Source organism: Peptococcus simiae, from assembly GCF_046569735.1.
GTDB lineage: Bacteria > Bacillota > Peptococcia > Peptococcales > Peptococcaceae > Peptococcus > Peptococcus simiae_A.
Window position 1 is genome coordinate 1 of sequence record NZ_JBKICG010000007.1, and the last position, 55,119, is coordinate 55,119.

Genomic DNA, 55,119 nt, shown 5'->3' on the forward strand with positions numbered 1-55,119 from the left:
TGCAGGTTAGGAAGAAAGGGGCTGTGTCGAATGATTTTACTCATTCTGACACAGCCCCTTTTTGCTTAATCCAAGCTTCCATTTTTTAACCGGCTAAAGTAAGATTTGGTTTCTTTAATGACCACACCGGACAGGAGCAGGACCCCAATCAAGTTGGGGATAGCCATAAGGCCGTTTAAGGTATCGGCAATATCCCATACCAGGTGGAGGCCGCCGATGGACCCTAAGAAGACGGCACAAACAAAGATGAGCCGGTAGACCAGGGAGGCCTGGGCTGTAAACCGAGTCTTCCGGAAGAGGTATTCCACAGCCTTATCCCCATAGTAAGACCAGCCGAAAATCGTTGAAACAGCAAAGAGGGTCAGGCCCAGGGTCAGGCCAATGGCCCCAAAGTTGCCGGGCAGGCCATGTTTGAAGGCTGTCAGAGTCAAGGCAGCCCCTTCCAGGTTTGGATCCTGCCAAACGAAGCGGCCAGCGCTATCTATCGTCGTCAAAATAACCAGGGCAGTCATAGAACAAACCACGATGGTGTCAATAAATACTTCAAAAATCCCCCACAGGCCCTGTTCAACCGGTTCCTTGGTAGATGAGGCCGCATGGGCAATCGGAGCAGACCCCAGGCCGGCTTCGTTGGAGAAGACCCCCCGGGCGACCCCATAGCGGATGGCCAAAAGGAGGGTATAGCCTACCCCACCCCCTAAGACAGATTGGGGGGCAAAGGCACAGGTGAAGATCAGCTTAATGGCTTCCGGAATATAGGCAGCATGCAGGACCAGGACAATAAGTGAAAAGGTGATATAAAATAAGGCCATACCCGGTACAATAATTTCCGTTACCCGGGCGATGGAATTGATCCCCCCAATGATAACGATAGCAACGATAACGGCTAAAACAACCCCGGTGATGGTCGGGCTGACCCCAAAGGAGGATTCCACTGCCCCGGCAATGGAATTGGCCTGGGTCATGTTCCCGATCCCAAAAGAGGCAAAGGCTGCAAAGAAGGCAAAGGCCGCCCCCAGCCAAGGAATTTTTAAACCATTGGCGATGTAGTACATGGGCCCGCCGACATACTCGCCCCGCTTGTTCTTTTCACGGAACTTCACAGCCAGGACAATCTCCGAGTACTTGGTCATCATCCCCAAAAGGGCGGACACCCACATCCAAAAGACGGCCCCCGGCCCCCCAAGGGTAATGGCCGTTGCCACGCCGACAATATTCCCTGTGCCGACGGTAGAAGCCAAGGCTGTAGACACGGCCTGAAAGGGGCTAATATTGTGGGCCTCCCGCTCCCGCCCTTTTTTGGAGCCAAAGAGGGAGCCCAGGGTTTTTTTCAGGGCAAAAGCAAAGTGGCGAAACTGGATAAAGCCACCCCGGATTGATAAGTAAAGCCCTGTCCCCAATAAAAGTGTCAACATGATTGGCCCCCATACAAAGGCACCAACTTTACTATTAATTAAGACTAATAATTCCATCTTCCCATCCCCCTAACGCATTATCATTTTCCCCCGACGAGGTATATAAAGAATGTTCGAACAATTCTTTGTTAGGCGTATTCTGACAGATGGAGTCGTCCTTGTCAAGTGGTCTTTTGTCTTTTCATCGTGCTCACCTTCACCTTCACCAGGTCGATTTTTCGGTTTTTTTATTCATTTGATTATTTTAGTTTGATTTTTATACTCTTTTTACAAGTCTATAGGCTTTTAAGGTATAAAACTAGGCGTCTGGATTGACTTTAGCTCATTCATTGGTATTTTTAATTGTATCCATATATACTACTCATTTGTCTTTCATAAAAAGATCTAGTCATAAAAAAACGCCCTCCATCCGGTAGGGCGTTGTAAGTATGTCAGGTTAATTAAAACACTACAGCTTTTAATCTGGCAAAACGATAGGCTAGCGTATTTAAAATGTGCATTGAGTAAAACAACCGCAAACCTCCTTCAAGCTGTCATCGGTACTATTTTTTCAACAAATATATTATAGCACTAAATCATTTAACATTAAAGGCATTTTGATGTATAATTCTATCATTATAATTTTTTATACTTTTAAGCCGATCCTTCTTCTTGTCATAGCCAGTTGACACAGGGTCAAAAACTGTCTACCATATGAAGGACACTTATTTTGAGGAGTGACCTATGACTTTAGCTATTCCAGACCTAGTTGACCGGCTCCTGACCTGGTATGACCAGCATGGCCGCCAGCTCCCCTGGCGGGAAAATCCGGACCCTTATGGCATTTGGGTCTCGGAGATCATGCTCCAGCAAACCCAGGTGGCGACGGTCATTCCATATTATGAGCGCTTTATGCAGGCCCTGCCAAGGGTCGAGAACCTGGCCGCTGTGGACCAGGACCGATTGAATAAACTCTGGCAGGGGCTGGGCTACTATAGCCGGGCCCGCCACCTCAAGGCTGCCGCTGAACAAATGGTCCGGGAGACGGCCGGTGAACTTCCGGACCGGGCAGCGGACCTGGTCAAGCTACCGGGGATTGGCCCCTATACCGCCGGGGCTGTGGCCTCTATCGCCTTCGGGGAACGAACCCCGGCTGTGGATGGGAATGTCATGCGGATCTTGAGCCGGCTCACCGCCGACGAGACCCCGGTTAATACCAGTAAGAGCCGGGCCCACTACACCCCCCTGGCCGACCGGCTAGTGCCGGCCCACCGGCCCGGGGACTTTAACCAGGCCCTGATGGACTTAGGCGCCACCATCTGCATCCCCAAGAGCCCTCGCTGCCCCTCCTGCCCCTGGCAGGAAGGTTGCCTGGCTTATACCCAGGGCCGGACCCAGGACCTGCCCCGGCGGGAAAAAAGGGCCAAACGCAAAATTCATACCTACACGGTCCTTCTTTTACGCTATAATAAGAAGGTGTATGTCCGGCGCCGGCCGGCCAAGGGACTCCTGGCCGGCCTGTGGGAGTTTCCCCGGTTAGAGGGACACTTGTCTGCCCAGGCGGTCCAGGCCCATTTAGATGACCTGGGCTTTGCTCCGGAGGCGCCCGCTTACCTAGGCGCCAGTACCCACCTTTTTACCCATTTAGAATGGCGGATGGAGGCCTTTATGGTCACCTGCCACCGGGCACCAAACCTGGCAGAGGGCCAGTGGGTCAGCCGAGAAGTCTTGAACCAGGACCTCAGCCTGCCCAGTGCCTTTGCACCCTGGCTGGCCCAAGTCAATAAAGATACTGCTTTTTAGGAGGCATCATGAAGACCTTAAAGTCTATTTTTGTCGCGTTCTTATGTGTGCTGGCCGTCTTTGCCGGCCTGGCCATCGCGGCCTATACCTTCCTGCCCAAGGCCCCCAGCGAGGCCCCGGTCGAGGAAGACCCCCTCTCAAGCGATGAAAGCTACAATATTTTACTCTGCGGGACAGACGGCAGCTTAGAAAATGCCGATGTCATGGTCCTGGTGACCTTTGACGCCGCCAAGGGCCAGGTTAAGCTCCTCTCCCTTCCCCGGGATACCATGAGCCGGACCGACCGGGGTATTCCTAAGCTCAATGCAGCCTACAGCCACCACCACCTGGCGGATATTGAGCAGACCAAAAAGGAAATTACCATGCTCACTGGCCTGGCCATTGACCGCTATGTGGTGACCACCTTTGAGGGCTTTGAAGCGGCCATTGACGCCTTAGGCGGTGTACCCATGAAGGTCCCCAATGACTTATACTATTTAGACCCCTACCAGGACCTGGAAATCAATATCAAGGCCGGTGACCAGGTCTTAAACGGGAAGAAGGCTCTAGGCTTTGTCCGTTACCGAGCCGGCTATGCCGGTGGGGACTTATCCCGGATCCAGGCCCAGCAAATCTTCTTCAAGGCCCTGGCCAAGACCCTCATTAACCCTGCCACCCTGCCCAAGCTCCCGGCCCTGGCCAATGTCGTTTCCAAGGACATGGATACAGATATGTCCCTGTCTGAAATGCTCTGGTTCGGCAAGCAGCTCCGGCACATTGACCTGACCGGCGACCAGCTAAAGATGTTCATGCTGCCAGGATCCCCCGATTACATCGATGAGATTTCCTACTACATCCCCTCCCGGGAAGGGATCATCAATATGCTGAACAAGGAGTACCCCAAGGGGACCCCCTGGACCGGGGACGAATTGAGCCTGGTAGACTATGCCTACCAAACCCCGGTCAGCTACGGCTATGGCAGCGACCAGACCCAGGGCCCGCCGGAACTCAATGTCCCCAGCAGTGCCCCGGCAGATGAAGGCGCCTATACAGAGCCCGCCACAGTGCCCCAGGCCTACACTGGGGCCGGCTATACCGCCCCGGCTGCTGCCCAGGCCCAGGCACCGGTTGTAACGAGTTCGCCCTCTGACCAGGTCACAGCTGCAGCAGTTCCTACCGAAGGCGAGGCCTTATCTGGCTAAGCAATCCTATAAAATAAGAAGGGGCTGTGTCAGAATGAGTAAAATCATCCGACACAGCTCCTGGATTGCAGACAAACTTAGCCCTAATTGATTTATAAAATTCTCCTTAGCTATATATTATAAGCTTACATGGATATATCCATAAACAAAGTCCCTCCTCATTTTTTTGAGCTGGGACTTTGTTTGTTAGAGGGGCTATTTTGCAACAGCCCCTTTTACTTTTAATTATTTTCTTCCATGATGACCGGCAGGATCATAGGCCGACGTCGGGTTTTTTCAAAAAGGAATTTCCCCAGGGCATCCCGGAGGCTGCCCTTAATGGATGACCAATCGGTGGTACCTTCGGCCATACACTGGTTCAGGGCCTTGTTGACCCGTTGGCGCGCTTCATTCATCAGCTCATCTGCCTCGCGCACATAGACAAAACCACGCGAAACGATATCCGGTCCAGCGATAATTTTACGGTTTTTGCGGTTAATAGTGGCCACCACAATAAGAATCCCATCCTGGGAGAGCTGCTTGCGGTCACGGAGGACAATATTGCCTACGTCACCGACGCCCAGCCCATCGATGAGGACGCGCCCGGCAGGGACCTTCCCTGTCTGGGCAATCCGGTTTTTATTGGCGGTCACCACCGCGCCAATTTCGGTCACGATAATATTTTTAGACGAAATGCCGACTTCTTCAGCCAGTTTGGCATGGTGTTCCAGCATCCGGAATTCACCGTGGACCGGCATGAAGTACTTGGGCTTGACCAAGTTCAGCATCATTTTTAATTCCTCCCGGCAGGCGTGGCCGGAGGTATGGACATTGGCATCCTTGCCAGAGATGACATCTGCCCCCAGTTTACAGAGCATATCAATGACATTACTGACGAGTTTTTCATTCCCGGGAATGGGATTGGCGGAAAAGAGAACCGTATCACCGGGTTTAATCCGGACTTGCCGGTGCTCGCTATTGGCCATCCGGGACAGGGCTGCCATGGGCTCCCCTTGGCTACCGGTGGTTAGGATCACCAGCTGGTCATCAGGATACCGGCTCATTTCATCCATTTCGATGAGGGTATTGGGGGGTATCTTGAGGTAGCCCAGTTCACTGGAAACGGTGACGTTATTGAGCATGGACCGCCCGGTAATGGCCACCTTCCGCTTATTGGCTGCTGCAACATTCAGGACCTGCTGGACCCGGTGGACATTCGAGGCAAAGGTTGCCAGGATAATCCGCCCCTTGACATGGGGGAAGAGCTTTTCAAAGGTCTCCCCAATGGCTGATTCCGAGGTGGAATAGCCCGGCCGCATGACATTGGTCGAGTCGCTCATCATGACCAGAACCCCCTGGGAACAAACTTCAGCAATCCGCTGGAAGTCTGTTGCCCGGCCGTCGACCGGGGTTTGGTCAAATTTAAAGTCCCCTGTGTGGAAGACAATCCCCAGGGGGGTATGGATGGCCAGGGCCACCGCATCGGGAATAGAGTGGCAGGTGTGGATCATGTCCACCTTGAAGCTGCCGACCTTGAAGGCCTCACCGGGCTTGACAACCACTAACCGTTGCTTGCCCAGGCCCCGGGCCTCTTTTAACTTACGCTCAACCATCCCAATGGTCAACCGGGTCCCATAAACGGGCACCGGTAGGTCGCGCAAGACATAGGGCAGGGCCCCGATATGGTCCTCGTGACCATGGGTCAGGACGATCCCCTTGACCTTGTCCCGGTTGTTGACCAGGTAGCTGATATCCGGAATGACCACGTCTACCCCCAGAAGATCTTCATCTGGGAAGGCCATACCGGAGTCAATTAGGATAATCTCGTCTTTATATTCGATGACGGTCATATTTTTCCCGATTTCTTCTAGTCCGCCCAAGGGAATAATCTGGACGCCATCCTGTTTTTTAGATTTTGAAATAATGAAACCTCCTCTTTATATATTTTGCCGACCGGATTTTCAGCTAGTCATATTATAATCAATTTAGCAAAAGCCTGCAAGCAAAGGGCTTGGCCTGGATAAAAAGTAGACCTAGCCCAGGTAAAATTCGCTTAAAGAATTAAAAACGCTTGATCCGCCCTTCCTTACGGGGATGGGCGGTTGGGGCATCGCCCTTGACATAACCCAGGATGCAGTTGGCGACGGCCCGGTAGTGGGCAGGAATGCCCCACTTTTCCATATAGGCCTTGCCCTCCGGTCCATCAAAAACCTCCATGGCCCGGTTGATCCAGCAGGAGCCTAGGCCCAGGCTATGGGCGGCATTCATCAGGTTGCCCATGACCAGGGACCCGTCCTGGATCCAGTTTTTGTCTTCTCCATCGGCAAAGACGATAATACAGGTCGGGGCGCCATAAAAGGGGCTCCCGCCGGCAGAGGTCATTTCCCGGGCGTTGAGGGCTTCCAAGTCCGCCAAGGTGTCCGGGTCTTGTACGACGACCATCTGGGCCTTCTGGTTATCCCGAGCGGTCGGGGCATAGAGGCCAGCCTCCAGGACCTGCTCCAGGAGGTCTTCCGGCACTTGTCGGTCCAGGTAGGCCCGGATGGACCGGCGGGTCAGCAAATCATTATAGGGTGTTGACAAGTCAATCTCCTCCTCTTTTTAATAATATCCATTGATTATATTTTACCCTTTTGGCCCCTTCATTAAACCTTGATAAACCAATCCGAAGCCCGGCTCCATAAAAAAACGGCCCCTTGAGGAGCCATTCTTTAATTACATATAACTATGCATTCCTGGCAGGAGGAAGGTGACCCCCAACAGGGTAAAGAGGACTACAACAAAGCCAATAATGGCAAATATGGCCGCTTTCGTCCCCTTCCAGCCCCTTGACCGGTAGCCATGGAGGTAAACCGCATAAATCAGCCAAGTGATGAGGGCCCAGGTTTCTTTCGGGTCCCAGCTCCACCAGCTCCCCCAGACTTCTTCTGCCCAGATAGACCCGGTAATGAGCAGGAGGGTTTGGAAGATAAAGCCCATGACAACGGACTTGTAGCCGACCCCATCATAGTGGCAGCCTAAGGCCGGGTCGACCTTGCCCCTAACCAGGTAGAGGATGGCCATGACAAAGGCCACCCCAAAGGCGGCATAAGCGACAATAGAAGTAAACACGTGAGCCGTTAACCAAAAGCTCTTCAGGGCCGGCATAACTGGATCATCGGAATGGGGAATGGTATGGGCCAGGGCTAGGCTGGAAAAGGCCGCTAGGGAGAGGACTAAAGTCACCGCCACGCTGGAAAAAATCCGGCGCAGAGGCAGGTAGGCCAGCCCCATGGCAATAGCCAGGGCCACACAAAATTCATAAAGACCGGTTAAGGGGATCCGGCTCAGAGTAATCCCCCGAGTCACCAGCCCACAAAAGGTTAAGATGGTAAAGGCCATGAGGGCCAGGGAGGCGATTTTTTCAAACCGGTCCGGGTGGGTCCAAAAGCCCACCATGGCACTGAGGACAGCAATGGCCCCAAATGCTGTAGCAATATATAACAATGTATCAGCCATGACGGCCTCCTTTCTTCAGGCGGATATCGTCCAGATAGCGCAAGACCAGGCCGACCAAGGCCAGGATAAAGCTGACGAATACCACCGGGACCCCACAATCATACTTAACCCTGAGGCCCGTATAGGGAACAAATTCATCAAAGGTCACCTGCATATTGCCCAGCATGCTCCGGCCGTTCTTTTGGAGGAGTCGCATATCCATGGGCTGGCCGCCGGCCTGGAGGGCCAGGGCTAAATAGGGGTTTTTAGGGGCCGCTGTCACCGACTGCAGGCTTCTGCTTTCAACATCATAGTTGGGCACAAAAATATGGGCCAGAGATTGGCCTTCGGTCAAGGGGAATTCGTCCCCCTCGCGGAGGGCATAGGCCTCGGTCCCCTCCAGGGTAGTGACCTTCCCCCGGACCTCCCAACCATACCGTTCCTGGTAGATTTTAATAAAGCCCTGCCGGTAGGGGTGGTTAACGGAGATCGTCTTCTTGGTCTTCTCTCCCTTTTTATTGGTAACAGTCAAGTCTGATATATATTGGGAAGCAGACCCGTTATCATACCAGTCAATGTCAAACCGGTCGACTGCAACTGTATAGCCGGCCAGGGCTCCCTCGGTCAGCTTGGCCTTTTCACCGGCCAGGAGGGAGAGATCCTGGTCTGCCCCGGTTGCCAGACTGAGCAAGGCCCCGGCCACCAGGAGGATAATTGACAGGTGGAGGATGGCCGACCCGATGAGCCGACGGCTTTTCCGCCCCCGAAGCCGGGCCCCGGTGCAAACCACCAGGTAGAGGCAGAGCAGGATGCCTAGGGCAATGAACCATTTGCTATGGTAGATGTCTGCAAGCCCCGTCCGGATAAGGAAGTTACCCAAGCCCTGGCCATAATGGAAGGTATAAAATTCTTTACTTTGGTCTTGAGAAATAAAGGTTCCCAGTGCCGCTATAGCACTGAGAACCAGTAAAAAGCCAATGGCGACCTTCATATTTAGAAGGCGATTTAAAAAGGTCTTTTTCATCACTGAGCCTACTTATCTTCTGTATTCTTGCCGGCTTCTTCCGTATCTGCAGAGAGGTCCGGCAGGGTGCCACCGGCTTCCAGGATCGCCTGCTGGGCCAATTTAGTGGCTTCTTGGCAGAGGTCAATCCCCTTGGCCAGGTCGGCATAGGATTGTTGTGGGTTATGGAAACCAAAGCCATTGGTGACCATGACACAATCCATGTAGTACTGGCCTTCCCTGTGGAGCCGTTGGGCCCGGGTGACCTTGTCCTTGTCAACACCGGGGAGGTCTTTGGCAACAGCCAGGGTTTTAATGGTTTCGGTTACAGCCGCCCCGGCCCGGTCTTCCATATTCTTGGTTTGCTTTTGGATGCTCTTGACCCGGCCCAGGAGCCAATCCTTGCTTTCTCTATGGCAGGTCAGGCAGCTTTGATCCATGGTATCCAAGGGGCTGCCTACATTATGGGAGGAAATCTTTTGGTTCCCAATCTTCATATATGGCATATGGCAGTCAGCACAGGAGACACCGGCACTTTCGTGGGTAGAGTTTTTAAAGTACTCATATTCCATATGACGCGGTTTAATGAGGGGAGACCCGCTATCCGGGTGGACCCATTCAGTGAAGTTAATAGAATCGTAATATTTAATCTGTTCTTCCGGTGTCAGTCCTTCTTTCCAGGGGAAGGTAACCTTATTGGTTTCCGGCTGGAAGTAGTAGGTCACGTGACATTGGGCGCAGACCAGGGTCCGTTTTTCTTGCCGGCCGGCATCCTGCACATCAATCCCCCGTGCCTTCATAGCTTCCAGAAAGGGCGGTTGACGGAGGGCCAGTTCAGATGGGTTATCCGTTTCATGGCAGTTATAGCAGCCAACGGTATTTTCCAGTTGGTCATTGATCTTATGGAAGTCCATGGAATAATACTTGTCCCCGTATTTTTCAATCAAGCCGGGGATTTGGCTGGATTTACAGGTGTTACAGGCGGCCTGTTTAGGAGCCCAGCGCTTCTCATCAATTTCCCGGATATCATCTAACATAAAGGCGTGTCCGCGGGGTTCATTAAACTCTACAGCATAGCCGGTACCCTTATACATTAATTTCATATAAGGACGAGAATCAAAGTGAGACGGATTTTCCGTATTTTCAATAGTTTTTTCAAATGATGCGTATTGGGCCGGGTAGTTTGCCTTCCAGGCCTCATTATTTTCCTGCTCTTGAGCAGAAATCGGTTTAATGACAGATTGTTTGAGTTCGGTGTTATGGCCGAAGAACAAGCCGGCACAAACACCTACAACAACTGCCACAACCACTGCTGACAGGGCAACAAGTGCCCCCTTACTTCTCCCTTTCATTATTCCCTACCTCCTTTTGCCATTGCATGGGCCGCTTGAAATGCTGCCAATTCAGCCGGATCTGCTTGACCTGCCTCTGCCTGCTTATCTAGCTCTTCCGCTGCCGGTGCCCCTTGACCAAGGTCCACATATTTTAAGTCTAGGTTGGTCATATTGGGCTTAATGGCGTGTGGTGTGTTCCGGTGACAATCAAAACAAGCCTTTCCGCCGTCAGTCATGGTATCACCGATTTCTTCTAAGATACCCTTGTGACAGCGGACACAGTTTTCTTGGATGACCCGCTTGGCATGACCGGAGGCATGAATTTCATAGGGGTCCTTATTGCGGATAACCCCGACTAGGTCTACAGTACCGGTCCAGGCCTTGTCAAAGGCACCCCGGACTAAATGGTGCGGAACGTGACAATCACCACAGGTGGCATTGAGCCGGTGGGCCGAGTGAACATAGGTCTCAACTTGCGGATCCATAACATGGCAGGAACCGCAGAACTCAGTGCCATCAAGGCCTAAGGCTGGAATCTTAAGGCATAGCATCAATAAAAATACAGCTGCCAGCCCGGCGGTTATCCCTCCCAGAATTTTGAGACGCAAGGATCTTTTCACTGCCGTCACCTCCATACTTAAGCAATATCCTTATACATAAAGGATACCCGTTTGAGTCCTAGCCTGTCAATGATGAACGGGTCATTCATATTTATTCAAAAGTTATATTTATGCCCTACAAGTCTTCTTCATACCATTTATTCACATCTACCACTGAGGGGTGGCCCGGATGAGAAAAAAGATAGGCCACCTGGGCTAAAAAAACCAGGATAAAGACAATGGGGTAGCCAATCCGGCCCGGGTCTCGGCTGAGGATCATGAGGGGGCGGTCAGCTAGAACCTGGACCTTAATAGGGCCGGCTGTCCACCGGGCCCCGGCTGCAGTGGGCCCATGCCAGCTAATCCCTTCCGGGCTGGATAGGACGGCCTTATGGTCACTAAGAGTCAGCTCCCAATCGGCTAGGCTCCCGGTTAAGACCGGCTTGTCTTCCAAGGAAAGGATGGCCTGGCTGCCCAGGCCTAGGTTGGCAGCCTGGGCCAAGAAAAAGACCAGGGCCGCTGCGAGTAAGAGGCCGGTGCTCTTGGCGTGCCACTTGATGGCCACGGCGATGGCCAGCAGAGTCAAAAAGGCCCCAACCAAGCTCACGACCAAAAGAATCGACTGCCAAGGCCCGTCAAGGCTGGCAATTCCGGCCTGGCCGGGCAGGGCCTCTGTATTTAGCCAGCCGACCACTAGGGCCAGACCCAGCCAAAGGATGCCGGTAAAAACCAGGGCCCTGAGCAGGGCTTGGATTGCAGAGTAAACCATCCAAGGTTGGAAGATTTTCCGTCTTTTTCTTTGTTTTTTTGTTCTACCGATCGACATAGGGGCCCTCCTTACTGGCTCTGCATTTGGTTTTATTGGATACAGCTTATACAATAATAAAGGTCTTTTTCTTTTAGGAAGTCAATAAAACGGTCGGTCAACCGGGCCGTTAAGCCCCAGAGGTTATAGCCGCTGTCGGGAATATCATAAAAAGCCACGATCTGGTTCCGCCGCTTCCACTGATAATTGGACCCGCCAGGGAGCCGGGAGGTGGGGAAGTCATCGCTGTAGCTGGCTTGGATTTTGGTCTCATAGTATTTAGGGGGGTTCTGGCAGAGCCAGGCCAGGGGTAGGGCATAAACCTCTTCTACTTCATCTTCATTGGCTTGAATATCAGCCGGGGTCTTCCCGTCAATCAGGCCAACAAAACAGTAAATAATAGCGGTTTCGGTGACGATAAAGTCCATTTCACCGAGGATACGTATATCCGCCCGGTCCAGGCATAATTCTTCCATGGCCTCGCGGACAGCGGCATCAGATGGACATTCACCGGGGTCGATGGCGCCGCCGGGAAAAGACGTTTCACCGGGTTGAGAAATCCGGGCCGACCGGACTTCATAAAGGATGAACCATTCGTCTTCCATCCGGACCAGGGGCAAGAGGACGGCAAAGGCATGCCGTTTGCCCAAGGGCTGGGGGTCATACTTCAGTAAGCCGGTGGTTAAGGCATCGAGAAAGGGTTCCATTTTATCCCTCCTTACCGTAATCATATCACGGATTACCCGGCCCTGCTATAGTTAAGGGCAAATTTTAGCCCGGCTTAGGGCCGCGGTTGGCCCCTAAAGCTAAAAAAAGAAAAAAAAATAAAAGCCCCTGTGGAGGCAAGGGCTTTTACAGCAATGTTGGATCAGCCAACACGTTTGGAGGTGAGAAGGTCACAACCTTCAACAAAGAGGAGTATAGAGGTGTTGAAATTAGGTATCCCTAACTTCTGAATACAGTATACCGTCTTTTCTTTTGGTTGTCAATAGCTAACTTCACTTTTTTTCTATTTATTTGTCAGGCCTCTAAAAAGCTGCCGGGGCCGGGGGATAAACCGGTTCACTGCCCGGCAGTAGGCGGCATAGGCCGGGCCATACCGGTCGGCCAGCCAGCGTTCCTCGGTATATTTTAGGAGAATGGTCCCATAGAGCCAAAAGAAGACCGGTAAAGGGGCCAGGATTGGATTACCGGCCAGGACCAGGAGCCCGGTCAGTAAAAATAAAAAAGCAGCGTAAATGGGGTGACGGCAGTAGGCATAGGTCCCCTCGGTCACCAGCCGGTCGGCCTTGATTTCGACCATAACCTGCTGGAAGATAACAGTCTTGAGCCATAGAGCCAGGCCGGCCAGGATAGCGACCAGGCCAAGGGGGATCAAGACCAGTCCGCCACCCCGCCTGCTCAGGGGGCTGCGGCCATACCGGCGCAGGCCCAGGAGGGTGGCCAGAAGGCAGGGGATGACATAAAAGGGCCCCACCCCTAAGAGACCTAGGGAGTTCCGCCAATCTTTCATAGGGCTTTCCTTCTTTCTGCTTAAAAAAGGTCGGTAAAGATGGCCCGGGGGCCTACCAGGTCTTCGGGCCGGCCAGCATCCAGCCGGTCAAGGCCCCGGGCCAGGTTTTCTTGGTCGTAGTAGACCCGCTCCAGAAAGAGGCCCTCAGCCGGGGCGGTATTGCCCCCCTCCTCCCGCTTGCCACTTGCCAGGGCTCGGGCGAAAGTGCCGGCCGGCTTACGACCGGCAGCCTCATCCAGGGCAGTGCCGACCAGGTTCCGGACCATCTTCCGTAAAAAGCCATCGCCTATCAGGTAAATGGCCCAGTAGTCACCGGCCCGGAAGACGCGGACCCGGTAGAGGGTCCGGTCATAAGTCAAGGTGCTAGCCCCCCGGCCGCAAAAGCCGGCAAAGTAATGGGTGCCCTCTGCCTGGGCCAGCACCTTGGAAAAGACAGCCTCATCCACCGGACGGATTTCATGGGCCAGGTACATATGGCCGATGGCCGGGAGCCGGCGGCCGGTGTAAAGATGGTAGCCGTAGCACTTGCCACAGGCGAGTTTCCGGGCATGAAAACCGGGGGCCGCCTGGACCACCTCGTTAGCAGTGATATCTGCCGGCAGGTAGCGGTTAAAGGCGTAGATTAGGCCCTCGGCACTGATATTACGGGCCGTATCAAAGTGAAAGACCTGACCCTTGGCATGGACACCGGCATCGGTCCGGCCGGCGGCGTGGACAATGATGGGCGCATCCAGGAGCTTGGTCAGCCGGTCTTCCAGGACGCCCTGGACCGTCCGCAGGTCTTTGCCGGCCTGGCGCTGGAAACCGTGAAAGCCTGACCCGTCATAGGCGATGGTGACCTTAAAACGCGCCATAATAAGCCCCCAGCCGGGTCACAATGGCCGCCAGTAAAAAGATAATCCCAAGGGCCAGGGCCAGGTAGTCCAGCCGGGTATAGGCCAATTCCCTCAGCCGGGTTCTCCCCTCCCCCCCATGGTAACACCGGGCCTCCATGGCCAGGGCCAGGTCATAGGCCCGCTGGAGGGCCGACAGGAAGAGGGGAACCAGGATGGGCAGGAGGGCCTTGGCCCGCCGGAGGATACCACCGGATTCAAAGTCCGCCCCCCGAGCGGTCTGGGCCTTCATGATTTTATCGGTTTCTTCCATAAGGGTGGGGATGAAGCGCAGGGCAATGGTCATCATCATGGCCAGCTCATGGGCCGGGACCCCAATCCGTCGGAAGGGCTTGAGCAGGGTTTCAATGGCCTCGGTCAGGGCCATCGGGGTGGTGGTCAGGGTTAGGACACTGGTGATGAGGACCAGGAGGACCAGGCGAGTGCACATGAGGAAGGCCATAAAGAGCCCCTCTTTAGAGATGTGCAGGAAGCGCCAGGACCAGATATAGTCCCCCGGGGTCAGAAAGACCTGCATGAGCCCGGTAAAGACGATGATGAAGAGAAGGGGTTTCAGGGCCTTGAGATAGTAGCGGATGGGCACTTCCGACAGACCCAGGACAGCCAGAGCCCCGACAAAAACCAGGACAAAGCCCGGTGGGGTCTTGACCACAAAGAGGGCAATCATGAAAAAGAGGATACAGACGATCTTGGTCCGGGGATCTAAGCGGTGGAGAATAGAATCCCCCTCGACATACTGACCAATGGTTACATCAAATGCCATCCTACTCCTCCTTTCTCTTAGCTAAGGCCTCTAAAATCGCCTGCCGGGCCCCCTCAACCGTAATAGCATCCGTCGCCACCGGTAGGCCGGCAGCTTCCAGCCGGTGGAGGAGGGCGGTCACCTGGGGAACCCCCAAGCCAATCTCCCGCAGGGCCTCGACATGGCAAAAGACCTCTTTCGGCGGCCCGTCAAAGGCCACCTGGCCCCCATTCATAACGATGATCCGGTCGGCATAGTCGGCCACATCATCCATGGAATGGCTGACCAGGAGGATCCCCATGCCGGCCTCCCGGTGGAGCCGGGCCACATTTTCCAGGACCCGGTCCCGGCCCAGGGGGTCCAGGCCAGCCGTCGGCTCATCCAGGACCAGGTACTTGGGCCGCATGGCCAAGACCCCAGCCAGGGCCACCCGGCGCTTTTGGCCCCCGGACAGGTCAAAGGGGGCCTTGTCGGCAAAATAGTCATAGTCCAGGTCCACCAGGGCCATAGCCTCCCGGACCCGGTCCTGGACTTCGGCTTCGCTAAGGCCCTGGTTTTTAGGGCCAAAGGCAATATCCTTGGCCACGGTTTCTTCAAAAAGCTGGTGTTCTGGATACTGGAAGACCAGGCCTACCCGGCGCTTGACCGCCCGGGCCTGGTCCCCCCTTTCCTGGGAACTGACTCCATCAATAAGGACCTGCCCCATGCTGGGCACCAGGAGGGACCCGACCAGCTGGACCAGGGTCGACTTCCCACTGCCGGTATGGCCAACCAGGCCGGTAAAGCTCCCCTCTTCTATGGTTAAGTTAATATCTTTTAAGGCCCACCGGCCACTGGCATTCTCGCCATACCGGTGGCTGACTTCTTTCAATTCTAAGGGCATAGGGCTTCCACCATTTCTTCCGGGGTTAAAATATCCCGGGCCAGCCAGGGACAGTCATCATAGAGCAGCTGGGCCAGCTCGGTTACAACAGGGACATCCAGGTGGAGGTCCTTTAAGGTCTCAACCTGGCTAAAAATCTCCCGGGGTCGGCCTTCCAGGACAATTTCGCCCCCAGTCATGACCAGGACCCGGTCGGCCGGAACGGCCTCCTCCATGTAGTGGGTGATGTTGACCACGCCAATACCGGCTGCCTTCAGCTCCAGCATGGTGGCCAAAATTTCCTCCCGGCCCCGGGGGTCCAGCATGGCCGTCGGTTCATCAAAGACGATATAATCCGGCTCCATGGCCAGGACCCCGGCAATGGCCACCCGTTGCTTTTGACCCCCGGACAGGTGGTGGGGCTCAGCCTCTTTAAAGTCTGTCATCCGGACCCTGGCCAGGGCCTCATCAATCCGCTTGAGGATTTCTTCTCTAGGCAGGCCCAGGTTTTCCGGGCCAAAGGCCACATCCTCCATGACGGTGGTGGCCACCAGCTGGTTATCCGGATTTTGAAAGACCATACCCACCTTCTGGCGGATGGCCAGGGTCAGGTCCGGGTCTTTTGTATTTAAGCCATCGACAAGGACCTCCCCTTCTGTCGGAAGGAGGAGGGCATTTAAGTGTTTGGCTAGGGTAGACTTCCCACAGCCGTTCCGCCCCAGGACCGCCAGGTATTCCCCGGGCGACACCTGGAGGCTGACACCGGCCAGGGCATCCGGCTGGGCCGGGTCTGCATTGGCATACCGGTGAACCAACTGGCGCACCTCTATCATAATCATTCTCCATTCAGTGATCTGTTCTTGCAGTAATAAACTTGTTCCGTTGGTATTTTACCATAGAAAGGCCCGGCATTAAAGCATCCGGCACACTTCCTGCAGGGCAGGATAAAACCGGTGCTGACAAGGGCCTCGCAATCCGTCCGGCCAAGTATAAACAAAAAGCCGCTCTTAACTGAGCGGCTTTCTATGTAAACGCCTGACACACAGGGTGCCATGCGTATAGGATTAAACCAGTTCGATAATTGCCAGGGGGGCTGCATCGCCGCGGCGGAAACCGGCTTTTAACACGCGGGTATAACCGCCATTACGGTCTTCATAGCCCGGGGCAATTTCTTTAAAGAGCTTCTGGACCACGTCTTCATCGGTTAAATAAGCCATGGCTTGGCGGTAAGCAGCCAAGTCGCCTTTTTTACCGAGGGTAATCATTTTGTCCACCTGACGACGCACTTCTTTAGCCTTAGGCAGGGTGGTTTCAACCCGGCCGTGTTCTAAAACGCTAGTGGTCATATTGCGCAAAATAGCGCGGCGGTGGGATATATCGGATCCGATTTTTCTATGATTCATTCCCGAACCTCCTTTTACTCATCATTTGATTTGAGAGAGAGGCCAAGTGCACCCATTTTTTCAGTGACTTCTTCTAACGACTTTTTACCCAGGTTTCTGACTTTCATCATGTCATCCTTGGTCTTTTGGGTTAGTTCAAGCACTGTATTGATGCCGGCTCTTTTGAGGCAATTGTAGCTGCGTACAGACAGATCCAGCTCTTCAATGGTCATATCCAGCACTTTGTCTTTCTCTTCTTCTTCTTTTTCAATCATGATGGCCGTATCTTCCATGCCCTCTTTGAGCTTAATGAACGGCTCAAGGTGGTCGGTTAAGATACGCGCTGCCCATGACAAGGCCTCTGTCGGTGTTAAGTTACCGTTGGTGCCAATGGTCAGGGTCAGGCGATCTTTTTCAGTATCCTGGCCAACACGGGTATCTTCGACGGAAAAATTCACTTTGTGCACCGGCGTATAGATGGAATCGATGGGAATGGTCCCGATGGGCAAGTCATCCTTTTTGCTCTTGTTCTTTTCAGCGGACACATAACCGTTACCGGTTTCCACGACCATTTCAATATACAGGCGACTGTCTTTATCCATGGTGGCGATGTGCAGGTCCTTGTTAATCACTTCCACAGCTTCTGTGGTAAGGATATCAGCACCGGTCACTTCGCCTTCTTCGGTGGCGTTAATGATAATGGTTTGGGCCTCATCATTATCGCATTTTAAAGCCAGTTGCTTGATATTCAAAATCATTTCGGCAACGTCTTCCTTGACACCGGGCACCGTCGAAAATTCGTGTAGGACACCGTCAATCTTGACAGAAGTGACGGCAGCTCCCGGAATAGAGGAGAGCAAAATACGTCTGAGTGCATTACCCAGGGTAACGCCAAAGCCATGTTCTAAGGGCTCAATGACAAATTCGCCATAGCAATCGCCGGACTCAGGTGTTTTGCGTTCTTCGATTCCAAACTTGTCAAATTCAATCATGTACTGACCTCCAGTGCAAGATGCCCACTCTATTACTTACTGTAGAGCTCTACGATCATCTGTTCATCGACAGGGATGTCGATTTCTTCACGGGTCGGTTCTGCAACGATGGATACGCTTCTGTTGTTGGTATCCAATTGCATCCAAGCCGGCGGTGTTACCACGCCTAAAGCGTCTACGTGCGCTTTAAAGTGGGGAGATTGGGCACTCTTCTCTTTGAGTTCAATAACATCACCGACGGAAATTTCCATGGAAGGAATGTTGGCTTTTTTGCCGTTGACGGTGAAATGATTGTGCACAACCATTTGACGGGCTTCACGACGGGTTTTAGCAAAACCTGCACGCCAGACAATATTATCGAAGCGTTTTTCCAAGAGGATGATCAGGTTTTCACCGGTCATGCCGCTCATACGATTGGCTTTGTTATAGTAGTTACGGAAAGGTTTTTCCATAACGCCATAGATGAATTTAGCTTTCTGCTTTTCTTGCAACTGCATGCCGTATTCGCTCAGTTTTTTGCGGCCACGTTGGGGGACGCGTTTGGAGGATTTGCTATAGCCCAGGTAGGCCGGGGAAATCCCCAGAGCACGACAGCGTTTAACGATAGGTTCTCTGTTTCTGGCCATCTTAACCCTCCTTATACTCTTCTGCGTTTCGGCGGACGGCAACCGTTATGTGGAATCGGGGTGACGTCCTTAATCATGCTGACTTCAAGACCTGCAGCCTGCAGGGCACGGATAGCGGCTTCACGGCCGGAGCCGGGGCCTTTAACCATGCATTCAATTTCCTTTAAGCCATATTCCATAGCGGCCTTGGCAGCGGTTTCAGCTGCAACTTGGGCTGCGAAAGGCGTGCTTTTTCTAGACCCACGGAAACCCATACCGCCGGCAGAGGCCCAGCTTAAGGCATTCCCTTGGGTATCGCTAATGGTTACGATGGTATTGTTGAAAGAGCTTTTAATATGGGCTACACCGCGTTCAACCGTTCTACGGTCTTTACGGCGGCCACGTGTGCTTTTTCTTTGTTGTTTAGCCAACTGACTTCACCCCTTTACTTTTTACGTTTGCCTGCAGCAGACCGCACTTTACCCTTGCGGGTCCGGGCATTGGTTTTGGTTTTCTGACCGCGAACCGGCAGCCCTTTACGGTGACGAATGCCACGGTAGCAGCCGATTTCAGTCAGACGTTTGATATTTAAGTTGGTTTCACGACGCAAGTCCCCTTCAACGGTGAGTTCGGAGACGGCTTCACGCAACTTTGCTTCATCTTCATCAGTTAAGTCACGAACACGGACATCGGGATCGATGCCGGTTTGCGCGACCAGTTGATCGGCAGTGGAACGACCAATGCCGTAAATATAGGTGAGCCCTACAACAATACGCTTGTCTCTGGGCAGGTCGACACCTGAAATTCTTGCCATATTTGCACCTCCAGCACTTAGCCTTGGACTTGTTTGTGTTTTTTATTGTTACAAATGACCATCACGCGACCCTTGCGTTTGATGATCTTGCATTTTTCACACATCGGTTTTACAGATGCTCTCACTTTCATCTAGGAACCTCCTTAGAGTCGGTCTATTTGAAACGGTAGGTGATCCGACCGCGAGATAGGTCGTAAGGAGAAAGCTCCACCGTTACCCGGTCCCCCGGAAGGATTTTTATAAAGTTCATGCGGATTTTACCGCTAATATGTGCCAATACCGTATGCCCGTTTTCAAGTTCTACCTGAAACATGGCATTGGGTAAAGCTTCAAGGACGGTACCTTGAACTTCGATGACGTCTTTACTCATGGATGGCCTCCTTTTGCTTTGGCAATTTATAGCGCCGTTAAAATAACGGGACCATCAGCTGTCAGGGCGATGGTATTTTCATGGTGGGCAGCACGCTTGCCATCATTGGTCAGGACGGTCCAGCCGTCAGGTTGAACGGTCACTTCCCAGGTCCCTTCGGTAATCATCGGCTCAATGGCCAGGCACATGCCTGTTTTGAGGCGGACACCCCGACCGGGACGCCCATAATTGGGAATCTGCGGGTCTTCGTGCATACTGGTGCCAATGCCGTGACCACAAAAGTCACGGACCACCCCGTAACCACGGCTCTCACAGTATTCCTGGACAGCGTGGCCGATATCCGATAGACGGTAGCCTTCACGGGCGTATTTCAGGGATTCTTCAAAGGATGCCCGGGTCACTTCTATCAGGTCCAGGGCGGCCTGGTCTACCTGCCCGCAAGGGAGGGTTCGTGCAGCATCGCCATGGTAGCCGTTTAAGATGGCGCCAACGTCAAAGCTGATGATATCACCCTCTTTGAGGATGGTATCCGCACTCGGGATGCCGTGAACGACTACATCATTAATGGATGCGCAAATGCTGCCGGAAAAGCCATTATAGTTTTTAAAGGAGGGGATGGCCCCCTTGCCGCGGATGTAATCTTCGGCAATGGCATCCAACTCCAGGGTACTGATGCCGGGCTTTAAGGACTCGGCCAGTAGGGCATGCGTTTCGGCTACAATACGACCGGCTTCACGCATGAGGGCTATTTCCCGCTCTGTTTTTATGGTAATCATTGGCGGGCCTCAAGGGCTTTTTTAATATCTTCAGTGACTTGACCCACATCTTGTTGACCATTAATCCGAACCAGAACCCCTTCTTTTTCATAGTAGTCTATGAGCGGTTGGGTTTGACCGGCATAAACAGACAGGCGGTTTTTAGCTGTTTCTTCGTTATCGTCTTTGCGTTGGTATAGGGGACCTCCGTCCTTATCACACACATCAGCCGCTTGGGGCGGGTTAAAGACGGTGTGGTAGGTGGCGCCGCAGGTCTTGCAGATCCGACGCCCGGTTAGTCTTTTGATGAGTTCTTCCTCAGCAACTTCGATATTTAAGGCAGCGTCCAACTGCATGTCCAGGTCTTTTAGAATGTCCTTTAAGGCCTCTGCCTGGCCAACTGTCCGCGGAAAGCCATCCAGCAGGAAGCCTTTTTTGCAGTCATCTTCTGCCAAACGTTCACGCACAATGCCGATGGTCACTTCATCCGGCACCAAGTCGCCGGCTTCCATGTAGCGTTTGGCTTCAAGGCCTAAGGCCGTCCCATCAGCTTGCGCCTTCCGGAACATATCACCGGTAGAGATATGCGGGATAGCATAGGTCTCTACTAAAAATTCAGCCTGGGTGCCTTTCCCGGCACCGGGAGGTCCCATGAGTAAAATTTGCATTTTTCTTTCCCTCCGATTACTTCATAAAGCCCTGGTAGTTGCGCATGAGCATATTAGATTCAATCTGCTTCATGGTATCCAGAGCCACACCGACCACAATGAGAAGCGACGTCCCACCGAAATACAGGTTCATACCGGTTGCCCCAAGGATGATGGCCGGCAGCACAGCGATGGCAGCTAAGAAGAAGGCGCCAAAGAGGGTGATCCGGCTCATAACGCGGGTGATGTATTCAGAGGTCGGGCGACCCGGACGCAGGCCCGGAATGAAGCCGCCGTTCCGGCGAATGTTATCACTCACATCAATTGGGTTAAAGGTGATGGAGCTGTAGAAGTAGGTGAAGAACAGGATAAGGAGCGCATAGAAAATGTTATAGGTGATGCTGTTCGGGCTCATATTTTGGCTAATGAAGTTAGCCACGCTATTGTTCGGGAAGAAGGTAGCGATGGTGCTCGGCAGCATCATAATGCTCATGGCGAAAATGACAGGGATAACCCCTGCAGAGTTCACTTTAATGGGGATGTGGGTAGATTGACCGCCATAAACCTTCCGGCCAACGACCCGTTTCGCATACTGAACCGGTACGCGACGTTCGCCTTGGTTCACCACAATAATCCCCATGATGATGAGTAAGGCGATGATTAAGAAGAAGAATACATACAGGAAGCGGATTGGGCCACCCTGGACATATTCGTATAAGGTGTTGATCCCATGAGGAATCTTGGATACGATCCCGGCAAAAATGATGAGTGAAATGCCGTTGCCGATCCCTTTTTCCGTAATCAGCTCACCAATCCACATCAGGCAGGCGGTCCCTGCAGTGAAGGTCACGGCGATGACGATGATGGAAAAAGCACCTTGGGCGATAACAGCTTGACGTAAAAGACCGATGGTCATCCCCAGGGCTTGGATAAAGCCCAGGATAACGGTTAAGTACCGGGTCCATTCGACCATCTTCTTCCGGTCGTCCTTAGCCATCGCTTCAATACGGGGGCTAATAACGGTCATCAGCTGCATGATAATGGATGCGTTAATGTAGGGGGTGATGCTCATCGCAAAGATAGATATATTACGGAAGCCGCCCCCGGAAATGATATCAAAAAAGCCTAAGAGCTTGGCCTGGTCGACCAGCTGGTCGATGGCTTCTTTATTAAAGCCCGGAACGGGAATATGGGTCCCTATCCGGAAGATTAAAAACATGATCAAGGTGAAGATGATTTTTTTACGCATCTCAGGGGTGCGTATTGCTTGATTTAAGGTAGCAAGCATTACTTAATCACCTCGGCTTTACCGCCGGCTGCTTCGATCGCCTCTTTGGCTTTAGCACTAAAGGCCTGGGCCTGAACGGTTAATGCGCGGTCGATTTCGCCATTAGCTAAGACTTTGACACCTCCGTTTTCCATTTGTTTCACTAATCCGCAATCAATCAGCTCATCCGGCGTCACAACAGACCCGGCTTCAAAGCGATTTAAGTCGGCCAGTGAGATAACGGAATAACGGACACGGAAGGGGTAGTTTGAGAAGCCGCGCTTGGGCAGACGACGTTGCAGGGGGGTTTGACCACCTTCAAAGGAGGGGCCTTTACCGCCGCCGGACCGGGCCAGTTGACCCTTGTGCCCTCTACCGGACGTTTTTCCGAGACCGGACCCAATCCCGCGGCCCTTACGTTTTAATCTATGACGGCTGCCTTCGGCAGGATGTAATTCATGTAATTTCACTTGACAGCACCTCCTAACTACGCGTCGATTTCTTCTACAGTTACGAGGTGGCTAACCTTGCCAATCATACCACGAACAGTGTCCACGTCAGGACGCACAACACTGTGGTTGGTCTTGGTCAGGCCCAGCGCTTTAACAACCTTTTTCTGAGAAGCAGAAGCGCCAATTACGCTTTTACTCAGGGTTATTTTCAAATTGGCCATATCCACCCTCCTAGCTCCAGATTTCTTCGATGCGTTTACCACGCAGGCGAGCTACGTCTTTAATATTTTTCATTTCGGACAAGCCGGTGATGGCTGCACGAACGATATTGATTTGGTTATCGCTGCCCAGGGATTTAGCAAAAATGTTTTTAATCCCGGCCAGTTCAGCGACGGCACGAACAGCCCCGCCGGAAATAACCCCGGTCCCTTCGGAGGCCGGTTTAAGCATGACACGTGCTGCCCCATAACGGCCTACAGCACTGTGCGGAATCGTATCCCCTTTTACCAGCGGTATACGAACCAGGTTTTTCTTAGCGTCTTCTACGCCTTTACGAATGGCTTCCGGCACTTCGTTCGCTTTACCCAGCCCGACACCGACAATGCCGGCACCGTTGCCGACCACGACGAGGGCGCTGAAGCTGAAGCGTCGACCACCTTTGACAACTTTCGCCACACGGTTAATGGTGACGACACGTTCTTCGAGCTCGAGCTCATTTGCATTGATGAGTTCTTTATTCACGCTTTTCCCTCCTTTGGCCTAAAAGTCCAGTCCGGCTTCACGAGCGCCTTCAGCCAGTGCTTTAATGCGGCCATGATAAACATTACCGCCACGGTCGAAGACGACTTTCGTGATGCCCTGGTCAAGTGCTTTTTTACCGATTGCTAAGCCCACCTCATGAGCCTGTTCAGTTTTGTCGCCCTCAGCACTAGCCTTTAAGGTAGAGGCGCTCACCAAGGTCTTACCAATGCTATCGTCAATAATCTGTGCATAGATATGACGTGCGCTGCGAAATACAGACAAACGTGGGCGGTCTGCAGTGCCTTGGAGATAAAAACGCATTCTTTTATGTTTTTTCGCACGAATCGCTTTGCGATCATAATTTTTCTTCAAAACAGGTCACTCCTTTCCGGCCCTACTTGCTGCCGGTCTTACCGGCTTTCAGTTTGATATGTTCGTTTTCGTAACGGATACCCTTGCCCTTATAGGGTTCAGGTAAGCGAACGGCACGAATATCTGCTGCAACATCGCCGACGAGTTCTTTATCTGCCCCGGATACAACGACCTTAGTCGCTTCCGGCGCTTCAATGGTGATCCCTTCCGGGGCTTCCATCTCAACCGGATGGCTATAGCCGACGTTTAAGGTTAATTTATTACCGTTTACCAGGGCACGGTAGCCGACCCCTTTTAAGATCAGGGTCTTGGAATACCCGGTATGAACCCCTTCAACCATATTATTGACTAGGCTGCGGGTCAAGCCCCAAAGGGCACCGTAAGCTTTTTCCTGGTTTTCAGGTGTTTTAACGATAATTTCACCGTTTTCCATTGCCAACACCATGTCTGCATGCATGGTTTTTGTTAATTCGCCTTTAGGCCCCTTGGTATGAACCACGTTGCCTTCAGCGATATCCACAGTAACCCCTTCAGGGATTACGATCGGTTTTTTACCAATTCGACTCATTTGGCACCTCCTACCAGATGTAGCAGAGCACTTCGCCGCCGAGACCGTCTTTGCGTGCCTGGCGATCGGTCATGATGCCGTGGCTGGTGGAAATAACCGCCACACCAAGGCCCCCGAGCACTCTGGGAACATTGTCTTTCTTGCAGTAGACCTTCAGACCGGGTTTGGAGATGCGCTTGAGACCGGAGATAACGTGTTCACGTTCCGGGCCGTATTTCAAGGTCACCGTCACAATGCCTTGCTTGCCATCTTCGGTCACGTCATAATTTTTAATAAACCCTTCTTCTAAAAGGATTTCCGCAATGGATACTTTTACTTTAGAAGCGGGGATTTCAACTTTTTCATGCCGCTGCATATTTGCATTGCGGATACGGGTTAAAAAATCCGCGATGGGATCTGTCATTACCATTTATTTATGACCTCCTTCCAGGGTAGGGCTTACCAGCTGGATTTCGTAACACCCGGCAGTTCGCCTTTGCTGGCCAGTTCACGGAAGCAAACGCGGCATAAGCCAAATTTGCGCATATAGCCGTGAGGGCGGCCACAAACTTTACAGCGATTGTGTTCACGAACCTTATATTTGGGCGCTTTGCGTACTTTTTGAGACGTCTTTGCCATTTTATACCTCCCAATTAACCTGCAAACGGCATGCCAAGCGCCGTTAAGAGCGCCTTGCCTTCTTCATCCGTTTTAGCTGTGGTGGTAAAGGCGATTTGCATACCGCGCACCTTGTCCACCTTATCGAAATCGATTTCCGGGAAGATCAGCTGTTCACGAAGGCCGAGGGAGTAGTTGCCGCGACCATCGAAACTCTTAGGAGATACGCCACGGAAGTCCCGAACACGCGGAAGGGCTACGTTAAAAAGGCGGTCGATGAATTCATACATCCGATCACCACGCAGGGTGACTTTGACCCCAATCGGCATGTCTTCACGCAGCTTAAAACCTGCGATGGACTTTTTAGCCCGGGTGACAACCGGCTTCTGACCGGTAATCGCAGCGATGTCTTCTAAGGCTGCATCAAGGGCTTTCGGGTTGGCGATTGCTTCGCCGAGGCCGATGTTTACCACTACCTTGTCCAGCTTAGGAATGGCCATGACGTTTTCATAGCCGAATTCCTTGACCAAAGCCGGTGCAATGTCATTTACATATTTGTCCTTAAGTCTTGCCATGATGTCCTCCTTTCTTAAAATTCAGCTCCGGTGCTGACCAGGATGCGAACCTTTTTACCGTCTGCATCGACACGGTAACCGAGGCGGGAGCCTTTTTTATTCTTCGCATCATAGGCCATCACGTTAGATACATGAATGGGCATTTCTTTATCAACAATGCCACCCTGCGGATTCGCCTGGCTGGGTTTGGTGTGCCGCTTCGCGACAGCCACCCCTTCAACAATCACGCGATCTTTTGCCGGGAGTACTTTAATGATCTTACCGATCTTACCTTTATCTTTACCGGAAATGACGATGACTTCATCGCCCTTTCTCAATCTGATTTTTCCCACTGTATTCACCTCCGCTTAAAGCACTTCGGGTGCCAAAGAGACGATTTTCATGAAGTCTTGACGCAGCTCTCTGGCTACGGGCCCGAAAATACGGGTGCCGCGGGGACCCTTATCGTCCTTGATGATCACAGCAGCATTTTCGCTGAAGCGAATATAAGAACCGTCGGCGCGTTTAACTGCGCGTTTTGTACGAACAACGACCGCTTTAACGACATCGCCTTTCTTGACCACGCCACCGGGTGTTGCTTCTTTGACGGAGCAAACTATGATATCCCCAACGGATGCGTAACGACGCTTGGTCCCACCGAGCACGCGAATGCACAGGAGTTCTTTAGCGCCGGTATTATCGCCAACCTTGAGTCTTGTTTCCTGTTGTATCATTCTGTCTTCCTCCTAAACTACCGCCTACACAATGTCAGCGCGTTCGATGATGGAATCCAGACGCCATCTTTTGGTTTTGGAAAGGGGGCGGGTTTCCATAATTTTAACCCAATCGCCGACCTTGGCGTCGTTGTTTTCATCGTGCACTTTGTATTTTTTGGTGTGTTTAGCGATTTTGCCGTACAGAGGATGTGGCGAATGGCTGTCCACGGCAACAACGATGGTCTTGTCCATCTTGTCGCTGGCAACAGTACCGTAGCGGACTTTTCTTAAATTACGTTCTGCCATTTTTTACCTCCTAATCAGTCAAGATCGCCGGCGATTTCGCGTTCGCGAATCACGGTTTTTGCGCGGGCGATATCTTTACGGACCTGTTTTAATTGCATCGGATTTTCGAGCTGACCGGTTGCCATTTGGAAACGCAGGTTGAAAAGCTCTTCTTTGAGGTCCAGAACTTTTTTATTTAATTCATCCATAGAAAGATCTCTTAAAGCTTCAGCTTTCACTCTGATCGCCCTCCATTTCCTCACGTTTGACGAATTTGCAAGTCAAGGGCAACTTGTGTGCAGCCAAACGCAGCGCTTCACGTGCAACATGCTCGGGAACGCCACCGATTTCAAACATAACCCTGCCCGGTTTAACGATGGCTACCCAGTAGTCAGGCGCCCCTTTACCGGAACCCATGCGGACTTCGGCGGGCTTAGCGGTAACCGGTTGGTCCGGGAAAATTTTAATCCACACTTGGCCACCACGTTTGATGTAACGGGTCATGGCGATACGGGCGGCTTCAATTTGACGGCTGGTTACCCAGTGGCCGCTCGTAGCCTGTAAACCGTATTCACCATAGGTGACCTTGGTGCCCCGCTGGGCCTTACCCTTTAAGCTTCTACGATGAGGGCGGCGCCATTTTGTTCTTTTAGGCATTAACATGCTTACCGGCCTCCTTTTTTATTTTGACTGCCGGCAGCTTCCGGTAGGACTTCCCCTTTATAGGTCCAAACCTTAACACCGATTTTACCATAGGTGGTATCGGCTTCATAAAAGCCGTAGTCGATGTCTGCACGCAGGGTGTGCAGGGGTACCTTACCTTCGGTGGCCCATTCGGTCCGGGCAATGTCAGCCCCGCCGAGACGGCCGCTTACGGCAACTTTAATCCCTTTAACACCGGCCTTGTTGGCACGTTGCAGGGCTTGTTTGATGGCACGACGGAAGGAAATCCGGCGGACCAAAGCTTCTGCAATGCTTTCAGCGATGAGCTGAGCATCTGCCTCAGGGCGTTTAACTTCCATAACAGAGATAGAAACGCTCTTACCGGTCATTTTTTCTAATTCTGCACGAAGGACTTCGATTGCAGACCCGTTTTTGCCGATAACAATGCCCGGCTTAGCGGTATGAATCGTCACTTTTACTTTCGTCGTGCCGGTCCGTTCAATGATAATGGAGGATACGCCACTTTCGAAAAGTTTTTTCTTGACGAATTCGCGAATTTGAAAGTCTTCATGTAAGAGATCCACATAGTTTTTATCATCAGCATACCATCTGGCATCCCAGTCACGGATAACGCCGACGCGCATGCCAATCGGATTGACTTTTTGACCCACTTTGTTCCTCCTATCTTTCAGCGACCGTAATGGTGATATGACTGGTCTTTTTGGTAATACCGTCAGCACGACCCATGGCGCGCGGTTTGAAGCGCTTAATGGACGGGCCCTGGTCAACGGTAGCACATGAGATGTATAAAGAATCAGTGCTCATGTCATAATTATGTTCAGCATTGGCGATGGCGCTCTTAAGCACCTTTTCGACAATAGGAGAGGCCTTGTGAGCGGTAAATTTTAAAGTGATCATGGCTTCTTCAACGCTTTTACCACGGATCAAGTCAACAACTTGACGGGCTTTCAGCGGGGAGATACGCACGAATTTTGCACATGCTTTTGCTTCCACTTGGACGCCTCCTTCCTATCTTAACCCGGTGGATTTTTCGCCGCCACCGTGACCACGGAAGGTCCGGGTCGGGGCGAATTCACCTAGTTTATGTCCAACCATGTCCTCGGTAACGTATACCGGGATGTGTTTTCTGCCATCATGGACGGCAAAGGTATGACCGACGAATTCAGGGAAAATCGTCGATGCACGACTCCAGGTCTTAATGACTGATTTTTCGTTTGCTTCGTTCATTTGAACGACACGATTGTAAAGCTTTTCGTCTACAAAAGGTCCCTTTTTTAACGATCTGCTCATTACATTCACTCCTTCCTCGCCGGCTTACTTGCCTTTTCTGGATCTGACGATGAACTGGTTGCTCAGTTTCTTAGGATTACGGGTCTTACCACCGTGAGCCACTTTACCCCAAGGAGATACAGGGGACTTACGACCAACAGGTGCGCGACCTTCACCACCACCGTGCGGGTGATCATTCGGGTTCATTACAGAACCACGAACATGGGGGCGTTTGTTCATCCAGCGAGAACGGCCGGCTTTACCGATGGAGATGTTGGCGTGTTCACTGTTGCCGACTTCGCCAATGGTTGCCCGGCAGGTGAGTAAAATACGACGCATTTCGCCGCTCGGCAGACGGACAGTGCCGTACTTGCCTTCTTTAGCCATGAGCTGGGCGCCAACGCCGGCGCTGCGGCAAAGTTGCCCACCCTTGCCCGGTTGCAGTTCAATGTTGTGGATAAAGGAACCGTTCGGGATATTGGCCAGGGGGAGGGCGTTACCGACTTTGATGTCGGCTTCGCTGCCGGAGTAAACCTTGTCCCCTACCTTGAGGCCGTCCGGGGCGAGAATGTAGCGTTTTTCACCATCTACATAGTGTAAGAGGGCAATCCGGGCACTCCGGTTGGGATCGTATTCGATCGTTGCTACCCGAGCGGGGATGCCGTCTTTGTTCCGTTTGAAGTCAATGATACGATATTTTCTTTTATGGCCGCCGCCATGGTGGCGAACCGTGATGACACCACGGCTGTTACGACCGGCTTTTTTGTTAAGCGGTTCGAGAAGCGATTTCTCCGGTTTGTCGGTGGTCACTTCCGTAAACGGAGAGACCGTCATATGACGAACACCGGCAGAAGTCGGTTTAAATGATTTCAGTGCCATTTAGTACCCTCCGTTCAATTACATACCTTCAAAGATTTCAATGCTGTCACCTTCAGCCAAGGTAACAATGGCTTTCTGATAGCCGGAGGTCATCCCTACAGAACGGCCGACCCGTTTCTTTTTACCTTTGACATTCAGGGTGTTGACCTGAACAACAGCCACTTTGAAAATTTCTTCGATTGCTTTTTGAATTTCGATTTTATTGGCATCTGCTGCAACCTTGAAGCAGTATTTGTTTTCTGCCATTAAGTCTACGGATTTTTCCGTAACAATCGGTTTAATGATAATATCGCGTGCCAGTTTCATTACGCCAGCACCTCCTCGACTTTTGCAAGGGCGTCTTTAGTGATGATCATTTTATCTGCATGAAGGACATCATAAGTGGTCAGACGGTTAACGGTAGTGATGGCAGAGCCAGGAATATTCCGGGCACTTTTGATAACCGTTTCATTTTCTTCACCGAGGACCAGTAGGAACTTGCCGGTGGATTTAACTGCATCCAGCACCTTCAGCATGTCCTTGGTTTTCGGTGCATCGAAAGCGAGTTCATCTAAAACGATCAGAGCGTCTTCCGCTACCTTGGCAGACAGGGCACTCCGTAAAGCCACGAGGACTTTCTTCTTGTTGATGCCTTTCTTATAGCTTCTCGGTTTCGGCCCAAAGATGATGGACCCACCACGCCATAGCGGAGACCGGATGGTCCCTACACGGGCCCGACCGGTCCCTTTTTGACGCCAGGGCTTCCGGCCACCGCCACGCACTTCGCCGCGGCTCTTGGTGCTGCTGGTCCCACGGCGCAAGCCGGCGAGGTAAGCAACAACCACTTCGTGTACGACAGCCTCATTGGCTTCAGCACCGAAGACCTTTTCGGAAAGGTCAAGCTCACCTAAGCTTGCGCCTTCCATATTATACAAATTAACTTTTGGCATTGGTTATCCTCCCTTCCCTACTTCGACTTGACGCTGGTTTGTAATACGACCAGGCTCTTCTTAGCCCCCGGTACGGCACCTTTGACTAAGATCAAGTTGTTTTCTACGTCAACCTTAACCACTTCCAAGTTTTGAACAGTGGTTTTTGCATTACCCTTACGACCTGGGGAATGATGCCCTTTGAATACACGGCTTGGGCCTGCTGCACCAAGGGAACCGGTTTTACGTTTATGCTTGGAACCGTGGGACATGGGGCCTCTGTGGGCGCCATAGCGCTTAATGGTACCTGCAAAGCCTTTACCCTTGCTGGTCCCGGTTACATCCACTTTATCTCCCGCTTCAAACACATCGGCAGCGATGGTTTGACCGGTAGTAAATTCGGCTGCATCATCCACACGAAATTCTCGCAAGTAGCGAGCTGCGGCCACACCGGCTTTATCAAAGTGTCCCTGCATGGGTTTATTAACACGGACCGGTTTCACAGCGCCAAAGCCCACTTGCACAGCTTCGTAGCCGTCATTGTCGTTGGTTTTAACTTGGGTTACATAGCAGGGACCGGCTTCAATAGCGGTCACCGGAATGAGCGCCCCTTCGGGCGTAAAGATTTGGGTCATCCCAATCTTCTTACCTAAAATCGCTTTCATGTGTACTGCACCTCCTTAATTTAACTTACAGTTTGATTTCAATTTCTACACCACTCGGCAGGTCAAGGCGCATCAGCGCTTCAACGGTCTTGTTGGTGTGTTCGGTTATATCAACCAAGCGTTTGTGGGTACGGCGTTCAAATTGTTCCCGGCTGTCTTTGTTGACGTGGGGTGACCGCAGTACGGTGAAAACACTCTTTTCCGTCGGCAGCGGAATCGGACCGGCCACATTGGCACCGGTTTTCTTAGCTGTTTCGACGATCTTACTTGCGCTTTGATCCAGCAGCTTGTGGTCAAAGGCTTTTAACCGAATTCTGATTTTGTTTCTTGCCATTCTTATATTTCCTCCTTAAGCGCCCGATTAGCGGACATGCTCCACGGAAAAACCTGGGCCACGGACTCTGGCGTGTCCATAAATCCAGCAACCTTCCGCTTCTTCACAGTGAGACACCCCAATAGTTTACCACAGCCGTAAGTGCGATGCAAGGATTTTTATGGTTTTTAGCTATTTTTTACAAAAAGTAGCGCCTGCCTTGATTCATCAAGGGCAGGCGCCGGTGGTGAAGTCTGTTAAGGGCTTTTATTCGCCTTTATTTTCAAAAATAACAGTGGCAATCATCTTCATAGGCTTATCGCCGGTGGCCGTAATGGAGTGTTTGGCCCCATCAGCGGTGTAGATGAGGTCCCCGGGGCCGACATCGACCGGGGTCCCGTTGTCATCGACATGGGCGGTGCCTTCCAAGATATAGTAGAGTTCAAAATTATCGGTGTGGTCATGGAGCCCCAGAGAAGCACCCGGTTCGAAGGTGAGGACGTTAAACATCTTGGCCTCTCCCTTTAATTTTTCCGGCGGAATGAGAAACTTAAATTCCACCTTTCCTTGGCCACCAAAACATTCAGTGCGGATTTCCCGCTGCATATCCTTATCTTGAATAATCATTCCTATGCTCTCCTTTCAGCTTCTATGAAGTAACTCCTGCGTCGTAACAGCTATCTTTTTCCTTCATGCAAAAATCAAAACCCCTTAACCATCTATGACATAAAAGCAAGGCTGATCACTTTATGATACAACTTGGTTAAAAGCATGGCCATACAGAAGGATATGATGGTTACGCTAATAATCCAAGGCCAAGCCTCTATGGATTTATCTTTCAAAACAGATTGAAATAAGTAGATCAGCATGGGGTGAAGCAAGTAAACACCTAATTGCTCATGAAAGTGGTATTTCAAATGTTTAGCTATATTGAAAAAGAATAATGATCCGGTTAAAGCTAGGGTCAGGTCATAAAGATCTTGGCCCATCTGCCCGGTAAGATGAATGGCCCCAAAGTTGAATACCAGCAGGAATATGCCTCCCGCCATGAGCCAGACCACAGGGGAGCAATTAAATTTTTTACCAAAAACTTCCCCCATTTGAAAATAGATAATATTGCCAGTTAAGCCATGAATTGGAAAGGCTGGATGAGAAAAGAAGACCACAGCAGCCGCAAGTAGTTTGACGACTGGAGGTATTTTCAGCTCATCTAAAATACGATTTAAGACGAATATGCAAAAAAGAGTATGAGCATACCATACATGTCTGAGCCCATCATTAAAGACAAAATTCTTCCAAGTGAGCGGTTCGTAATACCCCAAGAACTTCAAGACAGGAATCATGAAGCAAACAAAAACCAGTAGAGCCGGCAAAAGCAAGCGCTTGACTTTTGTATAAATGAACTTAAGGCAAAAATCCTTTGGTCTATACACCATACCGGCCAAAATAAAGAAAAGCGGCATGTGAAAGCTATAAATGGCCCGTACAAGCTGATCCACTAAATATACAGGTGTTTCTACCATATTGAAAAGCGAAGGCGTCTCAATATCATAAAAAACTAAAACATGGCCAAAAACAACCAACCAAAGCGTCGCAAATTTCGCGCCATCAATGCTTAAATCACGTTTCGATTTATTTTCAACACGCATCGGCAGGCTCCTTCTGACCCTTAGCAATAAAGGGGGGGTAATCCACAGGCTATGCCAGTAGGCAACAAGACTCACCAGGTCCCTCCAATTATAGCAAAAAAGCAGGGCCTGGGGCCCTGCTTGATAAAGAATAACTTATTTGTCAATCTTAGATACAACGCCGGCGCCTACGGTGTGGCCACCTTCGCGGATAGCGAAACGGAGACCTTCTTCCATGGCGATGGGGCTAATGAGTTCGACTGCCATTTTGACGTTGTCGCCAGGCATGACCATTTCGGTGCCTTCCGGCAGTTCGATGACGCCGGTGACGTCGGTGGTACGGAAGTAGAATTGGGGACGGTAACCGTCGAAGAAGGGTTTGTGACGGCCGCCTTCTTCTTTGGTCAGGACGTAGACTTCACATTCGAATTTGGTGTGGGGGGTGATGGTGCCGGGTTTGGCCAGAACTTGCCCACGTTCGATTTGGTCTTTGTCGATACCACGGAGGAGGGCGCCGATGTTGTCGCCGGCTTCTGCGTAGTCGAGTTGTTTACGGAACATTTCTACGCCGGTGCAGACGGTTTTCTTGGTTTCTTCGGTGATGCCGACGATTTCTAATTCGTCGCCGATTTTCAGTTCACCACGTTCTACACGACCGGTGGCGACGGTACCACGACCGGTGATGGAGAAAACGTCTTCGACGGGCATGAGGAAGGGTTTGTCTTTGTCCCGTTCCGGGGTCGGGATGTAGTCGTCAACAGCTTGCATGAGTTCTTTGATGTTTTCTGCCCAGGGACCGGTCGGGTCTTGGAGGGCTTGGTAGCCGCTGCCGCGAATGACGGGGATGTCGTCGCCGGGGAAGTCGTATTCGCTTAAGAGTTCACGAATTTCCATTTCGACGAGTTCGAGCAGTTCTTCGTCGTCTACGAGGTCGCATTTGTTCATGAATACGACGATGTAGGGGACGCCTACCTGGCGGGCCAGGAGGATGTGCTCACGGGTTTGGGGCATGGGGCCGTCTGCTGCGGATACAACCAGGATGGCGCCGTCCATTTGGGCTGCGCCGGTGATCATGTTTTTAACATAGTCGGCGTGGCCCGGGCAGTCGACGTGGGCGTAGTGACGAGCGTCGGTTTCGTATTCAACGTGGGAGGTGTTGATGGTAATACCACGTTCACGTTCTTCCGGTGCCTTGTCGATTTCGTCGAATTTGTTGGCTTTGGCTTTACCTTCCTGGGCCAGGACTGCGGTGATGGCTGCAGTGGTGGTGGTTTTACCATGGTCAACGTGACCGATGGTACCAATGTTAACGTGCGGTTTTGTACGCTCAAATTTTTCTTTTGCCATGATGTTAGCCTCCTATTTTAAAAATTAACCTTTGCGCTTGGCAATGATTTCTTCAGCAATGGATTTGGGGACTTCTTCAAAGTGGTCACTTTGCATGCTGTAAAGGCCACGGCCCTGGGTTCTGGAACGCAAGTCGGTTGCATAGCCGAACATTTCAGACAGGGGAACGAAGCCATGAATAACCTGGGTGTTCCCTTGGGCTTCCATCCCTTCAATCCGGCCGCGGCGACCGTTGAGGTCACCCATAACGTCACCCATGTATTCATCCGGAACGGTGATTTCAATTTTCATCACCGGTTCTAAAATGACCGGGTTCGCTTTTTCAGCCGCATTCTTGAAGGCCATGGAGCCAGCCACTTTAAAGGCCATTTCAGAAGAGTCGACGTCGTGGTAAGAGCCGTCGATCAGGGTTGCCTTCATGTCAACCATATCGTAACCGGCCAGGACCCCGTTTTCCATGGCTTCTTTAATCCCGTTTTCAATCGGACCGACGTATTCTTTGGGGACAGCCCCACCGACGATCTTACTTTCAAACTGGAAGCCGGAGCCGGGCTCTAGAGGTTCGAGTTCGATGACAGCGTGACCGTATTGACCACGACCACCGGACTGACGAACGAATTTACCTTCTGCTTCGACTTTCTTGCGGATGGTTTCTTTATAAGAAACCATCGGTTTACCTACATTGGCTTCCACGTGGAATTCGCGTTTCAGACGGTCAACGATGATGTCTAAGTGTAACTCGCCCATCCCGCTGATAATGGTTTGGCCGGTTTCTTCATCGGTGTAGGTTTTGAAGGTCGGGTCTTCTTCAGCCAGTTTGGCTAAGGCCAGACCCATTTTATCTTGATCCCCTTTGGAAGCAGGTTCAATGGCGATGGAGATAACCGGATCCGGGAATTCCATGCTTTCGAGGATGATTTCATCCTTTTCATCGCAGAGGGTGTCCCCTGTGCCGGTATCTTTTAAACCAACAGCAGCGGCGATATCACCAGCGAAGACTTCATCAATTTCAGTCCGGCTGTTGGAGTGCATTAAAAGGATACGGCCGATACGTTCACGTTTCCCCTTGGTGGAGTTGTAAACGTAGCTACCGCTCTTTAAGGTCCCGGAATAAACCCGGAAAAAGGAAAGTTTACCGACATAGGGGTCGGTCATCACTTTAAAGGCCAGGGCAGAGAAGGGTTCATCATCACTAGCGTGACGAGAAGCTTCAGTACCATCCGGCAGAACCCCGTCAATAGATGGGATATCGGTCGGGGCCGGCGCATAGTCCACAACGCCGTTCAAGAGGAACTGGACCCCCTTGTTTTTGAAAGCGGACCCACAGAATACAGGGACGGCTTCATTGGCGATGGTGGCTTTCCGCAGGGCTTTTTTAATATCCTTGACGGAGATGTCTTCCCCTTCAAGGTATTTTTCCATGAAGTCTTCATCCGTTTCAGCAATCCCATCAAGCAAAGCCGCCCGATACTCTTCAACTAGGTCAGCCATATCGGCCGGGATGTCCATTTCTTCATAGTTGACTAAATCTTTGCTGTCGAGGAACTTATAGGCTTTCATTTCGACTAGGTCGATCAAGCCGTCAAAGTGATCTTCAGCACCGATCGGCAGCTGGACAGCAATGGCGTTAGCGCCTAACCGGTCTTTCAGCTGACCTACAACATTTAAGAAGTTGGCGCCGGTCCGGTCCATCTTATTGACGAAGGCAATCCGCGGTACGCCATAGCGCACAGCTTGACGCCATACCGTTTCAGACTGGGGCTGTACACCGGCCACAGCGCAGAATACAGCTACAGCGCTGTCTAGTACACGGAGAGACCGTTCGACTTCAACAGTGAAATCAACGTGCCCTGGCGTGTCTATAATATTTATTCTAGTTCCATGCCATGTGGTGGTGGTTGCAGCGGAGGTTATGGTGATACCACGTTCCTGCTCTTGCTCCATCCAGTCCATGGTAGCTGCGCCGTCATGTACTTCGCCGATTTTGTGGGATTTACCGGTATAATACAGGATACGCTCGGAAGTTGTTGTTTTACCGGCATCAATGTGAGCCATGATACCAATATTACGGGTGTTTTGAAGCGAAAAATCTCTTCCCACTTAGCTGCCTCCTTTTATATTATTATTACCACCGATAGTGAGCGAAAGCTTTATTGGCTTCAGCCATCCGGTGGACTTCTTCTTTTTTCTTAACGGCATTGCCGGTGCTGTTTGCAGCATCCATCAATTCGTTAGCTAAACGTTCGTCCATGGTTTTTTCACCACGTTTACGGGCAAAGGTGACCAGCCACCGCAAGCCTAAGGTTTGGCGACGTTCTGCACGCACTTCTACCGGTACCTGGTAGTTGGCACCACCGACACGGCGGGCTTTAACTTCAAGAACAGGCATAACATTTTTCAAGGCTTCTTCAAAGACATCAATGGCTTCTTCGCCGGTTTTTTCAGCTACGGTTTTGAATGCATCGTAAACAATGCGTTCAGCAGTGCCTTTTTTACCGTCAAGCATGACTTGGTTGATTAATTTAGTGACTTGTTTGCTGCCGTAAATCGGATCAGGTAACACGTCACGTTTGGGTGCACGATCTCTTCTGGACATAGGGGCCTCCTTTCAAATATTTACTGACTTACTTTTTAGGGCGTTTGGTGCCGTATTTGGAACGGGCTTGCATACGGTCGTTAACCCCTGCAGCGTCCAGGGTCCCACGGACTAAGTGATAACGCACACCAGGAAGGTCACGCACACGACCACCACGCACGAGAACGACGGAGTGTTCTTGTAAGTTATGGCCAATACCGGGAATGTAAACGGTTACTTCAGTCCCATTGGTTAAACGAACACGGGCTACTTTACGTAGGGCAGAGTTCGGTTTTTTCGGGGTCGTGGTGTACACTCTTGTGCATAAGCCGCGTTTTTGCGGGTTGTTTTGTAAGGCTGGAGCACCGGATTTCTTCTTGGAGGAAGAACGTCCTTGGGTCACCAGCTGGTTAATTGTTGGCATACTGCCACCTCCTTATTTGAATATGGCCGACTCAATGGCCAAAATGGCCAAGGAAACGGCAGCGCCGTGCAGCGCTCAGTTGATTCGTGCGAGCGCTTTGCACCCGTACATACACACCTGCACATACTCTTGTGTATGCACAGACACTAAATTAATATAGCACGGCCCTGCTTCCTTGTCAACCATAGATCAATGGCTATTCTTATTAAATATAGACACGCGGTTGCTTGGGTTTCTCTTCTTGGTCCGCTTCTTCACTGTCGCCTTCGGCCTCTTGCGGGGCTTCTTCATCGACAGCCAGCCCTTCTTCTGCCTCCTCCAGGTCATAGACATTTTCCGGCTCATCCTCGACGAGGCTGATTTTCCGGTAGTGGCGCATGCCGGTCCCGGCCGGAATGAGTTTCCCTAGGATGACGTTTTCTTTCAGGCCGACCAGGGAGTCGCTCTTACCCTTGATGGCCGCATCGGTTAAGACCTTGGTAGTCTCCTGGAAGGAAGCGGCAGACAAGAAGCTTTCTGTGGCCAGGGCGGCCTTGGTGATCCCCAGGAGCTGGACTTCACCACGGGCTTCTTGCTTGCCTGCTTCCCGCAGTTGGCGGTTGGCCACATAGTAGTCGATGATGTCTACCTGGGCGCCGGCAATGAATTGGCTGTCGCCCGGGTCGTCAACTTTGACCTTCCGCATCATCTGGCGGACCATGACTTCAATGTGCTTGTCGTTGATGTCTACCCCCTGCAGGCGGTAGACCTTTTGCACTTCCTGTAAGAGGTATTCCTGGACGCTGATTTCGCCGGTCACGCTCAGGAGTTCTTTGGGGTTGATGGACCCCTCGGTCAGGACTTGGCCGGCAACGACCTGGTCCCCTTCGCCCACTAAGACATGGGCGCCGAAAGGAATCTTATATTCATCGACCTTGGCGTCATCAGACCGGACCATGACCAGGGTCAGGCCGTCTTTTTCGCCCATTTCAACAGTCCCGTCCACATGGCTGATGACCGCTTCCCCTTTTGGTTTCCGGGCTTCAAAGAGCTCTTCAACCCGGGGGAGCCCCTGGGTGATGTCCCCACCGGCGATCCCCCCGGTATGGAAGGTCCGCATGGTGAGCTGGGTCCCCGGCTCCCCGATGGATTGGGCGGCGACGGTACCGACAGCTTCCCCGACGTCAACCATCTGGCCGGTGGCCAGGTTGCGCCCGTAACAATGGGCACAAACCCCATGGCGGCTGTGGCAGGTCAGGGCGCTGCGGATGACGACTTCTTTGACGCCGGCGGCTTCAATGGCCTTGGCTTCGTCATCATTCAGGTAGGCACCGGCTTCAGCGAGCACTTCACCGGTTTCCGGATGGCAGACCGGGTCCACTAAAATCCGACCGGCAATCCGTTCCCAGAGGGGTTCAATGGTTTCAGACCCATTCATGATGGCGCGGACGGTCAGACCCTGGTCAGTGCCGCAGTCGATTTCCCGGACGATAACGTCCTGGGCCACGTCAACCAGGCGGCGGGTCAGGTAACCGGAGTCAGCAGTCCGCAGGGCGGTATCGGCCAGCCCCTTCCGGGCCCCGTGGCTGGAAATAAAGTATTCCAGGACGGTGAGGCCTTCGCGGAAGTTGGCCTTGATGGGCATTTCGATGGTCTTCCCGGAGGGGTCGGCCATGAGGCCCCGCATGCCGGCCAACTGGCGGATTTGCTGGTTGTTCCCCCGGGCCCCGGAGGTGGCCATCATGTTGATGGGGTTAAAGGTGTCCAAGTTGGCCAGGAGGGCTTCCCCAATGGCATCGGTTGCCCGGGTCCATACGCCGATGACCAACTGGTAGCGTTCGTCATCGGTGATGAGCCCCCGGCGGAACTTGGTTTCAATCCGGCTGATTTCCTTATCGGCATCGGCCAGTAAAAGGGGTTTTTCATCCGGAATAACGATATCTGTGTAACCGATGGAAATCCCGGCCTGGGTGGAGTACTTATAGCCCTGGCTCTTGATCCCATCGAGCATTTCAGCGGTTTTGCTGGCCCCTAAGCGGCGGAAGCACCGGTCGACAATATTGCCGAGTTGCTTTTTACCGACCACTTCGTTGATATAGCCCACTTCATCCGGAATCGGCTGGTTGAAGATGAGCCGGCCGACGCTGGTTTCGACCATACGGCCGTCAGGCATCCGCACCTTGATAAGGGCCTGGATATGGACGGCGCCGGCATCATAGGCCAGCTTAGCCTCGGTGGCATTGGCAAAGCGCTTGCCGGTCCCCGGGGCATCCGGCCGGAGGATGGTCAGGTAGTAGCTCCCCAAGACCATGTCCTGGGTCGGTACGGTGACCGGGCGGCCGTCTTTGGGGTTTAAGATGTTGTTGGCCGCCAGCATGAGGATACGGGCTTCGGCCTGGGCTTCGGTGGACAGGGGCACGTGAACAGCCATCTGGTCCCCGTCAAAGTCAGCGTTATAGGCGGTACAGGCCAGGGGGTGGAGCTTTAAGGCCCGGCCTTCGACCAGGACCGGTTCAAAGGCCTGGATCCCCAGGCGGTGGAGGGTCGGGGCCCGGTTTAAGAGGACCGGGTGGTCTCTGATGACCTTTTCCAGGACGTCCCAGATGACCGGGTCCAACCGTTCCACCATCCGCTTGGCGGACTTAACGTTATGGGCGGTCCCGTCTTCTACCAGTTCCCGCATAACGAAGGGTTTGAAGAGCTCGACAGCCATTTCCTTGGGCAGGCCGCACTGGTGCATCTTCAGCTCCGGCCCAACGACGATAACAGACCGGCCGGAATAGTCGACCCGTTTCCCTAAGAGGTTCTGCCGGAACCGGCCCTGTTTCCCCTTGAGCATGTCTGATAGGCTCTTTAAGGGGCGGTTGCCCGGGCCGGTCACAGCCCGGCCGCGACGGCCGTTATCAATCAAGGCGTCGACGGCTTCCTGGAGCATCCGCTTTTCATTGCGGACAATGATATCCGGGGCGCCCAGGTCCAGGAGGCGTTTCAACCGGTTGTTCCGGTTGATGACCCGGCGGTAGAGGTCGTTTAAGTCACTGGTGGCGAACCGGCCCCCGTCCAATTGGACCATGGGGCGGAGGTCCGGCGGGATAACGGGCAGGACATCCAAGACCATCCAGGCCGGATTGTTCTTAGACACCCGCATCCCTTCGACCACTTCCAGCCGGCGGGTGGCCTTGACCTGGCGCTGGCCGCTGGTATTTTGGACTTCTTCCTGGAGCTCTTGAGAGACCTGGTCCAGGTCGATTTCTTCCAAAAGGGTCTTGACCGCTTCGGCGCCAATGCCGGCGGTGAAGTTCATGCCGTGCTCTTGGCGGGCCTTACGGTATTCCGCTTCGGAGAGAATTTGGTACTTTTGTAAGCCGGTGACGGCTTCATCACCGGGGTCAATGACGATATAACTGACAAAGTAAATGACCCGTTCCAGCTGGCGGGGGCTCATGTTCAAGACCAGGCCCATCCGGCTGGGGATCCCCTTGAAATACCAGATATGAGTACAGGGGGCAGCCAGTTCAATATGACCCATGCGTTCACGCCGCACAGATGACTTGGTCACTTCTACCCCGCAGCGGTCACAGATAACGCCTTTGTATCTGATCCGCTTATATTTACCGCAGTTACACTCCCAGTCTTTCTTAGGGCCAAAAATCCGCTCGCAAAAGAGACCGTCCCGCTCCGGCTTTAAGGTCCGGTAGTTGATGGTTTCCGGTTTTTTGACCTCGCCGCTGGACCAACCCCGAATGGTTTCGGCGCTGGCCAAGCCGATGGTAATGTGATCAACGTGGTTAATATTACCCAAGCGAAGTGCTCCTTTCCTTTCTGTTCCCCTTACGCCCGATCTGTATCATCTGTTTCTTCTATAATAAAATATTGGTTCACGTCGCCGGTGTCAGAAGAATCTTCATCATCCTGGTTGTCACCGTCTTCGTTTTTATTTTCATCGCTTTCCGGTACGACAACGCCCAGGTCTTTAGCGGTTTCATTGAAGTCAACCGCCTCTTCAGACATGTCAATTTCCTGGTCGTTTTCGTCTAAAATCCGGACATCCAGGGCCAGGGACTGTAATTCCTTGATTAAGACCTTGAAGGCTTCCGGCACACCGGCTTCAGGGAGGTTTTCCCCTTTGACGATGGCTTCGTAGGTTTCCACCCGGCCGACGACATCGTCAGACTTGACGGTCAGGATTTCCTGGAGGGTATGGGAGGCCCCGTAAGCTTCCAAGGCCCAAACTTCCATTTCCCCGAACCGCTGCCCCCCGAATTGGGCTTTACCGCCCAGAGGCTGCTGGGTGACCAGGGAGTAGGGGCCGGTGGACCGGGCGTGGATCTTATCGTCAACCAGGTGGGCCAGCTTGAGATAGTACATGCAGCCGACGGTCACCGGGTTATCGAAGTATTCCCCACTCCGGCCGTCCCGGAGGCGGAACTTCCCGCTCTTATCGTAGCCGGCAGCTTTCAGCTGGTCGGCAATATCTTCCTCTGTGGCCCCGTCAAAAACGGAGGTCGCAAAGTGAACACCCAGGGCCCGGGCAGCCATGCCCAGGTGGACTTCCAGGACCTGGCCGATGTTCATCCGGCTCGGCACCCCGAGGGGGTTCAGGACGATATCGACCGGGGTCCCGTCGGGCAGGAAGGGCATGTCGCATTCCGGCAGGATCCGGGAGACGACCCCCTTGTTCCCATGGCGGCCGGCCATCTTATCCCCTTGGGAAATTTTACGTTTTTGGGCCACGTAAACCCGGACTTCTTCATTAATGCCGGGGGCCAATTCGTCACCGTTTTCCCGGGTGAAGACCTTGACGTCGACGACGATTCCACTTTCCCCGTGGGGGACCCGGAGGGAGGTATCCCGAACTTCCCGGGCCTTTTCACCAAAGATGGCTCGGAGCAGGCGCTCTTCTGCAGAGAGCTCGGTTTCCCCCTTCGGGGTGACCTTGCCGACCAGGATATCCCCGGCATGGATTTCCGCCCCAATGCGGACGATCCCGTGGTCATCCAGGTTTTTCAGGACATCTTCACCTACGTTGGGGATGTCCCGGGTGATTTCTTCCGGCCCCAGTTTGGTATCCCGGGAATCACTTTCGAATTCATCAATATGGATAGAGGTGTAAACGTCTTCCTTGACCAGCCGTTCGCTGATCAGGACGGCGTCCTCGTAGTTGTAGCCTTCCCAGTTCATGAAGGCGATGAGGGCGTTCCGGCCCAGGGCCAGTTCCCCGTCATCGGTAGAGGGGCCATCGGCCAGGATATCCCCAGCTTGGACATGTTGCCCCTTGGAAACCAGGACCCGCTGGTTGATACAGGTCCCCTGGTTGGACCCCTTGAACTTGGTCAGGGGGTAGTCGGTCCGTTCGCCACCGTCGCCTAGGATGCTGATCTTGTCCGCGCTGACAAAGGTTACGGTCCCGGCATGCTTGGCAATGGCCAAGACGCCGGAGTCGTAGGCGGCCTTGTGTTCCATCCCGGTGCCGACATAGGGGGCTTCGGTGACCAAAAGGGGCACCGCCTGCCGCTGCATGTTGGTCCCCATGAGGGCCCGGTTGGCGTCGTCGTGTTCCAGGAAGGGAATCAGGGCTGTTGCAATGGAGACCACCTGTTTCGGTGATACGTCCATGTACTCGATTTCTTCCATGCCGACGACGATGTTTTCGTCTCCACGGCGGGCGTCAACCTTGTCATCTATAATATGAGCGTTTTCATCTAACCGGGTGTTGGCCTGGGCGATGGTGTACTTATCTTCCACATCGGCAGTCAGGTACTCGATTTCATCGGTGACCTGGCCGGTGCCGGCAACTACCTTCCGGTAGGGGGTTTCAATAAAACCATATTCATTGACCCGGCCATAGGTGGCCAGGGAGTTGATTAGCCCGATATTCGGCCCTTCAGGGGTTTCAATGGGGCACATCCGGCCATAGTGGGAGTGGTGAACGTCCCGGACTTCGAAGCCGGCCCGTTCACGGGAAAGCCCGCCGGGCCCTAGGGCAGATAGCCGTCTCTTATGGGTCAATTCAGCCAGGGGGTTGATTTGGTCCATAAACTGGGACAGCTGGGAGGACCCGAAGAACTCTTTAATGGAAGCCACCACAGGCCGGATATTCAAGAGGGCCTGGGGGGTCACATTGGTGGGGTCCTGGGTGGTCATCCGCTCCCGGACATTCCGTTCCATCCGGGTTAAACCAATCCGGAACTGGTTCTGGAGGAGTTCTCCGACAGACCGGATCCGCCGGTTGCCCAGGTGGTCGATGTCGTCCACTTCATAGCCGGGCATTTCAGCTATCAGGCCAATCATGTAGCTATAGGTGGCAATGACATCTTCCTTGGTTAAGTTTTTGACACTCGGATCAATATCCAAGTTTAGTTTTTTATTGATTTTATACCGGCCCACCTTGGCCAGGTCATACCGTTTGTGGTCGAAGAAGAGGGACTGGAGTAAGTTCCGGGCACTCTCGACGGTCGGCGGATCACCGGGGCGTAAGCGTTTGTAGATTTCAATTAAGGCCTCCGCTTCATTGGTTTCCCGGTCTTTGTCCTTAAAGTTATCCTTATTAAAAGTCGGCGCCAAAAGGTCTTCTAGGGCCCCCTCGCCAGCAAAATCAAGGTTTTTAAAAAGGGCCTGGATTTCCTTGGAGTCTCCAAAGCCCATAGCCCGTAAAAAGATAGAGGCTGGCAACTTACGGGTCCGGTCTAAGCGCACATGAATAACCCCTGAGGCATCGGACTCAAGTTCGAGCCAGGCCCCACGGTTGGGAATGACGGTGCAGCTATAGAGTTTCCGACCGGACTGGTCAATGTCCCGGTGGAAATAGACCCCCGGGCTCCGCACCAACTGGCTGACGATAACCCGTTCAGCCCCATTAATGACAAAGGTCCCGTTTTCGGTCATGAGGGGGAAGTCTCCCATAAAGACTTCCTGCTCCTTAATTTCACCGGTTTCCTTATTGAGCAGCTGGACCTTCATGCGCAACGGCGCCGCGTAAGTGGCATCGCGGTCTTTACATTCCTTGACATCGTATTTTGGCTCCCCGAATTCGAAGGTGTCAAAATTGAGTTCCAATGTGTCGGTAAAATCCTGGATAGGGGATACCTCGGCAAAGGTTTCTCCCAAGCCCTCATTCAAAAACCATTCATAAGAATTTCTCTGAATGGCAATGAGATTGGGCATATCCATAATCTCGTCGATTTCCGCAAATGATTTGCGGGTCCTAAGTGCATGGCCCTGTTGGTCTGGCAATGCGGTCACCCCTTACTGACATGATATACCTTGCGCAATAGATGAATAGTGTAAAAGAATTCCATTTTATCATTAGCCTAACAATGATAGGCTATGTGGGCTGAATTGTCAAGGGCTATTTTACAATAAAGGCTTTTTTGCCCTCCCCCCCTCTGCCGACCCTAAGAAAAGGGCCTGCCCGGGGAGGCCGGCCAAGAGCAGGTGTTGGCTCTTTGGCGGGGCTTTCCCAGGCAGGCCCTGGATTGAGACTTCTGTATTCACTTGCTTTTGCTTAAACTGAGAGCTTTTTGCCGGCGCTGCCGGCCTTTTTCAAGAAGCGGACAGCCCAATTGGTGTCGACCACCAGGTCCTCGTTCGGGTCTGTCTCCGCCAGGGCCTCAGCAAAGGATAAGCCAATGCTATCGTAGAAGGACTGGGGGAAGTCCATCGAGGGAACTTCATCGTCATAAAAGAAGAGAAGCCGGGCCTCATGCTGGTCTGTTTTCGGGGCATAGCGGACCTGGCGCAGGCCGGTTAGGGTCGGCAGCTGGTCCTTGACCTCTTGGAGGGCAATGACCTTGCCAATTTCCACCAGCCGGTCATCGTAGCCGGCATCCAGGAGGTGGATCTTTTCGGTGAGCTCATTCGGGGTGGTCACCACCCGGCGGATGACCCGGACCGGCTGGCCACTGTCTGCCACCTGGAGGGCCGCAAAGATTTCCTCCCCGAAGAGGGGGCCGGTCCCGGTATAGCCCGGTACCAGCTGGATAATAGCTGTCCGCCGCCGGTCATAGTAGAGCAGGGGGGTGGCGGCGATGAAGTCCTTGTCACAGCTGGGGCAGTGGGCCTTAAAAAAATGACCGGATAAAATGCTCTCTTTTAGTGCTTTATCCTCTTCCGCCTCGACCAGTTCCGGCCGTTCTAGGGTCATCTCCGTCTGGCAAAGGGGGCATTCGCCGCGGATGGTACTTTCTGTCATCTCATTCACTCCATTTCCACCTGCGGAGGCCAGGGCTTAGTCCTGGCCAGGCACCACAGGTAATCGATCCAGGGCCTCCGCTAGTTCAGCGTCGGTCGGTAGGTAATCGGTCATTGTTTGATTAGTATAGGCGGCATAGGCGGTCATGTCAAAGTAGCCGGTACCGGTCAGGCCAAAGAGGATAGTCTTGGTCTCGCCGCTTTCCTTACAGGCCAGGGCCTCATCGATGGCCCCCTTGATGGCATGGGCCGATTCCGGCGCCGGCAGGATGGTTTCCAACCGGGCAAAGAGGACGGCCGCTGCGAAGATATCCGTCTGCTTGTAGCTCTTGGCCCGTAAAAAGCCGTCATCATAGAGCTTGGAAACGATGGGGCTCATCCCGTGGAAGCGGAGGCCACCGGCGTGGCTGGCGGCCGGGATATAGCCGGCCCCCAGGGTGTACATCTTAGCCAAGGGAGTAATTTCCCCGGTGTCACAGAAGTCATAAGCGTACCTGCCCCGGGTCATGGACGGGCAGCTGGCCGGTTCAACCGCCAGGATATCTGGATTATATTTACCCTGGAGTTTGTCCCGCATAAACGGGGCAATGAGGCCGCCCAAGTTGGACCCGCCGCCGGCACAGCCAATGACGGTATCCGGGTAGTCATCAATCTTGGCAAAGGCCCTTTCACATTCCAGGCCGATGATGGACTGGTGGAGGACCACCTGGTTTAAGACAGAGCCCAGGACATAGCGGCTATCTTCCCTGGAAGTGGCCTCTTCAACGGCCTCGGCGATGGCACAACCCAGGCTGCCGGTCGTCCCCGGGTGGTCGGCCAGGATCTGCCGGCCAACGGCGGTGGTCTCACTGGGGCTGGGAATAACCCGGCTATCAAAGGTTTCCATAATGGCCTTGCGGAAGGGCTTTTGCTCATAGGAGCACTTGACCATATAGACGCTCAGGTCAATGCCAAAGTGGGCACAGGCTTCAGCCAGGGCCGTCCCCCATTGGCCGGCGCCGGTTTCGGTGGTCAGGTGGCGGATGCCCTCTTCCTTGGCATAATAAACCTGGGCCACAGCCGAGTTCAGCTTATGGCTGCCACTGGTGTTATTCCCCTCGAACTTGTAGTAAATCTTGGCCGGGGTATCCAGGTACTTTTCCAGGCTATAGGCCCGGCAGAGGGGGCTGGGCCGGTACTTCTTGTAAAAATCCTGAATGGGCTCCGGGATGTCCACATAGGGGGTGTCATCATCCAGCTCCTGCCGGGCCAGGGCCTCACAGAAGATGGGTTTGAGGTCATCCAGGCTGACGGGCTGGCCGGTGGCCGGGTTTAAAAGCGGGGGCGGCTTGTCGGCCATGTCCGCCCGGAGGTTGTAGTAGCGGGTCGGCATTTCATCTTCCGTCAGGTAAATACGATTAGGGATTTTCGTCATTTTTCTCTCATCCTTTCAGTCTTTCGCCAAATTTGACATACAGCTTGGTCGACTGTGGGACAAGGTATAAAAAAACGCCCCTGTCCCAATACGGGACAGAGACGGACTCTGCGGTGCCACCCGGTTTGGCGCATAAAATCACGCCCACTCAGTCGTATACCAACATATACGCTTCTAGGATAACGGGTGAAGGTCCCGTCGGATAGTACTCGGCCAGGCCTTTCCCTCCGCCCTCATGCGTCCATTCACCATGCCGGCCACCATTCCGCTCTCACCATCCGGAACTCGCTGGGGGGGGTTCGCCATAGCTACTCTTCGCAATCAAAGGTTTCTGTATGTTGAAAGTATCTTAGCAGGCCGTCCGGTTAAAGTCAAGCCTTAAAAATAAAAATCTTCCGACGGATCCTCCTCCTCTGCCACTGCCTCTTCCTTCACCGGGAGCAGGGCCGGGCTAAAGGCCAGGCCGAGGGCGGCGCAAATCCAATTGACCCAACCGGTCAAAATCAGGGTATTCATGGGCCAGTCGCCCCGGCTGTAGATATGCCAGCCGATGACCCCGGCATAGCCAACCAGGATGGCCAGGCCCAAAAGCCGCCAGACCCGCCGCCGGCCCTTGGCCAGCCGAAGACCCAGCCGATCAGCCACCGTCAGACCCAAAAGAAGGCCAGTCCCCATATAGGCCCAGGGCAGGGCCAGCTGGAGGTAAAAGCCGTAGAGCCCCTTTAATTCAAAGCGTAAAAAGGCCTCGCTGAGCGTGGTTTGGACAAAAAAGACAAATAAAATATCCAGCAGGGTGATGATGACCAGACCATCATAAAGCCGGCTAACCGACCGCCACTTGTTTCCCATAAGCCCCCTCCTTTTCTACTACCCGTATTATAAGAAAAGAGGGCCGGAGCCGTCAAATCCAGGCAAAAAACAGCCTAGGAAAGGGCCTATAAGTCAACTGAATCTAAATTATCCTAGGCCTCATCCATCCAGAATCCGGAGGCCTCTTTTAACAGGCCTGTTTTAAGTCGACAAGCCAAGGGATAAGCCTGCGGATACCATTTCTGTGCTAGGGCAAGGATAAACCGGTAAACTTCTTGGTTAGTAAAGGTCCTTCTGCCAGGAAAAGCTTGGTTAAGCCGGTCTTGAAAGGCGGCCAAGACTTCCTGTTCCGATAACCTTTCGAAGGCTTCTTGACCTTCATTAAAAATCTGTATTAGGGTTGCATAAAGTTTCGACCCCTCATCGAAGGTTAATCCTGCATTTAAGCAAAGGAGCCAAAAGAATTTAGGGTCGATATCATTATGCCCCAGATACTCTGCTAATTCGTTAAAGCAGGCTTTGACCAGGTTCAAATCACAATCCATTGTTCCTTTCCTTTCAGTTGTTGGATCTTCTAACGGAGGACTTTCAAAAAATGAATTCGACTCTGACCCCTTATCCAAGGCTTCCAAATCACCGGCCAGGTCCATCACCCAAGGATAAAGCTCAGGCTTTCGATACTTCGCAAAGGTATGCAGCCAGTAAAATATCTGTACCGGAGGAAGTTGGCCTGCCCGCGGCCAGACATCAGCCATAACCGCTTGAAAAAGAGAAAGCGCTTCGCCAATAGATAGGTGCCCAAGTACTTCCGCCTCTTTATAAAAGACAGCGCTGATAGCCTCCTCTAGATGCCGAACGGTCTCAGCATCCAGCTCAAAGCTTAAAAATATTGGCGTATAAAAACGTCGTTCATGTAAACTTTCGCCCATGTCCGCCGTTAATTCATTAAAAATGATATGAAAATAATTTAAATCACCAGCCATAGAACTTCTCCTTTAGCAATTAGCCCTGAGTCGGCTTATTATACCCTAGACCCCTATGGCAAAAACAGCTTCAGCTTTTCCAAAAGGCCTAGCAAAAAATCAAAAAACCGCCCTGCAAGGCAGGACGGTTAGGATGCAAACTATTTAAGGGTAGCGGTAGCGCCAACTTCTTCAAGTTTAGCTTTAGCGGCTTCAGCATCTTCCTTGGAAAGACCTTCTTTAACCATTTTCGGAGCGCCGTCAACCATTTCCTTAGCTTCTTTGAGGCCAAGGCCGGTGATTTCACGAACGACTTTGATGACTTTGATCTTGGTAGCACCAACATCAGTCAGTTCCAGGTCGAATTCGGTTTTTTCTTCTTCAGCAGCACCGCCAGCAGCAGCCCCACCGGCAACAGCAACCGGAGCAGCTGCAGTTACGCCGAATTCTTCTTCAAAGGTGGAAACGAGTTCGGATAATTCAACAACGGATAATTCTTTAACGAGATCAATGATCTGGGTGATTTTTTCAGACATGATGTGTCTCCTTTTCTTTTATGATATAGCCTTACGCGCTTGCGTTTTCTTCTTCGGCTTTTTTACGAACAGCATCGAGGGCGTAGCAAACGTTTTGCAGGGGCCCCTTGAAGCAGGAAGCGACTTTGGACAAAAGTTCTTCCTTGGACGGCAGGCTACCCAGAACTTCGACTTTAGCTGCGTCGATGACTTCGCCTTCCAGGATACCGCCTTTGGCAACCATGACTTTATTGTCTTTGATAAATTTAGAAATGATGTTTGCCGGTTTAACTGCGTCTTCTGCACAGAAGGCAACAGCGGAAACCCCGGTAAACATGTCTTGCATGCCGGTATAGCCGGCCCCTTCAGCCGCACGGAGGAACAAGGTATTTTTAGCGACAACATAGTCTACATTATTTTCCCGCATGGCCTTGCGGAGTTCGGTCGTTTGTTTTGCGTTTACACCGGTATAGTCAACGACAACAACACCTTGGGCTGCCGCGAATTTTTCTTGTAAATCGGTGACAATCTGTTTTTTGCTTTCAAAGGTTGACAACAGATTCACCTCCCTTTCATAATTTAGTGTTTATGTATCTGCCAAAAAGAAAGAGCCTCGTCTCGCGAGACAGAGGCCTAAACATCCAAAAGGATGAACTGGCGCCTCGGCAGGATGATTAAGCTTTCGCCCCCGCTGTCTCCGGCAGATAACATATTCAGTTCAAATTAAGCAATATGGTTGGGGTTGAGTTTAATCCCAGGCCCCATGCTGGTAGAAAGCGTGACGCTCTTAACATAGGTCCCTTTTTGAGATTCCGGTTTTGCTTTGATGATGGCCGCAGCCAGGGCATTGAAGTTTTCTTTCAGTGCATTCTCTTCAAAGCTGAGTTTACCGATAGGGGCGTGGATGATGCCGGCTTTTTCAGCCCGGTATTCAATCTTACCGGCCTTAACTTCCTTAACGGCATTTTCAACGTCCATGGTAACAGTCCCGGTTTTCGGGTTCGGCATTAAGCCTTTAGGCCCTAAAATCCGCCCGATTTTACCAACAGTACCCATCATATCCGGGGTAGCAATGGCCACATCAAAGTCGGTCCAGCCGTCTTTGATCTTCTCTACCAGGTCTTCTGCACCGACAAATTCTGCACCGGCGGCTTCTGCGGCCTTGGCCTTGTCGCCTTTAGCGAAGACCAGGACGGTCCGGCTAACGCCGGTCCCGTGCGGAAGCACCATAGCGTTACGAATTTGTTGGTCAGCATGACGGGTATCAATGCCTAATTTGAAAGCAACTTCGACAGATTCGTCGAACTTTGCCTTGGCATATTGCTTGACGATCGCAAAGGCTTCGTCAACTTCATATAGTTTATTCCGGTCAACGAGTTTGGCATTCTCGTTATATCTTTTACCGTGTTTTGCCATACTTGTTATCCTCCTTTGTGGTCCAACCGGCTCTCGCCTCCCACATGTCTCGCAGTTAGCCTTCTACTTCGATCCCCATGCTGCGGGCAGAACCCTTGATCATGGACATGGCGGTTTCGATGGTAGCGGCGTTTAAGTCTTGCATTTTGGTTTCTGCAATTTCCCGGACTTGTGCCTCGGTGACTTTCCCGACCTTGTTTTTATTCGGTTCACCGGAAGCCCGTTCTAAGCCAGCTGCTTTCTTAAGCAGGACAGCTGCCGGCGGGGTTTTGGTGATGAAAGTGAAGGAGTGGTCCTGATATACGGTGATTTCAACCGGAATCAGCATCCCCATTTGAGACTTGGTGCGTTCGTTAAAATCGTTGCAGAATTGCATCATGTTAACGCCGTGCTGACCCAAGGCAGGCCCTACCGGCGGTGCAGGATTTGCCTTCCCTGCTTCTACTTGCAATTTAATAAAGCCGATAACTTTCTTTGCCATACAAACACCTCCTTATTAAGGTTATTTTTTCACGTAGACTTTATCAAAATCCATTTCCATCTGGGTTTCGCGTCCACCAAACAAGGCGGCGCTCACTTGGACTTTGCGGCGGTCCTGGTCAATGGCCGTAACCGTCCCGATAAAGCCAGCAAAGGCCGCATCGGTAAAGCCTACGGTATCGCCCACTTCGGCGTCGAGGTCTGCCGGTGGGGCTGCTTCGCCGTCTTCTGCGGCTTCCATAGCACGCAAGAGCGGCTCCACCTCGTATTCCTGCAAGGGGACCGGGCTATTGCCCGCACCTACAAAGCCGGTTACGCCGGTGGTATTGCGCACCACATACCATGATTCATCGGTTAAGACCATTTCAACGAAGACATAGCCAGGGAAAAGTTTCCGGACAACGGTGCGGTTGGCTCCGTTTTTCATTTCGGCAACTTTTTCTTCCGGCACAATGCAGCGCAGGATGTAGTCCTCCATGTTCATGGTTTTGGCACGAGTGAGAAGGGTGGTTTGGACCTTCTTCTCGTAGCCGCTATAGGTATGAATCGCGTACCATGCCTTATTTTTATTGTCAGCCATGGTGAGGATTGGCCTCCTCTCTTACAATAACAAGCCTAAAGCAGCCGTAATACCGGAGTCCACTACCCAAATCAATGTGGTGATAATGGCCACAGTGACCAAAACAACACCGGTATAGGTAATGGTTTCCTGACGGTTGGGCCAGTGAACTTTTTTCAGCTCACTGAAAGAAAGGCGGAAGTTCTTCTTCACCCGGGTGAAAAAGCCCTCTTTCTTCTCGGTGCCTTTTTGTCTGCTCATTTAAATCATCCTTACCTAAGAGCGTTATTTGGTTTCTTTGTGCAATTGATGGGATTTGCAGAAGGGGCAGTATTTTTTTACTTCCAGGCGCCCGGTAGTGTTCTTCTTATTTTTATTCGTTTGGTAATTCCGACGTTTGCATTCGGTGCATTCCAGGGTAATTCCGACGCGCATATTTCCACCTCCCGTAGGGGAATTTCGGATTTTTGACAATATAAAAAGACGTGCCGTCAAAAGGCACTTATATAGTTTACCGAATGGCCCTGCGCTTGTCAATGATTTTTCACGGTTTGGCGGCAATTTTTCCCTTTTTGTCGGCGGCCCAGCCTAAAGAAAAGCCACCCTACACCGGGCCGGATCCGGCCCGGTGTAGGGTGGCACTTGCTTACAAGGGGATTAGCGCTTATTGCTCTTCCGCCAAATATTCATTTTTTCCGCTTCCTTAATGAGGTCTTCGCGGAAGTCCGGGTGGGCAATGGAGATAAGGGCTTCAGCCCGTTGCCAGGTGCTCCGGGCCTTCAGGTTCACAATCCCATACTCGGTGACCACATAGTTCATCATGGACCGGGGGGTGGTGACGATGGAATAGGGGTCAAAGGTCGGGCGGATCCGGCTTTTAACGGTCCCATCCTTCATAGTGACGGTTGAGGACATGGCCATGATGGCCTTCCCGCCCTTGGACCGGTAGGCGCCGAGCATGAAGTCGGCCTGGCCGCCGGTACCGGAAATTTGCTTGATGCCGGCAGCTTCAGAAGAAGCCTGGCCATAGAGGTCCATTTCCAGGCAGTTATTGATGGCGACAAAGTTGTCAATGGAGCCAACCACAAAGGGGTCATTGGTATAGTTGACCGGGTAGATGGCGCAGGCGGTGTTCTTATCTAAGAAGTCGTAACAGCGCTTGGTCCCCATGGCAAAGGTGTAGACGTGCTTACCCGGGTTGATGTTTTTCCGTTTCCCGGTAACCCGGCCGGACAGGACCATGTCAACCATGGAGTCGGTGAACATTTCAGTATGGATGCCCAGGTCCTTGAGGTCCGATTCGGAAATCATCTTTCCGATGGCATTGGGCATACCACCAATTCCCAGCTGGATGCAGGCCCCGTCAAAGAGCTCACCCATAACGTACTCGGCGACTTTTTTATCAACATCCCCAAAGCCGGCCGGTGGCACTTCATCTAGGGGACGGTCATTTTCAACGATGATATCGACATCAGAGATGTGGACGCTTTCTTCATAGCCGCCAAAGCAAACGGGCATGGAGGCATTGACTTCAACGATAACGGTATCAGCGGCCTCAACCATGGCATGGAAGTGAGAGGCTTCCGGGCCGAAGTTAAAGTTACCGGCGGCGTCCATGGGGGCAACCGGAATAAAGACCACATTGCTCTTGACCTCGCCATGGTCTAATTCCTGGCGGTAGTAGCGGGGGTATTCGTGGAAGAGCATGGGGACAAAGAAGGCCTGGGCCTTTTGGCCGAGCTTCCGTTCAATGCCGCTGAAGTGGAAGCTGGAGTAGTTAAAGTGTCTGCCTTCCGGGTCCGCTTCGATGATTTTCGGGGGCATGGTGGTGCAGCAGCCGCGAATTTTCACATCTTCCAGCTCATCAGCCCGGGCGGTCAGGGCAGCGTCCAGGGCATAGGCCTGGCCGGCAAAGGCCCCGTACTCAACCCAATCGCCACTTTTTACGACTTTAACCGCTTCTTCCGGACTGGTCAGTTTTTTTTGATAGAGTTCTTGATAGGTCATAGGATCCTCCTTGGGTAAAGCTAGTAACGATTAACATTCATTATCTCTAGTATAAGTCCTAGCCGGGCAAATGAAAAGAGATTTTGTGAATATTGGCACGTTTTATCTATCCACTCGCCCTTCTATCTTTATTTATTATAACAAGTGGCGGCGATTGGCACAATGTTCAGATAGTTTTACTGACTAAAAACCGCCCAGCAGCCCTAGGGCCGCCAGACGGTCATCAGCTATGCTTCAGTCAAAAAAGACAGGTCCAGGTCATCCGGCAGGGGGGCATAGGTCAGGTCACCCCAGGCCAGGCGGGCATCGCCGCCGGTAAGGCCTAAAAGCCAGGCAGTGGCTGCTGCCTCCAGCTTTTCCGGGACAAAGAAATGATAGTGGACCGCTTCATCAAAGGTCTTTTCCACCGGCCAGTGGTGGTCATTGAATTGGTAGGTCAGTCGGCCCTCATGGGGATAAGGGACCGTCAGGGTGACGGCCTTTTGCCGGACCATGCTGGTGGGCCCACCGGCCTGGACGGCTTCGGCTGCAGCCCGGGTATAGGCCCGGATAAGGCCACCGGCCCCCAACTTGACCCCGCCAAAGTAGCGGACCGTGGCTACGACCACATCGGAAAGGCCTTCTTTTTTCAAGACTTCCAGGGTCGGGACCCCGGCTGTGCCCTGGGGCTCACCGTCATCAGAGGCACGCATTTGCAGGCCCCCGGGACCAATGATCCAGGCCCAGACCACATGGGTGGCTGTGGGGTGGTCACTGCGGACCTCGGCTAAAAAAGCCTGGGCCTCTTCTTCCGAGGCCACCTGCCGGGCCAGGCCCAGAAAGCGGGACCGGTCAATTTCCAGATCAATATCACCGGGCCGGACCAGGCTCCGAAAGGCCTCCGGTGCCCGGCTATCATAGGGATCCATTAGGCCTCTTCCAGGTAGTAGATGACATAGGCCCGTTGGGGGTCCTTATTGACAAGCTCCATATATTCCGGTGAAAGGGAGACTTCCCCAATGAGGTTAAAGGGGGAATCAAAATCAAAGTCCTCTTCTTCGCTGCACTTGCAGATGTCCATCTTGGCCTGGGCATCGTGTTCAGGCTGAACACCCAGGGCTTCGTATTCTTTCTTAGCCTCTTCCTGGCTATCGGCAAAAACCACCCGGGTTCCGGTTGTATGGGTCATAATCGTCCTCCTTAAAATAGGTCTTTTGCATCATTGGCTTTGTTGTCATTATAGCATATTGGTCGGGGCTTGGTTAGCCCCTGGGCAGCACTTGGCCAAAAGGAAAGCGCCCGGCCGGGGCCGAACGCTTTACGGTCTTTTTATAACAACCAGGGGTCATCTTCCGGATCAATATAATCCGGGCCATTGGTGTCAATTTCATGGTCTTCTGTCGGCTTACCCTTG

General features: G+C 52.5%; 69 protein-coding genes and 1 other annotated feature. Of the genes, 2 read left to right on the forward strand and 67 right to left on the reverse strand.

Annotated features, from left to right (window positions below; translation table 11 throughout):
• Positions 1-65 precede the first annotated feature (65 nt).
• The gene (locus tag ACLGL1_RS03985; RefSeq protein WP_411007501.1) at positions 66-1,472 is read right to left on the reverse strand and encodes an alanine/glycine:cation symporter family protein; all 1,407 of its coding nucleotides are present in this window, start codon (positions 1,470-1,472) and stop codon (positions 66-68) included.
• Between the two features lie 666 nt (positions 1,473-2,138).
• On the opposite strand from ACLGL1_RS03985, the gene mutY reads away from it, so the two are divergent.
• Together mutY and ACLGL1_RS03995 are read left to right on the forward strand one after the other, a co-directional pair.
• The gene (mutY, locus tag ACLGL1_RS03990) at positions 2,139-3,197 is read left to right on the forward strand and encodes an A/G-specific adenine glycosylase (protein WP_411007502.1); all 1,059 of its coding nucleotides are present in this window, start codon (positions 2,139-2,141) and stop codon (positions 3,195-3,197) included.
• A gap of 8 nt (positions 3,198-3,205) precedes the next feature.
• Positions 3,206-4,378 (forward strand): LCP family protein, encoded by a 1,173-nt coding sequence (locus ACLGL1_RS03995; RefSeq protein ID WP_411007503.1) that lies wholly within the window; start codon positions 3,206-3,208, stop codon positions 4,376-4,378.
• A gap of 221 nt (positions 4,379-4,599) precedes the next feature.
• Here the strand turns inward: ACLGL1_RS03995 and ACLGL1_RS04000 are convergent, their stop codons facing one another.
• From ACLGL1_RS04000 to ACLGL1_RS04325, 66 genes are all read right to left on the reverse strand, one after another.
• A complete protein-coding gene (locus tag ACLGL1_RS04000) occupies positions 4,600-6,279 on the reverse strand; it encodes a ribonuclease J (RefSeq protein ID WP_411007580.1) in 1,680 nt (559 codons plus the stop codon).
• A gap of 139 nt (positions 6,280-6,418) precedes the next feature.
• Positions 6,419-6,940 (reverse strand): nitroreductase family protein, encoded by a 522-nt coding sequence (locus tag ACLGL1_RS04005; RefSeq protein ID WP_411007504.1) that lies wholly within the window; start codon positions 6,938-6,940, stop codon positions 6,419-6,421.
• Between the two features lie 132 nt (positions 6,941-7,072).
• Positions 7,073-7,855, reverse strand: coding sequence for a cytochrome c biogenesis protein CcsA (gene ccsA, locus ACLGL1_RS04010; protein ID WP_411007505.1), 783 nt, complete (start codon positions 7,853-7,855; stop codon positions 7,073-7,075).
• Positions 7,848-8,858, reverse strand: coding sequence for a cytochrome c biogenesis protein ResB (locus tag ACLGL1_RS04015; protein ID WP_411007506.1), 1,011 nt, complete (start codon positions 8,856-8,858; stop codon positions 7,848-7,850). The genes ccsA and ACLGL1_RS04015 overlap by 8 nt, the downstream gene beginning before the upstream one ends.
• Positions 8,859-8,866: 8 nt before the next feature.
• Entirely contained in the window at positions 8,867-10,189 is a 1,323-nt protein-coding gene (locus ACLGL1_RS04020; protein WP_411007507.1) for an ammonia-forming cytochrome c nitrite reductase subunit c552, read from the reverse strand.
• Entirely contained in the window at positions 10,189-10,791 is a 603-nt protein-coding gene (locus ACLGL1_RS04025) for a NapC/NirT family cytochrome c (protein WP_411007508.1), read from the reverse strand. Before ACLGL1_RS04025 ends, ACLGL1_RS04020 begins: the two co-directional genes overlap by 1 nt.
• A gap of 115 nt (positions 10,792-10,906) precedes the next feature.
• Positions 10,907-11,596, reverse strand: a complete 690-nt coding sequence (locus ACLGL1_RS04030; protein ID WP_411007509.1) for a hypothetical protein — start codon at positions 11,594-11,596, stop codon at positions 10,907-10,909.
• A gap of 32 nt (positions 11,597-11,628) precedes the next feature.
• Entirely contained in the window at positions 11,629-12,282 is a 654-nt protein-coding gene (locus ACLGL1_RS04035; RefSeq protein WP_411007510.1) for an NUDIX hydrolase, read from the reverse strand.
• 302 nt (positions 12,283-12,584) lie between these two features.
• Positions 12,585-13,088 carry a methyltransferase family protein gene (locus ACLGL1_RS04040; protein WP_411007511.1) on the reverse strand — a complete coding sequence of 168 codons (504 nt, stop codon included), beginning with the start codon at positions 13,086-13,088 and terminating at the stop codon, positions 12,585-12,587.
• 20 nt (positions 13,089-13,108) lie between these two features.
• On the reverse strand, positions 13,109-13,942 hold the full coding sequence (truA, locus tag ACLGL1_RS04045) for a tRNA pseudouridine(38-40) synthase TruA (protein ID WP_411007512.1): 834 nt from the start codon (positions 13,940-13,942) through the stop codon (positions 13,109-13,111).
• Positions 13,929-14,744 carry an energy-coupling factor transporter transmembrane component T family protein gene (locus ACLGL1_RS04050; protein ID WP_411007513.1) on the reverse strand — a complete coding sequence of 272 codons (816 nt, stop codon included), beginning with the start codon at positions 14,742-14,744 and terminating at the stop codon, positions 13,929-13,931. The genes truA and ACLGL1_RS04050 overlap by 14 nt, the downstream gene beginning before the upstream one ends.
• 1 nt (position 14,745) lies before the next feature.
• A complete protein-coding gene (locus ACLGL1_RS04055; RefSeq protein ID WP_411007514.1) occupies positions 14,746-15,606 on the reverse strand; it encodes an energy-coupling factor transporter ATPase in 861 nt (286 codons plus the stop codon).
• Positions 15,597-16,424 (reverse strand): energy-coupling factor transporter ATPase, encoded by an 828-nt coding sequence (locus ACLGL1_RS04060; RefSeq protein ID WP_411007515.1) that lies wholly within the window; start codon positions 16,422-16,424, stop codon positions 15,597-15,599. Before ACLGL1_RS04060 ends, ACLGL1_RS04055 begins: the two co-directional genes overlap by 10 nt.
• Before the next feature lie 225 nt (positions 16,425-16,649).
• Entirely contained in the window at positions 16,650-16,988 is a 339-nt protein-coding gene (gene rplQ / locus ACLGL1_RS04065) for a 50S ribosomal protein L17 (RefSeq protein WP_411007516.1), read from the reverse strand.
• 14 nt (positions 16,989-17,002) lie between these two features.
• Positions 17,003-17,959: a DNA-directed RNA polymerase subunit alpha gene (locus ACLGL1_RS04070; RefSeq protein WP_408976560.1), complete on the reverse strand. Its 957-nt coding sequence runs from the start codon at positions 17,957-17,959 to the stop codon at positions 17,003-17,005.
• A 32-nt stretch (positions 17,960-17,991) separates the two neighbouring features.
• Positions 17,992-18,585 carry a 30S ribosomal protein S4 gene (gene rpsD, locus ACLGL1_RS04075; protein WP_408976559.1) on the reverse strand — a complete coding sequence of 198 codons (594 nt, stop codon included), beginning with the start codon at positions 18,583-18,585 and terminating at the stop codon, positions 17,992-17,994.
• A gap of 11 nt (positions 18,586-18,596) precedes the next feature.
• Positions 18,597-18,995, reverse strand: a complete 399-nt coding sequence (gene rpsK, locus ACLGL1_RS04080) for a 30S ribosomal protein S11 (RefSeq protein WP_408976558.1) — start codon at positions 18,993-18,995, stop codon at positions 18,597-18,599.
• A 14-nt stretch (positions 18,996-19,009) separates the two neighbouring features.
• Positions 19,010-19,378: a 30S ribosomal protein S13 gene (rpsM, locus tag ACLGL1_RS04085; RefSeq protein WP_408976557.1), complete on the reverse strand. Its 369-nt coding sequence runs from the start codon at positions 19,376-19,378 to the stop codon at positions 19,010-19,012.
• A gap of 17 nt (positions 19,379-19,395) precedes the next feature.
• Entirely contained in the window at positions 19,396-19,509 is a 114-nt protein-coding gene (rpmJ, locus tag ACLGL1_RS04090) for a 50S ribosomal protein L36 (protein WP_091791156.1), read from the reverse strand.
• Positions 19,510-19,532: 23 nt separating this feature from the next.
• A complete protein-coding gene (gene infA, locus ACLGL1_RS04095; RefSeq protein WP_091791155.1) occupies positions 19,533-19,748 on the reverse strand; it encodes a translation initiation factor IF-1 in 216 nt (71 codons plus the stop codon).
• Positions 19,749-19,774: 26 nt separating this feature from the next.
• Positions 19,775-20,524: a type I methionyl aminopeptidase gene (gene map, locus ACLGL1_RS04100; protein WP_411007517.1), complete on the reverse strand. Its 750-nt coding sequence runs from the start codon at positions 20,522-20,524 to the stop codon at positions 19,775-19,777.
• Complete coding sequence (locus ACLGL1_RS04105; protein ID WP_411007518.1) at positions 20,521-21,171, reverse strand: adenylate kinase; 651 nt, start codon at positions 21,169-21,171, stop codon at positions 20,521-20,523. Before ACLGL1_RS04105 ends, map begins: the two co-directional genes overlap by 4 nt.
• A 16-nt stretch (positions 21,172-21,187) precedes the next feature.
• Positions 21,188-22,438 carry a preprotein translocase subunit SecY gene (gene secY, locus ACLGL1_RS04110; RefSeq protein ID WP_411007519.1) on the reverse strand — a complete coding sequence of 417 codons (1,251 nt, stop codon included), beginning with the start codon at positions 22,436-22,438 and terminating at the stop codon, positions 21,188-21,190.
• Positions 22,438-22,887 (reverse strand): 50S ribosomal protein L15, encoded by a 450-nt coding sequence (rplO, locus tag ACLGL1_RS04115; RefSeq protein ID WP_408976553.1) that lies wholly within the window; start codon positions 22,885-22,887, stop codon positions 22,438-22,440. Before rplO ends, secY begins: the two co-directional genes overlap by 1 nt.
• Positions 22,888-22,904: 17 nt before the next feature.
• Positions 22,905-23,090: a 50S ribosomal protein L30 gene (gene rpmD / locus ACLGL1_RS04120; protein WP_408976552.1), complete on the reverse strand. Its 186-nt coding sequence runs from the start codon at positions 23,088-23,090 to the stop codon at positions 22,905-22,907.
• 10 nt (positions 23,091-23,100) lie between these two features.
• Entirely contained in the window at positions 23,101-23,610 is a 510-nt protein-coding gene (gene rpsE / locus ACLGL1_RS04125; RefSeq protein WP_411007520.1) for a 30S ribosomal protein S5, read from the reverse strand.
• A gap of 18 nt (positions 23,611-23,628) precedes the next feature.
• Positions 23,629-23,982 (reverse strand): 50S ribosomal protein L18, encoded by a 354-nt coding sequence (gene rplR, locus ACLGL1_RS04130; protein WP_411007521.1) that lies wholly within the window; start codon positions 23,980-23,982, stop codon positions 23,629-23,631.
• Positions 23,983-24,004: 22 nt separating this feature from the next.
• The gene (gene rplF / locus ACLGL1_RS04135) at positions 24,005-24,550 is read right to left on the reverse strand and encodes a 50S ribosomal protein L6 (RefSeq protein ID WP_411007522.1); all 546 of its coding nucleotides are present in this window, start codon (positions 24,548-24,550) and stop codon (positions 24,005-24,007) included.
• Positions 24,551-24,560: 10 nt separating this feature from the next.
• Positions 24,561-24,959 (reverse strand): 30S ribosomal protein S8, encoded by a 399-nt coding sequence (gene rpsH, locus ACLGL1_RS04140; protein WP_091791146.1) that lies wholly within the window; start codon positions 24,957-24,959, stop codon positions 24,561-24,563.
• Between the two features lie 29 nt (positions 24,960-24,988).
• Positions 24,989-25,168 (reverse strand): type Z 30S ribosomal protein S14, encoded by a 180-nt coding sequence (locus ACLGL1_RS04145; protein ID WP_091791145.1) that lies wholly within the window; start codon positions 25,166-25,168, stop codon positions 24,989-24,991.
• Between the two features lie 14 nt (positions 25,169-25,182).
• Positions 25,183-25,722, reverse strand: coding sequence for a 50S ribosomal protein L5 (gene rplE, locus ACLGL1_RS04150; protein ID WP_411007523.1), 540 nt, complete (start codon positions 25,720-25,722; stop codon positions 25,183-25,185).
• A gap of 14 nt (positions 25,723-25,736) precedes the next feature.
• Positions 25,737-26,045 carry a 50S ribosomal protein L24 gene (gene rplX, locus ACLGL1_RS04155; RefSeq protein ID WP_411007581.1) on the reverse strand — a complete coding sequence of 103 codons (309 nt, stop codon included), beginning with the start codon at positions 26,043-26,045 and terminating at the stop codon, positions 25,737-25,739.
• Positions 26,046-26,069: 24 nt separating this feature from the next.
• Entirely contained in the window at positions 26,070-26,435 is a 366-nt protein-coding gene (gene rplN, locus ACLGL1_RS04160; RefSeq protein WP_408976548.1) for a 50S ribosomal protein L14, read from the reverse strand.
• A gap of 24 nt (positions 26,436-26,459) precedes the next feature.
• A complete protein-coding gene (gene rpsQ / locus ACLGL1_RS04165) occupies positions 26,460-26,723 on the reverse strand; it encodes a 30S ribosomal protein S17 (RefSeq protein WP_411007524.1) in 264 nt (87 codons plus the stop codon).
• Between the two features lie 14 nt (positions 26,724-26,737).
• Entirely contained in the window at positions 26,738-26,941 is a 204-nt protein-coding gene (gene rpmC / locus ACLGL1_RS04170) for a 50S ribosomal protein L29 (protein ID WP_091791141.1), read from the reverse strand.
• Positions 26,931-27,365, reverse strand: a complete 435-nt coding sequence (gene rplP / locus ACLGL1_RS04175) for a 50S ribosomal protein L16 (protein WP_411007525.1) — start codon at positions 27,363-27,365, stop codon at positions 26,931-26,933. The genes rpmC and rplP overlap by 11 nt, the downstream gene beginning before the upstream one ends.
• Positions 27,366-27,367: 2 nt before the next feature.
• Positions 27,368-28,036 (reverse strand): 30S ribosomal protein S3, encoded by a 669-nt coding sequence (gene rpsC / locus ACLGL1_RS04180; protein ID WP_411007526.1) that lies wholly within the window; start codon positions 28,034-28,036, stop codon positions 27,368-27,370.
• A 10-nt stretch (positions 28,037-28,046) separates the two neighbouring features.
• A complete protein-coding gene (rplV, locus tag ACLGL1_RS04185; protein WP_411007527.1) occupies positions 28,047-28,379 on the reverse strand; it encodes a 50S ribosomal protein L22 in 333 nt (110 codons plus the stop codon).
• A gap of 15 nt (positions 28,380-28,394) precedes the next feature.
• Positions 28,395-28,676, reverse strand: a complete 282-nt coding sequence (gene rpsS / locus ACLGL1_RS04190; protein WP_408976543.1) for a 30S ribosomal protein S19 — start codon at positions 28,674-28,676, stop codon at positions 28,395-28,397.
• 24 nt (positions 28,677-28,700) lie between these two features.
• On the reverse strand, positions 28,701-29,534 hold the full coding sequence (rplB, locus tag ACLGL1_RS04195; protein WP_411007528.1) for a 50S ribosomal protein L2: 834 nt from the start codon (positions 29,532-29,534) through the stop codon (positions 28,701-28,703).
• Positions 29,535-29,552: 18 nt separating this feature from the next.
• The gene (gene rplW / locus ACLGL1_RS04200; RefSeq protein WP_408976541.1) at positions 29,553-29,840 is read right to left on the reverse strand and encodes a 50S ribosomal protein L23; all 288 of its coding nucleotides are present in this window, start codon (positions 29,838-29,840) and stop codon (positions 29,553-29,555) included.
• Complete coding sequence (rplD, locus tag ACLGL1_RS04205; protein WP_411007529.1) at positions 29,840-30,463, reverse strand: 50S ribosomal protein L4; 624 nt, start codon at positions 30,461-30,463, stop codon at positions 29,840-29,842. Before rplD ends, rplW begins: the two co-directional genes overlap by 1 nt.
• Positions 30,464-30,480: 17 nt before the next feature.
• Complete coding sequence (gene rplC, locus ACLGL1_RS04210; RefSeq protein WP_411007530.1) at positions 30,481-31,107, reverse strand: 50S ribosomal protein L3; 627 nt, start codon at positions 31,105-31,107, stop codon at positions 30,481-30,483.
• 25 nt (positions 31,108-31,132) lie between these two features.
• On the reverse strand, positions 31,133-31,441 hold the full coding sequence (gene rpsJ, locus ACLGL1_RS04215) for a 30S ribosomal protein S10 (protein ID WP_408976538.1): 309 nt from the start codon (positions 31,439-31,441) through the stop codon (positions 31,133-31,135).
• Positions 31,442-31,687: 246 nt separating this feature from the next.
• On the reverse strand, positions 31,688-32,047 hold the full coding sequence (locus ACLGL1_RS04220; RefSeq protein WP_411007531.1) for a cupin domain-containing protein: 360 nt from the start codon (positions 32,045-32,047) through the stop codon (positions 31,688-31,690).
• A gap of 92 nt (positions 32,048-32,139) precedes the next feature.
• Positions 32,140-33,069: an acyltransferase family protein gene (locus ACLGL1_RS04225; RefSeq protein WP_411007532.1), complete on the reverse strand. Its 930-nt coding sequence runs from the start codon at positions 33,067-33,069 to the stop codon at positions 32,140-32,142.
• Positions 33,070-33,204: 135 nt separating this feature from the next.
• Positions 33,205-34,395 (reverse strand): elongation factor Tu, encoded by a 1,191-nt coding sequence (tuf, locus tag ACLGL1_RS04230; protein WP_411007533.1) that lies wholly within the window; start codon positions 34,393-34,395, stop codon positions 33,205-33,207.
• A gap of 24 nt (positions 34,396-34,419) precedes the next feature.
• Complete coding sequence (fusA, locus tag ACLGL1_RS04235) at positions 34,420-36,495, reverse strand: elongation factor G (RefSeq protein WP_411007534.1); 2,076 nt, start codon at positions 36,493-36,495, stop codon at positions 34,420-34,422.
• Positions 36,496-36,520: 25 nt separating this feature from the next.
• Positions 36,521-36,991 carry a 30S ribosomal protein S7 gene (gene rpsG, locus ACLGL1_RS04240; protein ID WP_408976534.1) on the reverse strand — a complete coding sequence of 157 codons (471 nt, stop codon included), beginning with the start codon at positions 36,989-36,991 and terminating at the stop codon, positions 36,521-36,523.
• Between the two features lie 28 nt (positions 36,992-37,019).
• On the reverse strand, positions 37,020-37,394 hold the full coding sequence (gene rpsL, locus ACLGL1_RS04245) for a 30S ribosomal protein S12 (RefSeq protein WP_411007535.1): 375 nt from the start codon (positions 37,392-37,394) through the stop codon (positions 37,020-37,022).
• Positions 37,395-37,599: 205 nt separating this feature from the next.
• The gene (rpoC, locus tag ACLGL1_RS04250) at positions 37,600-41,175 is read right to left on the reverse strand and encodes a DNA-directed RNA polymerase subunit beta' (RefSeq protein WP_411007536.1); all 3,576 of its coding nucleotides are present in this window, start codon (positions 41,173-41,175) and stop codon (positions 37,600-37,602) included.
• 29 nt (positions 41,176-41,204) lie between these two features.
• Positions 41,205-44,543 carry a DNA-directed RNA polymerase subunit beta gene (gene rpoB / locus ACLGL1_RS04255; RefSeq protein ID WP_411007582.1) on the reverse strand — a complete coding sequence of 1,113 codons (3,339 nt, stop codon included), beginning with the start codon at positions 44,541-44,543 and terminating at the stop codon, positions 41,205-41,207.
• A 334-nt stretch (positions 44,544-44,877) separates the two neighbouring features.
• Positions 44,878-45,564, reverse strand: a complete 687-nt coding sequence (locus tag ACLGL1_RS04260; protein WP_411007583.1) for a CpXC domain-containing protein — start codon at positions 45,562-45,564, stop codon at positions 44,878-44,880.
• A gap of 36 nt (positions 45,565-45,600) precedes the next feature.
• Positions 45,601-46,977, reverse strand: a complete 1,377-nt coding sequence (locus ACLGL1_RS04265; RefSeq protein ID WP_411007537.1) for a TrpB-like pyridoxal phosphate-dependent enzyme — start codon at positions 46,975-46,977, stop codon at positions 45,601-45,603.
• Between the two features lie 378 nt (positions 46,978-47,355).
• A complete protein-coding gene (locus ACLGL1_RS04270; RefSeq protein ID WP_411007538.1) occupies positions 47,356-47,826 on the reverse strand; it encodes a hypothetical protein in 471 nt (156 codons plus the stop codon).
• 113 nt (positions 47,827-47,939) lie between these two features.
• Positions 47,940-48,770 carry a hypothetical protein gene (locus ACLGL1_RS04275; RefSeq protein ID WP_411007539.1) on the reverse strand — a complete coding sequence of 277 codons (831 nt, stop codon included), beginning with the start codon at positions 48,768-48,770 and terminating at the stop codon, positions 47,940-47,942.
• Between the two features lie 140 nt (positions 48,771-48,910).
• Complete coding sequence (rplL, locus tag ACLGL1_RS04280) at positions 48,911-49,285, reverse strand: 50S ribosomal protein L7/L12 (RefSeq protein WP_411007540.1); 375 nt, start codon at positions 49,283-49,285, stop codon at positions 48,911-48,913.
• A gap of 31 nt (positions 49,286-49,316) precedes the next feature.
• Positions 49,317-49,820 carry a 50S ribosomal protein L10 gene (gene rplJ / locus ACLGL1_RS04285; protein ID WP_411007541.1) on the reverse strand — a complete coding sequence of 168 codons (504 nt, stop codon included), beginning with the start codon at positions 49,818-49,820 and terminating at the stop codon, positions 49,317-49,319.
• A gap of 39 nt (positions 49,821-49,859) precedes the next feature.
• Positions 49,860-49,983, reverse strand: a sequence feature (ribosomal protein L10 leader region).
• Positions 49,984-49,987: 4 nt separating this feature from the next.
• Entirely contained in the window at positions 49,988-50,680 is a 693-nt protein-coding gene (rplA, locus tag ACLGL1_RS04290) for a 50S ribosomal protein L1 (protein WP_411007542.1), read from the reverse strand.
• 55 nt (positions 50,681-50,735) lie between these two features.
• The gene (gene rplK / locus ACLGL1_RS04295) at positions 50,736-51,161 is read right to left on the reverse strand and encodes a 50S ribosomal protein L11 (RefSeq protein ID WP_091791118.1); all 426 of its coding nucleotides are present in this window, start codon (positions 51,159-51,161) and stop codon (positions 50,736-50,738) included.
• 21 nt (positions 51,162-51,182) lie between these two features.
• Positions 51,183-51,740: a transcription termination/antitermination protein NusG gene (nusG, locus tag ACLGL1_RS04300; protein ID WP_411007543.1), complete on the reverse strand. Its 558-nt coding sequence runs from the start codon at positions 51,738-51,740 to the stop codon at positions 51,183-51,185.
• Between the two features lie 21 nt (positions 51,741-51,761).
• Entirely contained in the window at positions 51,762-51,980 is a 219-nt protein-coding gene (gene secE, locus ACLGL1_RS04305; protein WP_408976524.1) for a preprotein translocase subunit SecE, read from the reverse strand.
• A gap of 24 nt (positions 51,981-52,004) precedes the next feature.
• Positions 52,005-52,154 carry a 50S ribosomal protein L33 gene (rpmG, locus tag ACLGL1_RS04310; protein ID WP_408976523.1) on the reverse strand — a complete coding sequence of 50 codons (150 nt, stop codon included), beginning with the start codon at positions 52,152-52,154 and terminating at the stop codon, positions 52,005-52,007.
• A 222-nt stretch (positions 52,155-52,376) separates the two neighbouring features.
• Complete coding sequence (locus tag ACLGL1_RS04315; protein WP_411007544.1) at positions 52,377-53,726, reverse strand: acetyl-CoA hydrolase/transferase family protein; 1,350 nt, start codon at positions 53,724-53,726, stop codon at positions 52,377-52,379.
• Positions 53,727-53,953: 227 nt separating this feature from the next.
• Entirely contained in the window at positions 53,954-54,634 is a 681-nt protein-coding gene (locus ACLGL1_RS04320) for an IMPACT family protein (protein WP_411007545.1), read from the reverse strand.
• Positions 54,634-54,894 carry a hypothetical protein gene (locus ACLGL1_RS04325; RefSeq protein WP_408976520.1) on the reverse strand — a complete coding sequence of 87 codons (261 nt, stop codon included), beginning with the start codon at positions 54,892-54,894 and terminating at the stop codon, positions 54,634-54,636. The genes ACLGL1_RS04320 and ACLGL1_RS04325 overlap by 1 nt, the downstream gene beginning before the upstream one ends.
• Positions 54,895-55,119 lie beyond the last annotated feature (225 nt).

Bases quoted from the DNA above. Each gene is read 5' to 3' on its own strand.
- ACLGL1_RS03985 (WP_411007501.1), bottom strand. From the start codon at position 1,472: ATGGAATTATTAGTCTTAATTAATAGTAAAGTTGGTGCCTTTGTATGG.
- mutY (WP_411007502.1), top strand. From the start codon at position 2,139: ATGACTTTAGCTATTCCAGACCTAGTTGACCGGCTCCTGACCTGGTAT.
- ACLGL1_RS03995 (WP_411007503.1), top strand. From the start codon at position 3,206: ATGAAGACCTTAAAGTCTATTTTTGTCGCGTTCTTATGTGTGCTGGCC.
- ccsA (WP_411007505.1), bottom strand. From the start codon at position 7,855: ATGGCTGATACATTGTTATATATTGCTACAGCATTTGGGGCCATTGCT.
- ACLGL1_RS04015 (WP_411007506.1), bottom strand. From the start codon at position 8,858: ATGAAAAAGACCTTTTTAAATCGCCTTCTAAATATGAAGGTCGCCATT.
- ACLGL1_RS04020 (WP_411007507.1), bottom strand. From the start codon at position 10,189: ATGAAAGGGAGAAGTAAGGGGGCACTTGTTGCCCTGTCAGCAGTGGTT.
- ACLGL1_RS04030 (WP_411007509.1), bottom strand. From the start codon at position 11,596: ATGTCGATCGGTAGAACAAAAAAACAAAGAAAAAGACGGAAAATCTTC.
- ACLGL1_RS04035 (WP_411007510.1), bottom strand. From the start codon at position 12,282: ATGGAACCCTTTCTCGATGCCTTAACCACCGGCTTACTGAAGTATGAC.
- ACLGL1_RS04040 (WP_411007511.1), bottom strand. From the start codon at position 13,088: ATGAAAGATTGGCGGAACTCCCTAGGTCTCTTAGGGGTGGGGCCCTTT.
- truA (WP_411007512.1), bottom strand. From the start codon at position 13,942: ATGGCGCGTTTTAAGGTCACCATCGCCTATGACGGGTCAGGCTTTCAC.
- ACLGL1_RS04050 (WP_411007513.1), bottom strand. From the start codon at position 14,744: ATGGCATTTGATGTAACCATTGGTCAGTATGTCGAGGGGGATTCTATT.
- ACLGL1_RS04055 (WP_411007514.1), bottom strand. From the start codon at position 15,606: ATGCCCTTAGAATTGAAAGAAGTCAGCCACCGGTATGGCGAGAATGCC.
- ACLGL1_RS04060 (WP_411007515.1), bottom strand. From the start codon at position 16,424: ATGATTATGATAGAGGTGCGCCAGTTGGTTCACCGGTATGCCAATGCA.
- rplQ (WP_411007516.1), bottom strand. From the start codon at position 16,988: ATGAATCATAGAAAAATCGGATCCGATATATCCCACCGCCGCGCTATT.
- ACLGL1_RS04070 (WP_408976560.1), bottom strand. From the start codon at position 17,959: ATGATTGAATTTGACAAGTTTGGAATCGAAGAACGCAAAACACCTGAG.
- rpsD (WP_408976559.1), bottom strand. From the start codon at position 18,585: ATGGCCAGAAACAGAGAACCTATCGTTAAACGCTGTCGTGCTCTGGGG.
- rpsM (WP_408976557.1), bottom strand. From the start codon at position 19,378: ATGGCAAGAATTTCAGGTGTCGACCTGCCCAGAGACAAGCGTATTGTT.
- rpmJ (WP_091791156.1), bottom strand. From the start codon at position 19,509: ATGAAAGTGAGAGCATCTGTAAAACCGATGTGTGAAAAATGCAAGATC.
- infA (WP_091791155.1), bottom strand. From the start codon at position 19,748: ATGAGTAAAGACGTCATCGAAGTTCAAGGTACCGTCCTTGAAGCTTTA.
- map (WP_411007517.1), bottom strand. From the start codon at position 20,524: ATGATTACCATAAAAACAGAGCGGGAAATAGCCCTCATGCGTGAAGCC.
- ACLGL1_RS04105 (WP_411007518.1), bottom strand. From the start codon at position 21,171: ATGCAAATTTTACTCATGGGACCTCCCGGTGCCGGGAAAGGCACCCAG.
- secY (WP_411007519.1), bottom strand. From the start codon at position 22,438: ATGCTTGCTACCTTAAATCAAGCAATACGCACCCCTGAGATGCGTAAA.
- rpmD (WP_408976552.1), bottom strand. From the start codon at position 23,090: ATGGCCAATTTGAAAATAACCCTGAGTAAAAGCGTAATTGGCGCTTCT.
- rplF (WP_411007522.1), bottom strand. From the start codon at position 24,550: ATGAGTCGAATTGGTAAAAAACCGATCGTAATCCCTGAAGGGGTTACT.
- rpsH (WP_091791146.1), bottom strand. From the start codon at position 24,959: ATGGTAATGACAGATCCCATCGCGGATTTTTTAACCCGTATCCGCAAT.
- ACLGL1_RS04145 (WP_091791145.1), bottom strand. From the start codon at position 25,168: ATGGCAAAGACGTCTCAAAAAGTACGCAAAGCGCCCAAATATAAGGTT.
- rplE (WP_411007523.1), bottom strand. From the start codon at position 25,722: ATGGCAAGACTTAAGGACAAATATGTAAATGACATTGCACCGGCTTTG.
- rplN (WP_408976548.1), bottom strand. From the start codon at position 26,435: ATGATACAACAGGAAACAAGACTCAAGGTTGGCGATAATACCGGCGCT.
- rpsQ (WP_411007524.1), bottom strand. From the start codon at position 26,723: ATGGCAGAACGTAATTTAAGAAAAGTCCGCTACGGTACTGTTGCCAGC.
- rplP (WP_411007525.1), bottom strand. From the start codon at position 27,365: ATGTTAATGCCTAAAAGAACAAAATGGCGCCGCCCTCATCGTAGAAGC.
- rpsS (WP_408976543.1), bottom strand. From the start codon at position 28,676: ATGAGCAGATCGTTAAAAAAGGGACCTTTTGTAGACGAAAAGCTTTAC.
- rplB (WP_411007528.1), bottom strand. From the start codon at position 29,534: ATGGCACTGAAATCATTTAAACCGACTTCTGCCGGTGTTCGTCATATG.
- rplW (WP_408976541.1), bottom strand. From the start codon at position 29,840: ATGAAACTGGCACGCGATATTATCATTAAACCGATTGTTACGGAAAAA.
- rplD (WP_411007529.1), bottom strand. From the start codon at position 30,463: ATGCCAAAAGTTAATTTGTATAATATGGAAGGCGCAAGCTTAGGTGAG.
- rplC (WP_411007530.1), bottom strand. From the start codon at position 31,107: ATGAAAGCGATTTTAGGTAAGAAGATTGGGATGACCCAAATCTTTACG.
- rpsJ (WP_408976538.1), bottom strand. From the start codon at position 31,441: ATGGCAAGAAACAAAATCAGAATTCGGTTAAAAGCCTTTGACCACAAG.
- ACLGL1_RS04220 (WP_411007531.1), bottom strand. From the start codon at position 32,047: ATGATTATTCAAGATAAGGATATGCAGCGGGAAATCCGCACTGAATGT.
- ACLGL1_RS04225 (WP_411007532.1), bottom strand. From the start codon at position 33,069: ATGCGTGTTGAAAATAAATCGAAACGTGATTTAAGCATTGATGGCGCG.
- tuf (WP_411007533.1), bottom strand. From the start codon at position 34,395: ATGGCAAAAGAAAAATTTGAGCGTACAAAACCGCACGTTAACATTGGT.
- rpsG (WP_408976534.1), bottom strand. From the start codon at position 36,991: ATGTCCAGAAGAGATCGTGCACCCAAACGTGACGTGTTACCTGATCCG.
- rpsL (WP_411007535.1), bottom strand. From the start codon at position 37,394: ATGCCAACAATTAACCAGCTGGTGACCCAAGGACGTTCTTCCTCCAAG.
- rpoB (WP_411007582.1), bottom strand. From the start codon at position 44,543: ATGGATATGCCCAATCTCATTGCCATTCAGAGAAATTCTTATGAATGG.
- ACLGL1_RS04260 (WP_411007583.1), bottom strand. From the start codon at position 45,564: ATGACAGAAAGTACCATCCGCGGCGAATGCCCCCTTTGCCAGACGGAG.
- ACLGL1_RS04265 (WP_411007537.1), bottom strand. From the start codon at position 46,977: ATGACGAAAATCCCTAATCGTATTTACCTGACGGAAGATGAAATGCCG.
- ACLGL1_RS04270 (WP_411007538.1), bottom strand. From the start codon at position 47,826: ATGGGAAACAAGTGGCGGTCGGTTAGCCGGCTTTATGATGGTCTGGTC.
- ACLGL1_RS04275 (WP_411007539.1), bottom strand. From the start codon at position 48,770: ATGGCTGGTGATTTAAATTATTTTCATATCATTTTTAATGAATTAACG.
- rplL (WP_411007540.1), bottom strand. From the start codon at position 49,285: ATGTCTGAAAAAATCACCCAGATCATTGATCTCGTTAAAGAATTATCC.
- rplA (WP_411007542.1), bottom strand. From the start codon at position 50,680: ATGGCAAAACACGGTAAAAGATATAACGAGAATGCCAAACTCGTTGAC.
- rplK (WP_091791118.1), bottom strand. From the start codon at position 51,161: ATGGCAAAGAAAGTTATCGGCTTTATTAAATTGCAAGTAGAAGCAGGG.
- nusG (WP_411007543.1), bottom strand. From the start codon at position 51,740: ATGGCTGACAATAAAAATAAGGCATGGTACGCGATTCATACCTATAGC.
- secE (WP_408976524.1), bottom strand. From the start codon at position 51,980: ATGAGCAGACAAAAAGGCACCGAGAAGAAAGAGGGCTTTTTCACCCGG.
- rpmG (WP_408976523.1), bottom strand. From the start codon at position 52,154: ATGCGCGTCGGAATTACCCTGGAATGCACCGAATGCAAACGTCGGAAT.
- ACLGL1_RS04315 (WP_411007544.1), bottom strand. From the start codon at position 53,726: ATGACCTATCAAGAACTCTATCAAAAAAAACTGACCAGTCCGGAAGAA.
- ACLGL1_RS04320 (WP_411007545.1), bottom strand. From the start codon at position 54,634: ATGGATCCCTATGATAGCCGGGCACCGGAGGCCTTTCGGAGCCTGGTC.
- ACLGL1_RS04325 (WP_408976520.1), bottom strand. From the start codon at position 54,894: ATGACCCATACAACCGGAACCCGGGTGGTTTTTGCCGATAGCCAGGAA.